Annotated in this window: 43 protein-coding genes and 1 pseudogene (2 of these 44 only partly in view); 16 read left to right on the top strand and 28 right to left on the bottom strand. The window is 57.6% G+C overall.

Going from position 1 to position 57,671, the window contains the following annotated elements; genetic code table 11:
- The 5 genes from GOW09_RS18950 to GOW09_RS18930 form a co-directional block, all read right to left on the bottom strand.
- On the bottom strand, nt 1-8,091 hold the 5' portion of the coding sequence (locus tag GOW09_RS18950) for a hypothetical protein (protein WP_171120060.1). The gene continues 5,418 nt to the left of window position 1, outside the view; 8,091 of the gene's 13,509 nt are visible here — the first part of the coding sequence; the start codon lies at nt 8,089-8,091; its stop codon lies off the left edge, out of view.
- Nucleotides 8,072-8,785, bottom strand: a complete 714-nt coding sequence (locus GOW09_RS18945; RefSeq protein ID WP_171120059.1) for a hypothetical protein — start codon at nt 8,783-8,785, stop codon at nt 8,072-8,074. The genes GOW09_RS18950 and GOW09_RS18945 overlap by 20 nt, the downstream gene beginning before the upstream one ends.
- Nucleotides 8,785-9,396, bottom strand: coding sequence for a hypothetical protein (locus GOW09_RS18940; protein ID WP_171120058.1), 612 nt, complete (start codon nt 9,394-9,396; stop codon nt 8,785-8,787). Before GOW09_RS18940 ends, GOW09_RS18945 begins: the two co-directional genes overlap by 1 nt.
- Complete coding sequence (locus GOW09_RS18935) at nt 9,393-10,850, bottom strand: MotA/TolQ/ExbB proton channel family protein (protein ID WP_171120057.1); 1,458 nt, start codon at nt 10,848-10,850, stop codon at nt 9,393-9,395. The genes GOW09_RS18940 and GOW09_RS18935 overlap by 4 nt, the downstream gene beginning before the upstream one ends.
- Before the next feature lie 127 nt (nt 10,851-10,977).
- Nucleotides 10,978-11,622 carry a M23 family metallopeptidase gene (locus GOW09_RS18930; RefSeq protein ID WP_171120056.1) on the bottom strand — a complete coding sequence of 215 codons (645 nt, stop codon included), beginning with the start codon at nt 11,620-11,622 and terminating at the stop codon, nt 10,978-10,980.
- A 203-nt stretch (nt 11,623-11,825) separates the two neighbouring features.
- On the opposite strand from GOW09_RS18930, the gene GOW09_RS18925 reads away from it, so the two are divergent.
- Nucleotides 11,826-13,178 (top strand): hypothetical protein, encoded by a 1,353-nt coding sequence (locus GOW09_RS18925; protein ID WP_253285097.1) that lies wholly within the window; start codon nt 11,826-11,828, stop codon nt 13,176-13,178.
- Here GOW09_RS18925 and GOW09_RS18920 read toward each other — a convergent pair.
- Nucleotides 13,175-13,774 (bottom strand): SMC-Scp complex subunit ScpB, encoded by a 600-nt coding sequence (locus GOW09_RS18920; RefSeq protein WP_171120054.1) that lies wholly within the window; start codon nt 13,772-13,774, stop codon nt 13,175-13,177. The two genes, GOW09_RS18925 and GOW09_RS18920, sit on opposite strands and share 4 nt — an antisense overlap.
- Nucleotides 13,775-13,776: 2 nt before the next feature.
- Nucleotides 13,777-14,661, bottom strand: coding sequence for a DUF1403 family protein (locus GOW09_RS18915; RefSeq protein ID WP_171120053.1), 885 nt, complete (start codon nt 14,659-14,661; stop codon nt 13,777-13,779).
- A gap of 126 nt (nt 14,662-14,787) precedes the next feature.
- Between GOW09_RS18915 and GOW09_RS18910 the strand changes: the two genes are divergently transcribed.
- Nucleotides 14,788-15,906, top strand: coding sequence for a tyrosine-type recombinase/integrase (locus tag GOW09_RS18910; RefSeq protein WP_171120078.1), 1,119 nt, complete (start codon nt 14,788-14,790; stop codon nt 15,904-15,906).
- Between the two features lie 12 nt (nt 15,907-15,918).
- Here GOW09_RS18910 and repC read toward each other — a convergent pair whose 3' ends face one another.
- The 5 genes from repC to GOW09_RS18885 all read right to left on the bottom strand — a co-directional run bounded on the left by repC (nt 15,919) and on the right by GOW09_RS18885 (nt 21,547).
- Nucleotides 15,919-17,214, bottom strand: a complete 1,296-nt coding sequence (gene repC / locus GOW09_RS18905) for a plasmid replication protein RepC (RefSeq protein ID WP_171120052.1) — start codon at nt 17,212-17,214, stop codon at nt 15,919-15,921.
- 242 nt (nt 17,215-17,456) lie between these two features.
- Complete coding sequence (repB, locus tag GOW09_RS18900; RefSeq protein WP_171120051.1) at nt 17,457-18,425, bottom strand: plasmid partitioning protein RepB; 969 nt, start codon at nt 18,423-18,425, stop codon at nt 17,457-17,459.
- A complete protein-coding gene (repA, locus tag GOW09_RS18895; RefSeq protein WP_171120050.1) occupies nt 18,425-19,609 on the bottom strand; it encodes a plasmid partitioning protein RepA in 1,185 nt (394 codons plus the stop codon). The genes repB and repA overlap by 1 nt, the downstream gene beginning before the upstream one ends.
- A gap of 202 nt (nt 19,610-19,811) precedes the next feature.
- Entirely contained in the window at nt 19,812-20,147 is a 336-nt protein-coding gene (locus GOW09_RS18890; RefSeq protein ID WP_171120049.1) for a DUF736 family protein, read from the bottom strand.
- Nucleotides 20,148-20,428: 281 nt separating this feature from the next.
- Nucleotides 20,429-21,547 (bottom strand): hypothetical protein, encoded by a 1,119-nt coding sequence (locus GOW09_RS18885; protein WP_171120048.1) that lies wholly within the window; start codon nt 21,545-21,547, stop codon nt 20,429-20,431.
- 78 nt (nt 21,548-21,625) lie between these two features.
- On the opposite strand from GOW09_RS18885, the gene GOW09_RS18880 reads away from it, so the two are divergent.
- Entirely contained in the window at nt 21,626-22,564 is a 939-nt protein-coding gene (locus GOW09_RS18880; protein ID WP_171120047.1) for a hypothetical protein, read from the top strand.
- 297 nt (nt 22,565-22,861) lie between these two features.
- Here the strand turns inward: GOW09_RS18880 and GOW09_RS18875 are convergent, their stop codons facing one another.
- Both GOW09_RS18875 and GOW09_RS18870 read right to left on the bottom strand, forming a co-directional pair.
- A complete protein-coding gene (locus tag GOW09_RS18875; RefSeq protein WP_171120046.1) occupies nt 22,862-24,727 on the bottom strand; it encodes a ParB/RepB/Spo0J family partition protein in 1,866 nt (621 codons plus the stop codon).
- A gap of 125 nt (nt 24,728-24,852) precedes the next feature.
- Nucleotides 24,853-25,221, bottom strand: coding sequence for a phosphoglycerate kinase (locus GOW09_RS18870; RefSeq protein WP_171120045.1), 369 nt, complete (start codon nt 25,219-25,221; stop codon nt 24,853-24,855).
- Nucleotides 25,222-25,856: 635 nt separating this feature from the next.
- Between GOW09_RS18870 and GOW09_RS18865 the strand changes: the two genes are divergently transcribed.
- The 3 genes from GOW09_RS18865 (at nt 25,857) to GOW09_RS18855 (ending at nt 28,936) form a co-directional block, all read left to right on the top strand.
- Entirely contained in the window at nt 25,857-27,137 is a 1,281-nt protein-coding gene (locus GOW09_RS18865; protein ID WP_171120044.1) for a hypothetical protein, read from the top strand.
- Between the two features lie 181 nt (nt 27,138-27,318).
- Entirely contained in the window at nt 27,319-27,639 is a 321-nt protein-coding gene (locus GOW09_RS18860; RefSeq protein ID WP_216598320.1) for a helix-turn-helix transcriptional regulator, read from the top strand.
- On the top strand, nt 27,632-28,936 hold the full coding sequence (locus tag GOW09_RS18855) for a type II toxin-antitoxin system HipA family toxin (RefSeq protein WP_171120042.1): 1,305 nt from the start codon (nt 27,632-27,634) through the stop codon (nt 28,934-28,936). The genes GOW09_RS18860 and GOW09_RS18855 overlap by 8 nt, the downstream gene beginning before the upstream one ends.
- Before the next feature lie 34 nt (nt 28,937-28,970).
- On the opposite strand, the gene GOW09_RS18850 is transcribed toward GOW09_RS18855, so the two are convergent.
- Nucleotides 28,971-29,498: a hypothetical protein gene (locus GOW09_RS18850; protein WP_171120041.1), complete on the bottom strand. Its 528-nt coding sequence runs from the start codon at nt 29,496-29,498 to the stop codon at nt 28,971-28,973.
- Nucleotides 29,499-29,763: 265 nt separating this feature from the next.
- On the opposite strand from GOW09_RS18850, the gene GOW09_RS22405 reads away from it, so the two are divergent.
- Nucleotides 29,764-29,922: a hypothetical protein gene (locus GOW09_RS22405; RefSeq protein ID WP_217360292.1), complete on the top strand. Its 159-nt coding sequence runs from the start codon at nt 29,764-29,766 to the stop codon at nt 29,920-29,922.
- 24 nt (nt 29,923-29,946) lie between these two features.
- Here GOW09_RS22405 and GOW09_RS18845 read toward each other — a convergent pair whose 3' ends face one another.
- On the bottom strand, nt 29,947-30,861 hold the full coding sequence (locus GOW09_RS18845; protein WP_171120040.1) for a hypothetical protein: 915 nt from the start codon (nt 30,859-30,861) through the stop codon (nt 29,947-29,949).
- Nucleotides 30,862-30,993: 132 nt separating this feature from the next.
- On the opposite strand from GOW09_RS18845, the gene GOW09_RS18840 reads away from it, so the two are divergent.
- The 6 genes from GOW09_RS18840 to GOW09_RS18815 all read left to right on the top strand — a co-directional run bounded on the left by GOW09_RS18840 (nt 30,994) and on the right by GOW09_RS18815 (nt 44,817).
- On the top strand, nt 30,994-34,035 hold the full coding sequence (locus tag GOW09_RS18840) for a hypothetical protein (RefSeq protein WP_171120039.1): 3,042 nt from the start codon (nt 30,994-30,996) through the stop codon (nt 34,033-34,035).
- Nucleotides 34,028-39,445 carry a DEAD/DEAH box helicase gene (locus GOW09_RS18835; protein WP_171120038.1) on the top strand — a complete coding sequence of 1,806 codons (5,418 nt, stop codon included), beginning with the start codon at nt 34,028-34,030 and terminating at the stop codon, nt 39,443-39,445. Before GOW09_RS18840 ends, GOW09_RS18835 begins: the two co-directional genes overlap by 8 nt.
- A complete protein-coding gene (locus tag GOW09_RS18830; protein ID WP_171120037.1) occupies nt 39,442-41,409 on the top strand; it encodes an AAA family ATPase in 1,968 nt (655 codons plus the stop codon). Before GOW09_RS18835 ends, GOW09_RS18830 begins: the two co-directional genes overlap by 4 nt.
- Nucleotides 41,410-41,538: 129 nt before the next feature.
- Nucleotides 41,539-42,960 carry a DNA cytosine methyltransferase gene (locus GOW09_RS18825; protein WP_171120036.1) on the top strand — a complete coding sequence of 474 codons (1,422 nt, stop codon included), beginning with the start codon at nt 41,539-41,541 and terminating at the stop codon, nt 42,958-42,960.
- Nucleotides 42,960-44,153, top strand: coding sequence for an MvaI/BcnI family restriction endonuclease (locus tag GOW09_RS18820; RefSeq protein WP_217360291.1), 1,194 nt, complete (start codon nt 42,960-42,962; stop codon nt 44,151-44,153). Before GOW09_RS18825 ends, GOW09_RS18820 begins: the two co-directional genes overlap by 1 nt.
- On the top strand, nt 44,146-44,817 hold the full coding sequence (locus GOW09_RS18815) for an endonuclease III domain-containing protein (RefSeq protein WP_253285096.1): 672 nt from the start codon (nt 44,146-44,148) through the stop codon (nt 44,815-44,817). The genes GOW09_RS18820 and GOW09_RS18815 overlap by 8 nt, the downstream gene beginning before the upstream one ends.
- 130 nt (nt 44,818-44,947) lie before the next feature.
- Here GOW09_RS18815 and GOW09_RS18810 read toward each other — a convergent pair whose 3' ends face one another.
- The 8 genes from GOW09_RS18810 to GOW09_RS18775 form a co-directional block, all read right to left on the bottom strand.
- Nucleotides 44,948-45,931, bottom strand: a complete 984-nt coding sequence (locus tag GOW09_RS18810) for an LD-carboxypeptidase (RefSeq protein WP_171120033.1) — start codon at nt 45,929-45,931, stop codon at nt 44,948-44,950.
- Nucleotides 45,906-46,538, bottom strand: coding sequence for a histidine phosphatase family protein (locus GOW09_RS18805; protein ID WP_171120032.1), 633 nt, complete (start codon nt 46,536-46,538; stop codon nt 45,906-45,908). The genes GOW09_RS18810 and GOW09_RS18805 overlap by 26 nt, the downstream gene beginning before the upstream one ends.
- A complete protein-coding gene (locus GOW09_RS18800; RefSeq protein ID WP_171120031.1) occupies nt 46,535-47,074 on the bottom strand; it encodes a hypothetical protein in 540 nt (179 codons plus the stop codon). Before GOW09_RS18800 ends, GOW09_RS18805 begins: the two co-directional genes overlap by 4 nt.
- 25 nt (nt 47,075-47,099) lie before the next feature.
- Entirely contained in the window at nt 47,100-48,053 is a 954-nt protein-coding gene (locus tag GOW09_RS18795) for a hypothetical protein (protein ID WP_217360290.1), read from the bottom strand.
- A gap of 248 nt (nt 48,054-48,301) precedes the next feature.
- Nucleotides 48,302-49,411, bottom strand: a complete 1,110-nt coding sequence (locus GOW09_RS18790) for a hypothetical protein (RefSeq protein ID WP_171637497.1) — start codon at nt 49,409-49,411, stop codon at nt 48,302-48,304.
- A 144-nt stretch (nt 49,412-49,555) separates the two neighbouring features.
- Nucleotides 49,556-50,395 carry a hypothetical protein gene (locus tag GOW09_RS18785; RefSeq protein WP_171120028.1) on the bottom strand — a complete coding sequence of 280 codons (840 nt, stop codon included), beginning with the start codon at nt 50,393-50,395 and terminating at the stop codon, nt 49,556-49,558.
- On the bottom strand, nt 50,385-50,999 hold the full coding sequence (locus tag GOW09_RS18780; protein WP_217360289.1) for an adenylyltransferase/cytidyltransferase family protein: 615 nt from the start codon (nt 50,997-50,999) through the stop codon (nt 50,385-50,387). The genes GOW09_RS18785 and GOW09_RS18780 overlap by 11 nt, the downstream gene beginning before the upstream one ends.
- Before the next feature lie 78 nt (nt 51,000-51,077).
- A complete protein-coding gene (locus GOW09_RS18775) occupies nt 51,078-52,016 on the bottom strand; it encodes a bifunctional heptose 7-phosphate kinase/heptose 1-phosphate adenyltransferase (RefSeq protein ID WP_256368190.1) in 939 nt (312 codons plus the stop codon).
- An 87-nt stretch (nt 52,017-52,103) separates the two neighbouring features.
- Here GOW09_RS18775 and GOW09_RS18770 point away from each other — a divergent pair, with 87 nt between their 5' ends.
- From GOW09_RS18770 to GOW09_RS18760, 3 genes and pseudogenes are all read left to right on the top strand, one after another.
- Nucleotides 52,104-52,616, top strand: a complete 513-nt coding sequence (locus GOW09_RS18770) for an HAD-IIIA family hydrolase (protein ID WP_171120026.1) — start codon at nt 52,104-52,106, stop codon at nt 52,614-52,616.
- Between the two features lie 8 nt (nt 52,617-52,624).
- Complete coding sequence (locus GOW09_RS18765; RefSeq protein WP_171120025.1) at nt 52,625-53,206, top strand: SIS domain-containing protein; 582 nt, start codon at nt 52,625-52,627, stop codon at nt 53,204-53,206.
- A gap of 274 nt (nt 53,207-53,480) precedes the next feature.
- Nucleotides 53,481-53,627: pseudogene (locus GOW09_RS18760) on the top strand (transposase); the annotation flags it as partial.
- Nucleotides 53,628-53,718: 91 nt separating this feature from the next.
- Here the strand turns inward: GOW09_RS18760 and GOW09_RS18755 are convergent.
- The 4 genes from GOW09_RS18755 to dctP form a co-directional block, all read right to left on the bottom strand.
- Nucleotides 53,719-54,513: an IclR family transcriptional regulator gene (locus GOW09_RS18755; RefSeq protein WP_170456264.1), complete on the bottom strand. Its 795-nt coding sequence runs from the start codon at nt 54,511-54,513 to the stop codon at nt 53,719-53,721.
- 527 nt (nt 54,514-55,040) lie between these two features.
- On the bottom strand, nt 55,041-56,345 hold the full coding sequence (locus tag GOW09_RS18750) for a TRAP transporter large permease (RefSeq protein WP_171120024.1): 1,305 nt from the start codon (nt 56,343-56,345) through the stop codon (nt 55,041-55,043).
- Nucleotide 56,346: 1 nt separating this feature from the next.
- Nucleotides 56,347-56,862: a TRAP transporter small permease gene (locus GOW09_RS18745; RefSeq protein ID WP_170456268.1), complete on the bottom strand. Its 516-nt coding sequence runs from the start codon at nt 56,860-56,862 to the stop codon at nt 56,347-56,349.
- A gap of 88 nt (nt 56,863-56,950) precedes the next feature.
- Nucleotides 56,951-57,671 carry the 3' portion of a TRAP transporter substrate-binding protein DctP gene (gene dctP / locus GOW09_RS18740; protein WP_170456270.1) on the bottom strand. It continues 290 nt past the right edge of the window, so only the last 721 of its 1,011 coding nucleotides appear in the window; the start codon falls outside the window, past its right edge — the gene reads right to left on this strand; it ends in the stop codon at nt 56,951-56,953.

Raw genomic sequence — 57,671 nt, 5'->3', positions numbered from 1 at the left:
CGGGTCTGCTAGCGTGTCGGAAACATGCGTAAGGACGTGATCCCTAAACCGCGCTTGCCATCTGTCTTGATCCAGCTTGAATACAAGCTGCCAGTTGTCGCCGATCCATTCGAGCAGTTTATGGGCGCCGGAGGTGACCAGCAACACATCACCGTTCTTGCGGATCTGCGCGCCGGTTGTGTTCGGTGCCAGATGAGGGAGCAAGGCCGCCGCGCGGTCGGGCGCGAGGTCGGAGCCGGAGAAGCCCAGGTTGAACCAGGCGTCACCCTTCAGGATGTGCCAGTAACTGTCGCGCCCATCTGTGCCGGGCAGGACCGCCGCGATGGCGCCCGATGGGTGATAGAGGCTCTGCAATTGCCCCAGCGTTGCCCCGCGCGGGTTTACCAGCCCCGGCAATCCGGAAAGGAAATTGTGCTGTGCGAAAGTGTATTTTTGCAGCACGACGCCGAACCCAAGCGCGCCGGATTTGTCCAGCCGGTTCTGGGCGAACTGGCCCAGCGTTATAGTGGCGGGCGCCGCTTCCGGGTTGGCGGCCAGAACCGCAAAAGGTGTCGGGAACAGATCGAGCCAAGTGAACTCGGGACGCGCCGGTCGACAGTCATTCCCGAAAAGGTCGCCGTCTTTCGCGAATGGGTATGGAGTGGCGCCGATCATCAGGAGGCAGCCGTCTCCGTCCGTCTGGAAGCTGACGGTCACAGGCGTGCACCCCACTTCGCACGCCGGGGCAACCAACTGGCCCTGCGCCGCGGATTGGTCGACGTCTTCGCGGAGTTGCTTGCTCTTCCTGTCCTGTTCTTCCTGCTCCTGTTGCTCTTCCCTGCGTTCTTCGACCTGCGAAACCAACGTGGCGGCCCAGAATGAGGTGGGCTCTTCCGGGGTTTCGACATCCGGAAGCACGGCCACGATGTCGAACCCATTGTCCCCTTCCCGACTGATCGCCGAAGAGGTCGCCAACTCCCTGGTCTTGGGGTCGAACCGCGCCAGGGCCCCCGGCTCGCATCCCCAGACGGAACGCACGGCCCTCAGAACGGTGGCGGGTTCGTCGAGATCGGCGGCGCGGAACCCTTTCAGAAGATAGATCCGATGAGCCAACTCACCAGCCGGGTCCGGCTCGGCTTGCCCACCACATTTGCTCTCCTTGAACTTGCCGCGCATCGCTACCAGAAGCTCGCCGGGGCGCTGAAACGCGGCCGCTCCGCGCAGGCCCGACGGATCGCCCGAAGCGATCAGCCGCGCCTTCAGCAGGAGGCGCCGATGGTCATGTCCATCCAGCTGACTGCGGCTGAGCAATTCAGCAGTAAGCGCATCCTGGAGGGCCGCCACATCGCTCAGTGTTTCGGCGTCGGCCTGTGCAAAGAAACTCTCGGTGACCGGCGTGCCATTGATGTCGCGCAGACGGCAGAGTTCGTACATGCCCTGCCGGGGCGCATCGGTGCCTGCATAGACGACCACGATCCTGTCCGTCTGCGCGGCGATGTCGCATGGCGGCCCCGCATGGGGCGCGCTTTCCAAAATCTGCGTGTATCCTTGGTCGAGCAACACGAGAGTCTTGCCTTGGCGCGTCCCGGACGTGTCGAAGTGTTTCGAGTCATGGACCGCAAGTGCCACGACCTTTTCATCCTCCCCGCCTTGTGTTCCCGTTCCGATGCGCACAAACTCCGTCGTCTCATCGATCTCGAACCAGAGCGGTGCGGGCGCTGTCCCAGCCAGGCCACCGGCAAGCACACCCTCCGGCGGGACAGGTGTCGGCGGTCCCGCGGGGTTTTCCGCCTCGGACGGGTTTTCCTCATTACCCAATCCCTCACCGGGATCTCCTTCCCCGCCGTCCGACGCGCCGTCCCCTCCGGCGCTCTCGCCTGCGTCGCCGTCCGAGGAATCGCCCATCCCGTCGCCCCCGGAGCCAAAATCCGCGAACGGGTTAATCGTGATATTGCCGCTCAACAGCGCCTCGAGCGCCTCATCGAGGTTCTCGAAGTTAGGCGTCAGGAGGTCCTTGAGGAGATCGGCGATCTTGCTGGGATCGAGAAGGTCGAGGCCCGGAAACGCCACTGCGAGTCGGAGGCCGAATATCGAGATACCGACCTTGGCAAACCGTGCCCGCGCCTTGATGTAAGTCCCGAAGACCGGGAACCCGCCAATCCCCATTTTGCCGTCGATTTCGGCTTCGGGTCGCGAAAACCCGGCTTCGGTACGGACAAACCCCTGGCCCTTGGCAATTCCGATGTCGGCCTCAAAGGCCGTGTTCAGAACACCAGATCTCAGGTCGAGGTCGAACACCCCCTCTCCGACACGTGTCTTGAAGACGTCGATGTCACCTTCGGCCTTCACGGTCATCAATTGGCCATTGGCGACGAACATCGTGCGCATCCGAATAATGTCGGACATAACGCCGCCGATCTCGGTTTCATGGCTGATGATACGTTTGCCGAGATCGAACACGCCTTCGCTGTGACCGAGCGGCAAGACCGTGAGCACCACCAGCCGCCCCAGGGTCTCGACCTTCGGCCGATCAAGGAAGACCGTAACGGAACCGGCAAATTTCAGGATGCCGGAGGCGGTGCATTCGCCGATCGTAATATTGGCTTTGAGCGTCAGTTCCTTGTCTTCGATGGCCCCGCCATTGGGGCAGATGGCGATCGGCGGGACGGGGATCGAGAAGCCATCGGGCAATTCGATCGAAAACCGGTTCGGGCCCTCGACCTCCAGCCCGCTTTCCGACAACACCAGCCTTGGTGCGGATAGAGAGATCACTTCGATGATGTTGGCCTGGCTTTCGATACCGATCTTGTCGGGAATCCCAGTTTTGGCATCGGTGCTGTCAATTTCGATCTTGACGATTTCGACGGGCAGGAAATCCCCGATGACTCCGTTCACGGCATCCGCCAGATGCTCACTGGCGCCATTGACCAGCTCAGTCCACTCGATTTCGATGTTCGGCCTCAGATCGCGGTCGATGGTCACGGCGCCCCCAGCTTCATCGAAACCCTGCGGCAGTACATCCAACCCCTTGAAACTGGCCTGCGCCTTCATAATCACCAATCCCCGGTCGGCCTTGTATTCCGGATCAGACACACTGATGGAGGCGAGCCCGAGATCCATCTCAAGGGGGACTAGCGCGCGTAGTCCCTGCGCGACGGCTTCCAGGATGACCGCATCGGGGTCGGCCGCGCAGCTCAGCGAAATGTCGTTCCACCTCGGAGTCTCCAGCCCGCAGTCGACAACCACCGGCAGGTCCAAGCCGAAATCCTCGTATCTTATCCTCAGCGGTATCTTGATCGCGGTGCGCGCAGGGCCAGGTTCGATCTGCAATCCGCCCTCGTAGGAAACGAAACCTTCCGGCAGTTCCTCGGCCAGCTTGTGCCCGATGCCGGACAGGCATTCCGAACTCGTCTGATCTTTGCAGCCGAGATCGAATGTCACCTTGGCGCTGTCGCGCAAACCCTTCCAGACCTCTTCGGGCTGGGTGCGCCCGGACAGGAAATTCTCGGGCGTGAGCGCCGCCAACTCGAAGGCGAACCCGACACGCACCTCGACCTTGGTCTCGAAGATGACAAAATCACTCACGAAGTGGGCACCGCGCAGGGTGCCAGATTGCAGCATTTCTTCTGACAATGCGTCGCACGAAGGCGTGCCACCGTCGCGAAGCGCGAGCTCACACCTGACGGTCTCTCCCGTGACCTCGGTCAATTCGGCCGATGTCGCGGCAAGCAGCTCCCGTCCATGACGAGAGACTTCGTCCCAGAGCTCATCAAGCGTCTCGTCAGCGCGGGTTTCCCGGAACGCCGCTTCCGCGACGGCCAGGGACAGGTCGGCGGCGCATTGGTCAAGCACCGCATCGAAGTCGCCCTCGGCACCGGAAAAGCGGAAGCGGCTGGTGCCGTCCAGACCAAACTCGGCGTGCAGTGTCGCAACCAGATCGTCGCTCAGCTGGCCACAGGTTGTCGCCTCCAGTCCGAGACCAGCCAGACCGAGCTGATCGGTGTCGAGGTCATCGAAAGCGTCGGAGAAATCAGCCGTGATCTCCGTGGTCAGGCGACAGCGCGCCGGGGCGGCCAGGCAATCCGGGCTGAGGCCGGGGCGCCCGACCGCGATCCGCGGCCCCAGCTGTTCGGGAACTATGCTGCCGACGTGATCCTCCAGACATTCGATCAATTCGCCATCCTCGAAGGCACGATTGCGTGCGTTGTCCCAATTGACCTCGATATTCAGCTTGGTTTCGCAGATCGTCAGTTCATCATCGAAAACGATGTCACATGTCCGCAGAAGCTTCGAGTTGCCGCTGATGGGGGCGCAGCTCCACGAGATATCCGCACCGCGCATGGTCATGTCGTGGACCAGCGGATCGTACATGCCTTCGCAACCGGGCACCTCGTCTTGCGCCTCGCCGGTCTCGATCATCCGGGCCAGCCCCACGAAGGGCGCGTAGCCCTCACATGCCGTATTCAGCGTGTCGCGCAGCCCGCTGAGATCGACATCGGACAACGTTCCATCGGCGAGAATGGCGACGATGTCATCCGCATCAGGGGGAGCCAGTCGCAACTTGATGCCATCGCTGGAAAACTCCACACCGTACACCCGCACGCCCTGCGGCAACTGGCGGCTCAACTGCTCTTCGATCATCGCATACGCGACGCGGTTGGCCCGGGCCGCTGCTGGCAGACGCCATGCCCCCGTAGTCAGGTCAAATTCGACAGCAACCGACTTCCCGTCCAATTTCCGGAAATCCGGGTCCGACACCCGTAATTCCAATTCTAGAAGCAGGTGGTTGTTCGAGCCTTCGTCATCCTTCGCGACGAATTCGACCTTGTCACCTGTCTGAAACACCAAGCGCCAGTTTTCATCGGGCGTGCGCAATTCGCCGCTCTGCGGAGCGACGAAGCTGGGCGTCGAGCCGATCTCTGCGCAGACATAGCCGAGAACACCGGACAGAGGCGCTTCTTCGGTCAGGGCCAGACGGTAAATGCGCCGGACGGCCTCCTTCGGGACCCCGATAGCAGGCTGGCCCGCTTGCGGTTCGGTTGCGTTCGCCGGTATTGGATCGCATCGGTCCCTCTGCGATGCGCGCGCCCCATCCGGAAGTCTGGACAGGCGTGAAAGCCGCAGAAAACCCGTCTCCGCGAGGTCGGGTAGCAGCGCAAGGAAAAAGCTGTCGTTCAGCCTCGGCGGATCCACCGTGACGTCATATTGGCCGTCAGGCTGGATCGCGACATTGATGACCAGCGCATCCTGAAAAGGCTCGGTGTCGGCAGCGGCGACGCCCGCAAGCGCATTCAGGTCTTCCGACTTGAGGGCAATCCTTGAAACGACCGTCGGAGCGTACCCACCATCGGTCCGTGCGTAACCGATGCTAATGTCAGGGGTGATGCCCGCCTCTCTGAACGCTCCCTGCACCGAGATGCCGAGGTCGCTCAGGACTTTGTCAAAGACCGGTCTGGCGATCTGTTCGACCAGAATTTTGGTTATTCGGTCCTCGAGGTGCTCGATCGGAATGCAATCGGCGTCTTCGTCGGTGTCATTCACGGCCAAGACGGGAAGCAGCAGGCACAGCTCGACATTCGGCACAGTCATCCCGATGTCATCCGGGCGCGGCGCGGCAATCGTCGTCCGCACGCGCACCCAGCCACCCTCATCCCATTCAATCGTCGCGCTACTGGCTTCGAAACTTCGGATCACGTTGAGGTCGCTGATCCCGGCGACCCGCAGATATTCAGCCAGGGCGTCCAGCAGCACCTCTTCGTCGATTTCAATGTCCGCGGCAGCATCCCGTGCACCGGCCACAATCGCCTCGACGATTTCATCCGCCTTGGCATTCCCATCCAGCGGGATGGGGGCGAGGGCCAGGGGGGCCTTCACCGGGATAATTTCGCCTTTGTCGTCCTTTGGTCCGAGCGAAAGCGTCCGTTGCATCTGCCCCCCGTCGACGGCACCCTCGGTGCCCCCTTGACCGTGCGCGATCGGACCGCAGAGGACCAGGTTCACCGTCGCGGAAACACCGACGCTCCACACCTCGCCCGATGTATCCAGACTGGAGCTGAAATCGGCGATCCTGATCCCCGGGGCGAGCGAGGCGGGCGCATCCTGTGGCGCCTCATCACGTCCGGGTGCGTTGCAGCGGCGATCGCCGTCCGCCGAATCGGTCAAGGAAAGGGTCTGCCTGACCTTGTCCACGCCCTTCGCAACGGCCACCCCTGCCGCCAATCGCGTGGCCAAACGGTCACCGTCTTTGTTCAGCCGTTCCATGACGCCTTGCGCCCAGGCTGCGGCCTCGTCGGCCGAAATAGTGGTATCCTCCACATCCGCCAGAGCGCTTGTCAGGATGACATCCAACGGGGTGCCGTCCCTTTGACGATCCTTCCGTGACAAGACCTCGCAAAGCGTTGTCAACTCCGGAGGCCGCTTGCCCTCTGACGTGAGAATTCCGGCATCCACCAGCGTCGCACGCAACATCTGCGCGGTAAGCGGCTCGGCGCGATCGGGGGCGTCCGAAGGATCAGACGGCAGAATATCCGTGATCTCGGTGCAGAGCAGATCGAGCCGATCGACAATGTCGCTGAACACCTGAACCGGAAGTTCATAGCCGTCCAGAAAGGGGCGAAGCTCTGAAATGCTGGCATTCAGTGTCACGTCCTGTGCCGTGGCGGCAAGTTCTTCGACGGCCTCCACCACCGCCTGTGCCGGGTCGAGTTTGCCTGCGGCGACAGCATTTCGAAACCCGACCGGATCATCGCAAAACTGTGCGAGTGTAGCGGTGTCGGCAGCCTCTACCAGAGCGTCCCAATTGGGGCGCAACCGCTCGGCGATCCGTGGAGGCATGCGACCGAACACTGCCTCTGCCCGAACGGCTTCGCTACCTGCCTGGCAACTTCTGGAGAGTAACGTTGCGCTGGAATTTGCAAGGCAGGCAGCCGATAAGCGGGCAAAACCGCCAGCCGCCTGATCGATCAGGTCTTGGTCGAGACTTTGCCGCCCCAACGGTCTGCGCCCACGGTCGTCCAGCGATGCGTTGAGCGCGCCCATGACGCCGGAGCAAGAGATTTCGCCTTCCAACGCGTTCACGCGGCCAAGCTTCGCCAGCAAGAGCCGCATCGTCAGGATGCGTTCCTCGAAGGCCAGAATCAGAAGCTGTTGAAACGCTTCTGCATCTGCAACACCCGCGCCCTCGTCAACATCCTGAAGCAGGGCGATGGCCGCGCGACAGTGTTTCCCAAGCGGCGGCAATCTGTCGTCCCACGTCATCTTTCTGAGCCGGAGCGCCGCGCAAGTCGCAGCCGCGTCCTGCCCATAGATGTCGCGTATCTGACGGGACATGAGACTGTCGAGCGCCCCCGCAAACCGCGCAGCCGCCTTGAGTTTGGCGGCCTGCCCCCCCGGTCCGGTCGCCTCTTCCACCAAGGGCATGAAGGCCTCACGCAGAGTCTCGTGTACGGGGGTTTGCGTCAGGACCTGGCGCAGCTGCAGCGCGCCGGGTTCCAATGCAATCCGGTCGAGGGCATCCAAAATCTCGGCTTTCGCTCTTTCCCGCTCCTCCTCCACGTCGTTCTCGACGTGCTTGATCCACTCGCGACCGATCCGGGCGTAGGCCTCAAGCGTTGCTGGGCCGGCCTCGCGCCACCAGGCCCTGGCAGTACGGCGAGCGGATTCTTCCAGATCCTCGAGGCCTTCCAGTGGAAGGGACTCGATCAAGGAGTCGCGCGCCAGCAGATGAACCTGCGCCGACAATTCCGCCGCGGTGCGCCACCGGGCACGCTCGGCGCCAAGCAGGACGGTCAGACAATCCTGGCGGCCCAACACGTCAAGCGACAAGCCACCCGATCCATCCGAAATTCCACAGATGGAGAGGTCTTCGCCGACCACATCGACCAGGCCGGAAAGGCGCTCCAACTCTTCGAGGACAAACAGCATGTCCGTCGCGATCACCGATGCCTGAGGAAAATTGCCGGGAAGTCCGAGCCGATGGAAAGATTGGCTGAGCTGGGTGATCCGTTCTGCCGTGCCGGGAAGGATCTCGGCCGTGACCGGCTGCGTACCGCAAGCCAGTATGAGTGTGGCAACACGGCCGAACTTTTTGAAACTACTCGAAAACGAAACCATCGGGCATCACCTTCAGCCTGGCGCAAGCTTCCCTTGCGGCTTGGTTTTGGGCCTTCGAACAATCGAAAGTGCCCTCGGGTACGATCGGCACGTCCTTTCCCAGATGCGGGCTGGCAGATGCCAGCTCGATGAGGTGCTCGATCGTCATTGGCGCGAATGTCGGCTCAAAAAAGGCCCCGCCGAATTTCACGCTGAGCCGGAATTGAATGCTTTGGCCCCTTATCGACTCGTAATTTGCAGGGCCGCCCAAAAACTGGGCAATATCGCGTAGCGCAGGGCGAATGTGTGTCGCGGGTAGAGTGTCCTCGACCGAGCCGATGAACAGACTTGCCGACAATGTCCCCTTCGCACTTGTGGAAAAGCGCACGGGCGCACCGTCGAGCTCGCGCTCGAAATCTTCGCAATCGCCGTAGTCGGCGGCCGCACTAAACAGGCAAACGGGTCCGCTCGCGTCCACCCGGCTCTTGACATCGAAGGCAAGGTGCATGCGTTCGAGCACGGCTTGCACACCCGTGTCCCCTGCGGCCGCCGGAACTACCGAGACGGTAATCAGCGCGTAGGGACGAGATTCAATACCGGCATTCTGGCCCAGCTTGAGCGTGATGATCATCGCCAGGATGATCAGTCCGCCAAAGAGGCCGAACAGCAGGTCCATCATGGAAATCCAGGGCAATTGGACCTTGGCGCGTTGCATCACGGCCTCCCGTCAAATTGGAAGACACCCTGGCCATTGCTCCGCAATCTGATCCTCTGGGGGCACGTGACGTAACCGAGACCGTCGTCGGGCCTTAGCTGATAGTGGTTTCCCGAAACCAATGTGATCCGGCAGCCCCCAGGTGGGGCGTCGAAATCGAGTTCCAGCGCAAGATTGCCGCAATTGATCGTCGAGGCATTTTCGGGCCAGATCGCGAAGGCATGCTGATGGCCAGCAGGCGTCGGGGAATACTGCACCTTCGCACCGGCCATCGAGATGATACTCGGCTCCAACGCCGTGCACCGCGCCGGTTTCAGTTTCAGGACGGTTTTGTTCCCGGTGTCAATGTAGATCATCGCGAGATTGCGAATCTCAACGGCCTCTTCCACTTCGCTCTGTTCAGCCAGGGTCAAGCCGTCCGTACCGGCGCCGGTCTGAAAAAGCCTTCGGATGTCAACCAGAGCAACGGGCGCTTCGGGAATGGTACCGGCCGCCAACATGACAAGCAGCATGATCGAGCCGCCCAACGCACAGGTGACAGTGTCCAGAGTAGATAACCCGAACACCTCTGGCCGGATCTTGGGTTTGCGGGCCCGGCGCGCGTCAATCATTCGCCGGACCGCGGTTCACCACCAGCGGCCTCCCCTGACACGTCGGCGGGTGCGTCCGCCTCTTCCACTTCTTCGACTTCGGCAGCGTTTTCCTCAACGAGGATGTCCTGATTTTCCCCTTCGGTTTCCGTCGGCGCCGTTGCCGCCGTATCCACGACTGCTCCCACCAGCAATTCGGTCAAAGTCTCTTCCGCGCGGTCCACCAACGGCCCGATCTTCGCCTCCGTCCGGCGCAGGAAGAAATAGAGAATGGCAGAACAGATAAGCGCCATCGAGGTGGTGTCGAAGGCGACCCCCAACCCATCGACAACCTGCCGGATGACCTGGGAAAACTCGTTTTCCTCGTCGAACAAGCCCTTGGCCCGCACGAGGCTGACGCTGATCCCGTAAATGGTGCCCAGAAACCCGATCGTCGGCAGGAACCACAGGATATAGTCGACAAACCAGAAACGGTTGCCGATCCTTTCGCGAAAATCGAAAATGGCGGAGGCGATCCTGTCGGTCATCGGCCCGACCCGGCGGTGTTTGACTCCGGAATCAAGCACGTTGAGGATCAGGTCGAAGGGCTGACGAAGCTGGTTTTCACCCATGGCAAGCCGTGTCGAATAGACATTGTTGCGATAGGTGACGACTTCTTCGCGGGCCGCGGATGCCCCGTCCAGCGAAATCGGCTTGGTAGGATACAATGGCAGCATCTCGCTATCCCCGTCCGGCGGGGTCAGAACCGGATGGACGATCATCTCGATGTCCTGAATCTGACTTTCCTTCCAAGCTCTTGCCCTGGATCGACCGGGAAAACACACGGCGTCCATCCGGATTTGCAGCGCGCCCTTGCGCACGAGGACCAGCCCCAGGATCATCAGGAAAAGCGTCAGCTTCTGCACCGCACCGACGGGCGACACGACAGCCAGAATGCTGCTGGGCTCGCCGCGCCATTGACAGCCGCCCAGCATTTCCCGGGTGTCCTCACCCATCCAGAAGCCAAGCAGGCCGGGCGCCAAGGTCGTATCGGGTGGGACCGACCGCGCGACGCCAGTACCCCCATCCGCAGCGTCCGCAACCTCGCCCGACCCAGTCGGCACATAGGGTATCCGGACCGTTCTATCGGACACCGTGCAGGCGGCTGGAACGAGCCCCGCAGTGCGCGCGAGGTATTCGGTAAAATCGTGCGCCGCATACCTGTTTTCCATGACCACGGCTCGGGCCGGCGCCGATCCGACCGTATAGAAGTGTATGCCGCCAGTGTAAGCGAACAACGCGTCGTCCGGAGCGGTGTCCAAGGTTGGACGATAGGCAAGGAGCAGGAACAGAGTGATCAACGTTGCAACCCACAAGGACAGTGACAGCAGCGCCACACCCAAGACATTCAGGTACCGGAACTGCCGCCTGCTTCGCTTGAACCATCTCTCCAGTTTTCCCCGATCGCCCGAACGCCCCAGAATCGCGTGTCTCATCGCCCTGCCCCCCTATTCAGCACGCCAATTGCGACACCCGACATGGGAATTCGGGTAAAAACAAACGGCAGCCCCGTTCTCATGCGTTTTGCCATTTTCCGGCCGCCGGCAGGCGGCTAGACAACCTTTACCAGGAGAAGAGGTCGATCAGGTCGCGCGTCCAATCCTTTCGATTCTGCGCGCCCGAAAGGTAGCTCCTCGTCCAATATTCAATATGCAGGTGCGTGGGAGTCCCCGCGACGTTCCCGGTCCGGCCAACTTTGCCAAGGGTAGTTCCAGCCGTTACCTCTTTGCCGGACAACCCGGCCGTTTCGGATAGGTGGGCATATAAGAAATCGTTCACGCAAGCCTTCAGCGGAGGAACCGCGACGAGCACCCTGAGGATCACGTAGTTGCCGAGTATGTTGCTATTCCCCTCCGCCACGACGAGGCCATCGGCAACAGCGAACACGGGCTCGTTCTCATCCGCGAGTAAATCGGTACCGGCATGAAACCTAGGTTGCCCGTCCGCACCAACGCGTGTTTCGCCGTGGGAGCCTACGTCGTCAAGCTGCAGGGGAATTCTGTTCGACAGGCCCCTAACCTCTAGGTCTACCGGGGCAACAAGGAAACGTTCCTTGAGTGCCCTCATCACGTCGTCGGGTTGGCAAATCTCGCCATCGGGAACATTGATATTGGCCGAAGCGTAATCCGCGTTAGTCCCGGCTTGTACGGTTCCCATCCACGAAAACGCGACAATGGCTGTAAGAAATAACCCTATTCTCTTCTTCATAATGAATTTCCATGAAACGACTAGTTTTTTACCGTTGTTAAAACGAATTTATTAGGGCACTCGTTGCGAAACGAGTCAACCCTGGGTTTTGAAGAGGGTTGCTTTCAATGGTGCCTACACGTTCATGGCCGACGGATTACCGGGGTCTATCGAATGTCTCGATTGGCAAAAGACTAGCAGGGACATGAATCGAGAAAATGATAATGACCCAGTTGGATCGTCGCCGGTTCGAGGCCCTGGCGGGCTACACGCGGCATCCCGCGATCACGTTGCTAACGAAGGAATTGGATTGGTTCAGCGATCCCGGAGAGCGCGTTCTCGGCACGCTCGTTTGGGACCGGGTTGACGATGACTACGGTTGGGCGGTTTTCGGGCGCGATGCCGCCGATCGGTTTCGGGCGGTCCAAGCCAACACTTCTTACGCGACTTCCCGCGAAGCCTACGACGCGCTCATGCAAGCCATGGCACTAAACGCGGCCAAGCCCGACGAGGCCTTTCACCAGGGCGATGAAACCGGCCCCGCCGTTGATTTCTTTGTGCCCGTGATCGACGAGGATCGTTTCCACCCGTCCTTCCGCATGTTGCTCGAAGACAGAAGGTACTCGCCCGCACGGGAAATAATCGCGGCCATGATGCGTTACCACGAAGACGTAGATGGAAACTTCGTGCAAAAGTTCCAAGCGGCTGGCTGGGATTCCCTGCTCTGGGAACTCTACCTATTCGCGACTTTCAACGAGCTTGGTTTCGTTCGCGTGGGCCAAGGTCCGACCCCTGATTTCGTCTTACGGGGAAACCAGGGAAGTCTCGCCATCGAAGCCACGAGCGTGAACCCATCCAGTGCTGGGCCAAACGCGGTGCCCGAAGATCCCGAGGCATTCAAGGCATACCTCGAGAACTACGTTCCGATCCGGCTTTCCACGGCTCTCAGGTCAAAGCTCAATCACAGGCCACCTTACTGGGAACAAGCAGGCACCGGGGACATTCCCTTTTGTATCGCCGTGCAGGATTTTCATCTCCAGGGTTCCATGAGGTACCTGACGCCCGCGGCCACGGAATACGTCTTCGGAGTACGGCACTGGATGGAGGGAGGTGAATGCAAGATTGCCAGGATTGGTACGCACCGCCACGGAAGGAAACGGGCGCAATCTGGGTTCTTTGACCTCGCGGGTTCCGAGAACGTCAGTGCCGTTTTGATCAATCCACAGGGCACCATCACCAAGTTCAACCGACTGGGCATAGCGGCCGGGTTCGGCGATCCGCGGGTCAAGATGGTACGCATGGGAATGAAACGTAACGACAACAATTCGCAGGCCCCCTTTCCAACACCGTTCGAAGAAGAAGTTGGGCCAAGATCGACCGAGACATGGGTGGAGGGAATGGTGGTCCTACACAACCCGAATGCACGTATTCCACTTGATCCAGGTCTCATAGCGGGGGCGGCGCATGAATTCCTCCAAGAAGACGGAAGCATCATGTCACTGTTGCCCGACTTTCACCCTTTCGTTTCGCAAAGCATTGTCACGCTCGAAGACGAGCACGACGCGCGAGATGGCTAGCCAGCACGGCTAGAGAAACCGGCATCGTCGAGTTGCTCACGGTCGGGTAGGTCGCGTAGGGTTTCCAACCCAAAGGTGACCAGGAACTGCTCGGTGGTCACGAACGTGTACGGAGCCCCGCGCCGGGGCGCACGGGGTCCTGTTCCAACCAGGCCCCGGTCATGTAATCGACCTACCAGGTCACGACTGATCTCCTTGCCGAATATGTCCTTCAGCCCATCGCGGGTGATCGGCTGGTGGTAGGCAATGGCGGCCAACACCGCGACGTCGAATTCGGATAAGTCCAGCAATTGATCTCCAACGTCGGCCGCCGACCGGATCGCGGGAGCATAGGCGGCGCGTGTACGGAACATCCAACCACCTGCGACCTCGGCGAGTTCGAAGGCTCTTCCTTCAAGGTCGGCCACGAGATCCTCGACGAGGAGGTCTACTGAAACCTCCTGTCCCACCACGCGGGCGAGGTCTTCGCGCGATACTGGTGACGCAGAGGCGAACAGAACCGCCTCGATCCGGCGCATCCATTCGCGCCAGCGCAATTCCGTGGGCAATTCCTCGAGCTCTCTATCAAGGTCGGGTTCGGCATGGTCTTTGGCCATCTCTACACCCCGTAGAGCCGGAAGGTATCGCGACCCGTAAGTTCATAGATCGCGCCGAGGTCAACCAGCCGGTCGCAAAGCCGCCGCGCGGCGCGATCCGGCAAGGGCAAGGCCGAAGGGGCCACGGCATCGCGAGCCAGGAACATATCAACGGCGTCCCCGGCGCCCTTGGCCCGGAGCTTTGGCGCGACCTCTTTCAAATGCGCTGTCCGGCGCTCCAGTTCCGAGGCAAGCCGTACGACCTCGATTGCCGACTTGGTCACGGCACGATGACAGGCCATTCCCAGCTCTGTGCCGCCCTTTCTCAAGTCGGTCCGCTTGAGACCGGGCGCCAGGAACGGCAGGACATAGTTCCAACCGAGCGCCTGTGCCAGCGCGGCATCCGCCAGAACCAATGCCGCCACATCCTGACGCGGTACGTCGGCCAACACGGTTTCCAACACCATCGCGGCGCGGGTCACCGGAGCGCCCTGCCCGACATCCAGCCATTCGGCAATCTGCCCAGCCTCGATAGTAGGCAAGGCGCGACGCAGCGCCCTAACCGAGGTCGGCCGCTCCACGGCCCGCCGCCAGGACAGGTAGGTTTCCCCTGCGGGTCCCGGCAAATCGCCGGGGCGCAGCAGTTGAACTGCATCCCGCAGCTCCCCTACCCTTTCTGGCCGCCCTGAATGGGCAACGCAGGCCTCCGCCGCACGTAGCGCCAACCTCTCACGCAACAAGCTCTGGGGGACCTCTTCCAGGTTCAACACAAGATGCAGGTGGCTGAGCGCCGCACCTGACAAAAAGGCCACATCTTCAAGGGTTTCCGCGCGTGTCGAGGTGACCCAAGAGGGCATCCGAGGTAGGGTGTCAGGGTCGTCTATGTGATCATGCCGGGCGTATGTCATGCCACAAGACTATCCCATGGCGGCGCTTTCCACCACAATATAGTGTAGAAACCGCCCCACCTTGTCGCTCTTATCTATGTCCAATAATGTTGAATTATCGGACATATTTAAAGTATGCTTCGAAGCATGGAAGAAACACCAAAAAACCAGCCCCCAGAGCCCAAGATTTCGAGTTCAGCGTCCTCTGGTGCGTCAAACGAAGACGAGCGTGACGAGAGAGAGTCTTATGGGGGCGATCAAATCACCCTACCTGCGCATGTCGCCGGCTCCGGCACCCTCGACCGGCTGGTCGACACGGCGCGCGACTACGCCAGGGCCTCGACGGCCGAGAATACCAACAAGGCCTACGCCGCCGATTGGAAACACTTCACGCGCTGGTGCAGGCTCAAGGGAACAGACCCCCTCCCCCCGTCGCCGGAAATGATCGGCTTGTATCTGACCGATCTCGCCGCGCCGACAGGCCCCTCCCCTGCTCTTTCCGTCAGTACGATAGACCGCCGCCTGTCCGGACTTGCCTGGAACTACGCGCAGCGTGGATTCACCCTCAACCGAAAGGACCGCCATATCGCGACCGTGCTGGCCGGGATCAAGCGCAGACATGCCCGCCCGCCAGTGCAGAAAGAGGCCATCCTGCCCGAGGATATCCTCGCCATGGTCGCCACCTTGGGTTTCGACCTGCGAGGGCTCAGGGACAGGGCGATCCTCCTCCTGGGATATGCCGGTGGACTCAGACGCTCAGAAATTGTCAGCCTCGATGTCGGCAAGGATGACACCCTGGATTCGGGTGGCTGGATCGAAACCCTCGATAACGGCGCAGTGCTGAATCTGAATGCCAAGACCGGCTGGCGTGAAGTAGAGATCGGCTGCGGATCTTCGGACCAAACCTGTCCGGTGCATGCGCTGAATGAGTGGCTGCATTTCGCCAAGATCGATTTCGGGCCTGTCTTCGTACGGACCACTCGCGATGGAAAAAAGGCCTTGGAAGCGCGCCTGTCAGACAAACATGTCGCACGACTTATCAAGGCGACCGTGCTGAAATCCGGCATCCGCGCAGAACTCCCCGAGAAAGACCGCCTCGCCCTGTTCTCGGGCCACAGCTTGCGCGCCGGGCTAGCCAGTTCCGCCGAGGTCGATGAACGCTATGTCCAGAAGCAGCTCGGGCACGCTTCGGCCGAGATGACCCGCCGCTACCAGCGCCGCCGGGATCGGTTCCGGGTGAACCTGACCAAGGCTGCTGGACTCTAATCCTCTGATCCATCACGCCGCCTGTCCGCTGAGCCTACCGTAGAAACTGCGCTCGAGATGCAACTCCCCTGCCCCGGCCTTTTGCACAATGCCACGCAAGTAGCCGCCCGGAGACGCCACTTCGCCTGCACAGTGCTTGTCGAAGGTCAGAACCAGGGCTGCTGTCGCGATTTGAGGTCCAAGCCGGTCCTGCGCGAGATTCCAAGCGTGTTCTGAAACGCCAATCATCGGCCTCAACTGCCCGGCAACCCGGTGCAGATCGCCCCAATCCTGCAGGTAACCGCCCATGTTGCGCGCCCAGGATGCGAATTCAGGGCAAGCCTGCATCACCGTCGGCAAATCAAGCGCTGCACCGCGTTTTTTCCGCGTCTCGGCAACCCAATCTTCCAACTCCCTATCAACCCGCTCTTCCGGTGGCGCATTGGGCACCACGCCCGCCGCTTGCTCAGTTTCTGAGCGATTACAGGTTACAGGATTAAGTTGGGTTGTAATTAGTATATGAGGTTCAGAATTGACCTCCCTGGGGTTCAATTCTTGAGTCTTTTCACTGACTTGTTCGGTGGTTTCAGCCGTGTTTTCCACAACCTCATCCGCCCGAATTGCATTGAGATAGGTCGCCTCGACGCGCTCCTGCAGCTCCCTGAACCATGCCAGGAGCCGCTCAAGCGTCCCAGAGGCGGTGTTCCGGCGCGGAAGACGGCCCAGGAGATCCTCGAACAGCCCTGCAAGATGCTCCCAGGGCCCTCTCAGCGCCGCGTGAGACGCCGCTTCGATCCGGGCACGGATCATTCGGCGCGCAACCGTGATCTGGCGCTTCAGGCGCTGGCAGAGCTCGCGCTCGGCTTGCAGTTCGGTATGGAGCTGCTCGAATTCTTCGACACGGGCGGAGAGCGGCGACAGATCAAAGCCGTAGGCCTCGATGATGCGCCCGTCTGCGTCCCTGTGGCCCCACCGCTTGCCATTGGGGCTATCCTTGAAGGAAATCACCCCGATCTCGGCCAAGCGCCGGGCATGGCGCTTGAGCGCAGAGAGCGAGAAGCCCGTCTGCTCCACCAGGTAAGCGTTGGACGCCCAAACGATCGGACGCTGCCCCTCTTCCCAATCCTGTCCTTGGGTGAACGCCCCAAGCGTATCGAGAAGCAGCATGTCACCGGCCTTGAGGCCAATATGGGCGCCCACGCGCTTAACGGCAACGAAGGCTTGAGTTTTGGGTACGGCAACCCGTTCGCCGGCTTTCGCATGCCGCTCCGCGACGGCGAGACCAGCGGTTGCCTTTCTCCATCCCGATGGTTGATTGCCTCCGGGCATATCTCCACCGCTCCGAGACATGGGAGTCCCGGTTGCCCCGCTTGGGACATCGCTAAATCCTGTCATTTTTTATCTGGCAGGCATAGAAAACCCGTTCGCCCAGGAGCGTTTTCTCTTGTGTGGTGATTCGGTGACTGCTAGATTCTAGGTGTCTAATCTAAGAATTGCGCTTTGCGCAGCAGCCCTCGAAGCTCCGGTTTCGGGGGTTTTTACTTGCTCGCCTTCCTCCTTTCTGCTCGTCCTCAGTTTTCATCCCGCTGGTTTACAGCTGTAAACTCAGCGTAGTATTTCTTGATGATGTCGGCCAGGTTCTCGTCCAACCACTCGGCGAATCCCGCGCTTGCGCCGGATTTCTTCACCGACATGGACAGCGACCCGCGACCCGTCTTGATCGTCACGCCGTCCACCGGGTTGACCTCGGTCGTACCGCTCCCCTGCCGGGCGCCGCGACGAGTTGCTTCCTTGAGCAACGCCTCCAGCCTGTCGTCGGACCCCAAGGCGGGTCCGCTATTTTCCAAGAACTTGAGTGCGGCCTGTTCGGTCAGTTTCCCGGCAATGAAAAGCTCCGCCAGGGCTGTCCATTTCGGCCGACCAGACTTGGGCGCCGACCCAACGAGATCGCCAACTTTCGCCGGAACGTTTTGGGTTACCTTTGCGAGATGTGACAGGCCCGACTTTGACAAGTTCAGGACCTGCTTGACCGTCGCACTATCATGCCCGGCCTCGAGAATGGCCTCCGCGAACCGCGCTTTCTCGTAAAACGAAAGGTTTCGGCGAGCGGCATTCTCCAGCCCTTTTGCCAAGAGAGCGGTCGCGTCATCGAGATCCTGAACATTCGCGCGAACCTTGATGCCGAGATCGCGGCAGGCCTTTAGGCGCCGGCGGCCATAAATCGCCTCGAAACGGCCCTCCGTATTCGAACGCCGCACCAGGATCGGAACTTGTTGGCCACCCTCCCGAATGCTATTTTTCAGTGCTTCGAAGCTTTCACCGTCATCTTCCGGGTTTACAGCTGTAAACTCGTCCAACCGGTCCGCCGGCCCCCAGTCATCCACGAGGGCGGGATCGATTTCGCGTATCGCGGCGAGCGACCCCTGCAGCGCTCCTAGCGCGGGTGCGCTCGTTTTCGCGACCTTGTCTGTTGGCTTCGCACCCGACCGAGCGATCGTGCTCGCGATACCAGACATTTCCTGCAGTGATTTCCTGGCCATTACGAACGTCCCCATGCTTGGTGGATCATGCGCTCGACCTCGTTGCCAACGGCATCCATCGATCCCTTGGCGCGATCGTATGTCGCCCGTGTCATCTCGGAGCGCACGACCTCGTAAATCGATTGCTTCAGCATCGTGGCATCACTGATCGCCGTGCTCTTCAACGCGGTCGCCGACATGACCCTTTCCTGGAACAGTGCGCGCATGAACGAAGTGAGTTGTTGCGAGGGCACATCGGTGGGCTCGTCTCGCGTGACGAGGAACTTGAAGTGATCGTATTGCAGCGTTGCACCTGCGTCCTCGATAACGCCCATGTACGCGCCGGCGAGTTCCAAGAACTGCGCGGTGGACGATACGTCCAACATGGACGGCGTGAGCGGCACGACCAACGAGCTCGCGGCAGCCATACCCGCGATGGTAAGGAAACCGAGCTGGGGAGGACTATCCACCAGGACCAGGTCGAAATCTCCTTCAACCTGGGCAAGCGCATTGCGAATACGCGTGAAAAACGGCTGGTCTGGGTTCGAGTGAACGGCGGATTCCGTTTCGAACTCGGAGAGGATCAACCGCGAGGGCGCGATGGACAGGCCCGGGAAATAGGTTTCCTGAACGACTTGCGCCATGTCCACGGGATCATCGTAGCGGATCGCGTCGTAGATCGTGAGCCCATCGAACTCGATTTCCGGGCTGATCCCACACATCGAGGTCAAGGAACCTTGCGGGTCGAGGTCCACGGCTAGCACCCGGTAGCCTCGAAGTGCAAAGTAATGGGCGAGGTGTATGGTCGTTGTACTCTTGCTCGATCCGCCCTTGAAGTTCATGAGCTGCCAGACTTGCAGCTTTTCTCCCGGGGATCGCCGGGGCACGTAGCGGCCCTTCGTACGAGAGGATCGCTCGAGGATGTCACGCGCATTCCAGATTTCCTGCGCGGAGTAGTAGCGGCGGCCAGCCCGGATATCACTTGGCTCGGGAACCGTGCCCTCGGCGTGCACCTTGCGCATGAATTGGCCGGAAACACCAAGCAACTCGGCTACCTCGGGGGCCGCGAAGCTGCGTAGGGACTTGGTATTGTCGGGAGCGAAGGCCGCGAGCAAATGCTCCCTAATCGCGGCGTTCAACCGTTCCGAAATCTCGGTTGCGAGGGCTGATGGCCTTTCGGTATCAAGTGGTGTCACGGGAATCATGTGGTTGCCCCAAATTCAAAAATGTGGCCTTTTTCGCGCCACTTGGGGATAAAAGGTGTGATTCACCCGCTTAAGTCAAGATTTTTCGCCTATATAGTGTCTAGTTAGGCAGGAATAGACTACATGCACTGCCAAGATAACCACGAGGGTTTACAGCTGTAAACCCTCCGGCAGGGCAAATAGGCCCCGCCGGAGGCATTGTTCAGCCGTCTTTTGGACCCCATGGAATCACGGCTTGAAGTGTTTCGTCGTGCTGGTGAGCGGCCTTACCGAGGTTTGCGTTGAAACCGAAATCGCGGATCGTCAGAGTAAAGTAGTCCGCACCCGTCTCGCGGTTCTGTTTCTTCCAGATCCCGCCACACTCCACGAGGCGGCCGCGCGGCGACCGGCCCAGGACGCGGTGGGTTGGCGACATCAATTTGTCGCTCGTCACGGGCTCAACCGTGATATCGATGTCGAACGTTAGCGTGGAGATCGAACCCGCACCCTTGGCCTTCGCGATGTCGGCGGTTTCAAACTTGATCGAGTTGGTGGTCATTGCTTGCTCCCTTGGCTGTTGTTGCAATGATGGTCATCCGGCAGGTGTCTAAGCATCGAGGGCACCAGCGGCGCAGCGCAGCGGAGAAGGGTAGGGGGCCTGGATCTTGTTCCGCGGGGAATGTCCGGCACCAGCGGTGACGTGACAGGGGAAGATCCTTGCCACGCTCCCTTTGCCCTCGATGAGACACATGCGACCAGCAGTTCATGCAACACCGATGCCAAGGGCGGGCAGGGCCAGTTTCGACCAGGTGTCTTGGAACTGTTTGCGCAGGGCCAAGATCAGCCTTTCGAGCTTAACTTGAGTGGGTCCATGCCATCGATCCGATTGCGCGCCCAGGCAAGCCATTCAGCTCGGGTCATTCCATCGATTTCTGCAGCCACGTGGTCGCCTTTTTGCTCGAGTGCGGCCATGAAGGATCGCAAGCGCTGAACTTCGTGCCAGTCGGATGCGAGCGACCTGAACCGCTCCCATCGTTCTTCCTCCAGGCGCGCTAGGCGTTGACGTTCCGCGCGTTCTCGCTGTTCTTCCTCGTAGCGCCGCTGCCAATCCTCGCGGTCACGCCGCCGTTCCACCAGGGCTGGCCCCACCGCGAGCAATCCTGCGACCACCGAGGGAAGGATCTTCGGGGCCAGCGACTTTTGGGTTTCCAGCCACTCCTTTCTCATGCCCTCGCCGATATAGGTAGTTATCGTGAAGCGAAGGTAACCCGTCGGCGCAAGGTTGCCGCCGTGAAAATGGGGAAAGGCGGTCCAGTCCCCGGGCTCTTCCGAGGGCTTTCCCCTGAACTGCCGCATTTTCTCGACCACGGACATTTCAAACCGCTCTCCCGATGCGTCGGGCGTGAGTTTGCCCCGAACATTTCCCTCGAGGGCGCGCCCACCCGCGGCCTCGAAGGACTTCAAAAGCGCGCTCGTGACCCGGAAGCGGTAACGATCCCGTTCCGTGAGGTCGATGGGAACCCGTGTGACCCACCAGGTATCGTGTCTATTCGCACGATGCTCTGCGCGCCGTTTCGCTTGCTCTTCCCGGTGATCCGATACCCAGGCAGATACAACGGGGTGAAGAGCCCGCAGCGTGCCCGGGATGGTGACCTCGCCAACGACTTTCGCCGCTTTCCTTACGTTCGAAGCGTTTTCCATCGCCTTCGCCTTGAACTGGCTCGGTCCGGCTATCCGGATCACCCGGGAAACTCCATCCGGTTGTGGGGGCAAGGCTGTCTTTTCCACGGGCTTGCCCGCTTCGAGCTTGGCCCAGTACCCCCGTGGAGGACGAGGTATCGCATGCTTGGCACAAATCTTGGCCAAGCCTTGGTCAGATAGACCAAACTCTTGGGCCAACCGGGCCATTGGTTTCTGCCAAGCGAGCTCGTAGAGTTCTTCGCGCGTGAATTCCTGCATTCCATGCCTCCCGATTAGCGCTCCCGGTGACGGTTGGCACGAATAGTGGTTGTTTTTCAAGTTGTTAGGGTGGCTTTCATGACGGAAGCGAAATCCGACTTACTCCATCGCGACGAGAATGCCCCCAAGATTAGTTCCGCCGCCCCTGTGGGGCTGTTGCCAGTCCTGCTCCTGCCTCGCCGCTGGAAAATTCTAGGGCTTCAGTCAAGCAGGAATCCACCATTCTCAATCGGCGAAAGACCTGTGACCACTTGCAAACTCTCCTATCGCAAGGCCAATTTCAGATGCATACCGTCACGTGGTGTTGTGCCATTCCGCCATAAAAGACACAAATGTCTAACGAGACCTTGGCCCCAACGGGTTTGGCTCGTCGCCATGAAAACGAGGCAAACATTGAAAGAGCTCTTTGAATCTATTTTGCAAAACCCATCAACATTTACTTCGCTGCTGTCTGCGATAATTGCAGCAACGGTCGCCATGCTGGTATTGTTGTCGAACCAGATTTTTTCGAGGCGACAACAAAGGGTACAATTTCTCCAGCCCAAACTTGAAGATCTCTACATGATGCTGAATGAGATCGGAGAGCGAAACACTCGCTTGTTTAAGATCCTTGCATCAATTGCAGGAGGGTGTCTGGTATCTAAAAAGGAACTTGAGGAGGCCGATGATCTAAACGTTTATGGCCTCATCCACGGAAAAAATATGGTTATGCTTGTTCGGCTGTATTTTCCAAAGCTGAGCAGAATTCACCAGCACCTTTTTGCCGCCGAGCGCGAGTTGAATCAGCTGATTTGGGCCGTTTCAATGAATGAAGAAGTTTCGATTGAGGACATTCTGAGCGCATCTGGACGCGTGGCTCACCTACTGCGCTTGATGGAACAGGAAATGGTGACAAATCAAGAAACGCTTCTGAAAGCGACAGTTCTACCACGGCGCTTCCGCTCAGTTTCTCAAACCGAAATTTTGAATGTGCCGCCACCGCCCGAAGGACCGCCATTGTCACCCGTCAAGAAATAGACAGGGTACAAACAACCCAAGAATGGCATGGTTTCGATCGAGAAACATGCACAAGCACTCGGTTTATTTCTGGGCGCGCTTGGCGACATCAAGAACTAAAGACCTGATAAGGAGCATTTCCTTGCTCTATCTAAGCGATTTCTTGGCGCGGATAGCGCCGGTCCGGCTGCGGGGCGGGGGGGCTTGTCCTTCTGTCCCGCCGCCGGACAATTTTCTAGGCCTTACCCCTGAAAAAGCGCTGAACAAAAAAGACCCCGCGTGATGCGGGGCCAGTTGGGTCTCCCCACGAAGGAGCCGTCAGGTGCAGTCGGGCACCCATTTGTCGAGTTTGGATTTCTGTTCTGAGGTCAGCCCCATGAGCTTCTGGGTGGTGGGATCGCCTAGGAGCTTTTCCATCTTCTCGGCCTTTTCTACCTTCTTGAGCTTGGCGAAACCGGCAACACGTTCGTCGCGGGCATCGCAGCCGAGGAATTCGCAGAGCAGGTCGACCAGGTGACCCGCTGACACCCGCGAGAAGAAATTCTCTGCTGTCGGCGTCCAGTGCTTGCGGATATCGGCCCCGGCCTCGTCCGCGATCAAGCCAAAGAACTCTGCGCCGCCAGCCCGATAGGGCAGGGTGCGTGCCATCGCCTCGGTGACCTGGGCATTGCGGGCTTTCTTGCCGGTCTCGCGGAAGGCGGCGAAGGCTTCCGGCAGGTCTTCGACACGAGTGCTTTTCTGCCAGTATTCGCTGGAATCGATCCCGTGCTCGAGGCGCGGCTCACGGGCGAAGCCATCCACAACGCTTGGCACGTTGGTCGGGCGGTCCAGCCGAATACCGAAGACACTCTCAAAGCTGCCCGACGCCTCGGACAGACCGAAACCAAGCAAGTCCAAAACCAGTTCCGGCTTGGCCAGAAGGGCTGCCTGAACCGAGGTCAGCCGGATGGCCTGCATGTCCGCTACGAGTTTTTGTGAGTAGGGGGATTTCGGGGCGTCTGATTTGGTGGTTTGCGGCGCTTGCAGGAAACCGGCCTCGATGGCGGCTTTCTTGTCCTCGGGGCGGACCAGACCGGCTGTGATCTCGGGGTTGCCCGACCCATTCACGAGGATGATGCAGCCCGCATGGGCTTTCTGATCCTCGGAATAGTCACCGTCGAGAATGACCTGCAATTCCGAGAGCCGCGCTTCACCGTTCTCGTCAAGAACCCCGCCATTGGAGAGGTTTGCCAGTTCGTCGTATTCCTCGGCTTCTTCCTCGCTCAGATCGCCCTCGATTGGGTAGAGGCGGGCCAGCTTCATCTGGTCCAATTCGTAGTAGTTGAGCCAGGCCTCGTGTCGTGCTTCGACCCACCCCCAGCCTTGGGTGTCGACCAGATCGGCCCGGGCCGCGTCCAGCTTCTCGGTAAAAAGCCGATCCAGAAGGGCAGGGGAGGCGAGGAAGACCTCGTCTGAGAAGAGGTCGCGTGTGACCGTGCCGCCCTCGGCCTCGTAGGTCTCAAGACCGACGAACTTGGCGCGGCGGTCCGTGGCCTTGATGGCGTCGGGGTGCAGCGCGTTCTTGATCGCGCTCTCGGAAACGGCTTGACCCTTGACCTGATCCAGAAGGCTCAGGGTGAGAGCTTCATCATCGGAAAGGGTGAAGGCCTTGGCGGTGCCAAGGCTGATCTCACCCGCCGCCAGCGCGTCCAGCACCGGCTCAGGCAAGCCTGCCAGTGCCAAACGCTGGTAGACGCGGGCTTCGGTCACGGCAAAGGCAAGCGCGATCTCCGGCACACTGGCCCCGCGTGATTTCATGCGACCGAAGGCGCGGATTTCATCGGCTGGAGTCATATCCTCGCGGGCCGCGTTCTCGGCGCTGGCCCAATCTTCGGCCTCGGCGGCATCGGTGGCCAGCTTAACCGGCACCGTGGCGAAGGGATGGGTCTTAGAGCGCTCCGCGATCATCTGGATGGCCCGGAGACGGCACCCACCCGCGACCATGCCTACCTTGCCATCCTCGTCCATGAGGCCTGCGAGATTGTGGATGAGGCCGAAGCGCTCAATGCTATCTGCGAGGCTTTCGATATGTGCCTCGGAAACCGTTTTGCGCGGGTTCAGATCAGAGATGTAGAGCATCTCCAAGGGGATTTGCAGGATCACGGCGGATGCGGTGTCGGCTTGGATGGTCTGTTGCTTGGTCATTAGATTTGTTCCTTTCGGATAGATGTCAGGCCCGCTCGGAGCGCGGCATAGGCGCTCGGCGGCTGGTTTTGTTGATGGGGTAAGGGAGGGGGGCCGGAACGCGTGAGGTTCCGGCCTCGATAGCGTCACCACCAGCAAGAATAGATCACGGTTGACCCTCGTGCGATTTCAGCCCGCGCCCAAGCGCAGAACTCGAGATCGTAGTCACGGTATTCGGTGGCCTGCTCATCTTGGAACTGATGCCCATAGAAGAACCCGCCCTCGCAATGGGGCAGGGCGCTTCCCTTCACGGCCTGTTCCAGCGTGTCGATGTCGGCGGTTTCCAGTTTCAACTCACCGCAGTTGAGATCGGACGCCGAAAGCCCCGTGCGTTCGGTGTAGAGCGCTTCCATGAAGGTTTGCAGCTTGGAATGCTTGCGCCAGACGAATTTCGGGCTTTCGCCCTCGTCTCCGCTATCGGGGGTTTTGACATATGCATATTGATCAAGGCCCATGGCCAGTCTCCTTCTCAAAGTGGGAGCGGCGCGGAATCTTGTTCTTGTGACCTCTTGGTCCTGTCCGCTTCCGCCAGTGGCGGAGGCCTCGACTGATCTCACAGTCCGAAAAGCCCCCGTGCTTTTCGGCTGGGCAGAGCAGGAGAGGGCGATAGCCCGTCCTGCGGCCGGACGGCGACCCGACACAGGGGGCCGAAGCGTTGAAATCGGGAGGGACCCGCGCATCCGCGTGGGAGGAACCGGATTTCTCCGTGGAGGCTGGCGCGGAACGCGACACCAGGGCCCCTGTTCGGGGCGCCGGCCAGATGGCAGGCGGAACTCAAAAATGGAAACCTGCCAGCCGGGTTAGAGCGGAGCGGAGACCCGGCTGACCGCTGGCTCAAGCGATCGCGGTCTCGCCCGCGATCTCACCTGAAATGTGCACGAGGGATCGTCTCCAGAATTGGCGGAGACACCAGCAGGTGGCTCCGGGCGTAGCCAAGAGCCTGGTCAGCGCCAGGGCGTTGACGTGCCCCGGATCGAAGGATTTCATCCTAACCGATTACCCGATTACTCTTCCTTGTCACCATGCTAGAACACCTTGAACTTAAGCGAGTTTGTCGATTTCAAAAGGTGTATTCCCAGTGATAGCTAACATGAGACTCCAGCTGCCGGTGGGACAAGGCTTTTTCCACGCTGGTTGGGTGCAACCTTCGGACGCCGCAGAGAGTTTTTTCTACGTCTACGACTGCGGCGCGATGAACAAGTATGCAAAGGCTCGCGACCGGGAAATCGAAAAGCTCGTTGCGCATGTCGGAAGGCGTACGAGACTTGACCTCCTCGCCATCTCGCACATGCACGCCGACCATGTGAACGGGGTTGAGAAACTCATCACCGATGGGGCGTTCCAAGTCGACACGATCATGATGCCCCTGGTTGGCATGAAGGAGCGGTTGCTCGCATTCGCTTCCGTGGCGCACCATGATCCCCTGTCGGCCCGCTCACCTTTCTACAGGGAGTTCATCGCTGACCCCGTTTCCGCGGTTTCGAGGTTCGACCCAAGAAACATCGTACTTGTTCGACGGGGAGACGGTGGTTCCCCGGGAAGCGGCACGCGTGACGATGGCCCACTGGACGGGGACCCAGGCCTACTCGGTGAGGGTCGCGGGTACACCTGGAAACTCGTCGGGCAGGGAACCGCGGTCGAGAGGCCGAGGGAGGCAGAGGACCACCGGGTCTTGGAAATCCCCGATAGTTCCGCGGCGAAGGTTTTTGCACCGGGTGCATGGGAAGAGGCATGGCTCCTGGCGCCTTACGTGGACCAGGAGATCGTCAAGCAGACTGACCTGTTCTTGGCCACCCTCGCGAACGAACGATCGATGACGGTCAAGGACCTCGAAACCAGCCTTTCGGACGCGAGTTTCGTCCTGGAACTCCTGGCCGATCATCCCAGGGATCTGAAGACAGCCTACACGGCTTGCCATGGCAACCTTAACCTGACCTCGCTCTGCCTCTATTCCGGGCCGGCTGGTGAGGTTGGAGAACAACACGGCTGCCAATCAACCCACGGCCCCTGGACCTCCACTTTGCAAAATGGTCGCGTTGCTTGGTTGGCAACGGGAGATGCCAAGCTTTCAAAGGTCGCGAAATGCAATGCCTTCCTGAAGCATTTCAAGGGTCACTTGGACAAGGTATCGACCTTCACCTTGCCTCACCATGGCTCCGCCCATGACTTCAACGAGAAGCTCCTGGCCCGCGTGAAACCTAGCTTCTACCCGGTCGCGGCGGACGCGGTGAAGAACTGGCAACACCCGGCCGCCAGGGTAACGCGCGCGGTCGCCTCAGCCGGGGCAGTGCTTCTCGTGACCAATGCCAACGAGACAACGGGTGTCCGGGAAATAGCCCTGAACCATGCGCCCAAGGGTCCTGGATCATGATGGGAATTTTCCATAAAGGGCTAGATACGGCCTCTTGATGCCGGAAACACCCCCAAAGAGGCCATTTATGGCCTATTGACAAATCTTGTATTAAAAGGTCATATACGGCCTATAGTGAGTCTAAAATGGCCACAACCGGCAACTTGTGGCCGATAGGAACAACATGGTGACCTCAAGGCAAGTGGAACTGGAAATCGGGCAACGCCTCGCGCGCCTACGGCTCGCTCGAAACGTGACGCAGGCCACGCTTGCCGAGAAGGCGGGCATAGGCGTGCGTACCCTGCGTCGCCTCGAGGCCGGGGAACCCTCGACACTGGACACGTTCCTCCGCGTTGCCACGGCCCTTGACCTCGAGGAGGCCATTCTCTCGGCATTGCCGGAGGGAGACATCCGTCCAATTGAACGCGTTTCACAGAAGGGGAGTGAGCGCAGGAGGGCCAGCCCGGCATCGGAACGCCCGACGAAATCAACATGGACATGGGGTGACGAGGTAGATGACTGACGCGAGCGTCATGTTGTGGGGGCGACGTATCGGCGCCGTGAGCTGGGACGAGGCCCGCGCACTCGGCGTCTTTCAATACGAGCCGGGTTTCGTGGGTGCAGGTATCGAGGTCGCGCCATTGAAAATGCCGACCCGTGAAGCACCCTACGAGTTTCCCGCCCTCCGAAAGGAAACCTTCAAGGGGCTGCCGGGCATGCTGGCCGACGCGCTCCCGGACAAGTTCGGCAACCGGTTGATCGATGCTTGGCTTGCCGAAACGGGCCGCAGCGCGGACCGGTTCAGCCCAGTCGACCGGCTGTGTTACATCGGCAATCGTGGGATCGGCGCACTGGAGTTCGAGCCGACGGTTCGCAAGGCAACACGCTCGAAGAAGCTAGAAGTGGCCCAGTTGGTGGACCTCGCCAACCGGGTTTTGGACGAGCGTGAGAACCTTGTCGGCAGGCTCGGTGGTGAAGACGATGCCGGGGCCATGGAAGATATCCTGAGCGTTGGAACCTCGGCGGGGGGCGCACGCGCCAAGGCCGTGCTCGCCTGGAACAGGGAAACCGGCGAGTTCAGATCTGGGCAAGTCAAGGTTGACGAGGGATACGAGCACTGGCTCTTGAAGTTCGATGGTGTGTCCAACAACCGCGACAAGGAACTTGCCGATCCGCAAGGGTTCGGAAAGATCGAGTTCGCGTATCACCTGATGGCGAAGGAAGCCGGCATAGACATGTCGGAATGCAGGCTTCACCACGAGGGTGGGCGCAGCCATTTCATGACCCGCCGGTTCGACCGGGATGGGCGCGGCCGCAAGGTTCACATGCAATCTCTGGGCGCGATGCAGCACTTCGATTTCAACGACCCGGCCTCGTATTCCTACGAGCAGGCGATCTTAACGATCCGGGACCTGGGGCTGGGGATGGACGTGGTTGAGCAGCAATACAAGCGCGCCGTTTTCAATGTCTTCGCCCGCAACCAGGATGATCACGTCAAGAATATCTCGTTCCTCATGGACCGGTCCGGATCATGGCGACTATCACCCGCCTACGACGTGGCTTATTCCTACAATCCTTCCGGTGCCTGGACGCGTGATCACCAGATGAGCTTGGCGGGGAAACGAAACGACTTCGACCACGATGACCTCATGGAATTCGCGTCGAACGCGGGCCTGAAGCCTGCCAGGGCGAGACAGGTCATCGAGGATGTCGCGGGTTCCGTGGCGAGGTGGTCCCGGCACGCGGGGGAAGCCGATGTCGAGCCGTCGGACATTTCCCGGATCGAGAATACATTTCGCTTGGAACTGCGCGGCAAGTAATGCGTCTTGCCCGCTTAACGGGCTAAATTCGGCTTCAGAAACTTGACCAGAGTTTCTTGCGCGCGGGATCCGTCGCCGTCTTCGCGCAAACGGCTGCCACCGCCTTTATCTGCCGCATGCTCTCGGAGGTCCAGATGGTGGAGAGGTCCACGGTCATCCCGATCTCGATGATATCATCGACCGGCAGGTCACATATGGACGCCCCGGGCTGGGTGTAGCATTGCACGTGGCTATCGAAGGCGAACTTGCGCATGGAGCTGCAGTTGCAGCTTGGGTTGGTAGAGATGTCCAGCTTCGGAACGATCGTTTCCTGGAGACAGTTCAGGGTTTTGTCGCGCCAGGTTTTCCCGGCATCGGAGAGACTTGTCTTTGAAAGGAACCTTTCGCAGTACTTCTTGCCGTATGTGATGAAATACTCGTCCGCGTCGTTCTTGCAGGGGCAGTACTTTGCGAAACACGCCTCGTAGACGCCGCAGCTTGGCGTTGCCGTGTTTACACATTGGGCCTGCGCCGGTCGGGGACCCATGAATGAAACCAGGAAAATGAAGGCCGCGAGGACCACGAACGAAATCCTTGTCATCTAAGTACTCCTTTTCAATGGTGGGCGGCAATTTTGGGCCAACCCATTCGGCAATCCATGTTCAAAATTACTAAGTGTCGAGAACATGGTTGCACGAAACGGCGGCCTCGCTCAACCAAGACGGGAGAACGGGACTTCAACCCGGGGCCCGGAAAATTCCTGTTAGCGGGTTAATCAAACCTTAAGCTCCCGCCGCGAAGCTATCGTCATGTTGGCAAAACCCATCGAACTATCCCGCGCGCCTAGCGTGGCAAGGCGAAACGGCGAGACGCTCTACAAGTGGGGCAACCTTCTTGCAGTCATCGTGCGAGATTCCGGGGAAGTCGGTCAGTTTTCAACGTCTCTTGCGATTTCGAGGGGTGAGGTCGAGGGACTTGTCGAGGAATTCGTGCCGTCCAAATCTTAGAAACGTCAACAAGGGTCCACTGGATCACTCGTCCCCGGGTCCAATTCGTTTCGCGATTGCCCGGATGAATACCTCTCTCGGATTTGCGTGTTCGTTTCCCTTGCCTTCCAACATCTCCGCGATGTCATCAACAAGATCCCACTCATCGGAAGGCGGCAAGACCAAGGGTTGGTCCCCCCGCAAGAATTGCCCTGATGCGAGACGCTTTAGATCATCGATTTCCAAGGGCTCGAATTCCTTGGCCAAGTAAGCCAATTTTTCGGCCATCGGAATTTCGGCTGCAACATCCAAGTAGCCGCTTGGCAAACCTAGGCAACGGGCAATGTCATCCAAGTCATAACCCAAGACCTGCATTCCCTCGGTGCTAAGGGCCGTCGCCGGGCAACAATCGTATGGGAACCGCGCATGGCAATCCAGGAGCAACTTTCCGAGCTTGGCGAGATGTTCTGCGCAAGCAGACACCACGTCCTTTCCGACGAGTTCGCGGGGTACTGGTACCGAGTTCCCGGCGAAACGGTGTGTCCACCCGTGTAAGGCAGAACCACCAACTACCGAAACAGGACCCTCCTTTTGCGAGATGTTCCTGAGTTCGAGAAAAAATCCCATCGCCGCATCCGATCTCATCGTCGACTGTTGCCCCTCGTACCATTCGGGGAAACCTCGAACGCGCTTCATGCTCTTTTGCAGCACGAAGGTCACGCTACGACCCGCGCTCAAGAATGCGTTGAGATGGAATTGAAACTCCGAACCGTCCTTGGTGGAAAGCTGTGCGAGGAAATACTCGGCCTCCTGGAGCCTCAAGAGCGGGTACCTGAGGGAAGTGAATTCGTGGGGCATACCTGGTGCACCTTTCCCAAAAACTAAACGACCATCGTGTTTTGAAAGGACTACCTGCAACCAGTGGAAATTGATCGATATCATGTCGATGGCCGCGACCACCAATTACGCTCCGAGACAATCCATGTAAGTGGTTTACAATTCGAACCTCTAAACCCTAGGGTTGCAAGAAAGAATTTTTAGCTCTCGCGACCCCGAACAAGAAACGAGGCGCGCTTTTCGCAAAGATCACGAATGGAAGACCAAGAATACAATTCCGTAAATAGTGCTTTGAATGACTTTTTCTTCCGGGGGCGTTTTGAAATGCTCCCGGTTTACCTTGATCTCGAGGGTGATGCCGAGGAGCAGGTCGCCGAGGCCCTGGGGGTTGATGCGGACGAGCTTTGCGATTTCATTGGCCTGACCGCCGCACGATCCCTGAGGTTTGACAAGAGGGACCCTTACATCGACCAGGCGAGGTGGTTGTTGGAATGGAGCCTTGAAGGCCGTCGAGACCCACCGCCGTTCACGGCGCTACTCTGCGCGCTTTCGATCGCGGCGGAGAGAATGGGAACCGACGAGAATTTTTCTCCGAACAACTACTCGGAACGATTGTTCGAACTTCTCGGGGTCAAGGACGCGACATCGCAGCAAAAGCTTCGCCAATATGCCAAGTCCACGCGCCAGTTTTGGCGTGCCTTGAACATGTGGCTTGCGGAAAACGACTTCCAGCTCGGCAGACCGACCGCGCGCGCGGTCATCGGCCATTGGAAATACGCGAGTTTCGGCCTGTCGCAAGCGCTCGTTCGGGACGCGGACAGGAAACGCCTCTCGGGGCTGTTCGAGAAATACGACCTCGTGCCGGGTGAACCGGTGCCGGATGCAGAGATGGCGCTACTCGTGCACGATTGGATGTCTTCGCACGGGGCCACCGGCCCAACTCCTTGGCTTCGCAAGCTTTGGCAATCCAGCGACCTGAGGCCACGGGTTGTTTCCGCCGCACTAGATGCCTTCGAGACCTGGGAAAGGACGGCGGGCGTAACTGGAGACGGTCCCCGCAATGCGCGCCTGCAGTGGCAAGTCGGTTTCACCGGGTTCCCCAGGAAACGGGCAAGACTGTCCCTGGCCGTGTCCAGGGGTGGTGAGGCCGAGGCCCTGGAGGAAACCGGCGCTGGCACGGAGACAGGGGATCAACTTTTCCTCGAGGATGGATTGGAGCAGGGAACACGGTTCCTAGGGCCGGTTGGGTCTATCAACCTCGACATGCTCTTGTTGAAGTCCCGGTCTTTCACGGGCGCTTCTAGCGGCGTCAACTACGCCTACATCGCCAAGCCCATCGTGGCCCTTGCGCGGGCCCCGGACGGTCCCGTGTACCGGGAGGTATCCCGGGTCAGCCTTTTCGAGGAGCACGCGATCCTGTGCCACGAGGCCTGGCTGGACAAGGTTGAAGGACACCTATCCAAGTGCGCGAGACCAGGGCATTCGGTCCTTCGAGCCAATGACATGGCCGGCATTCCGGAGGGTTGGTGCATCTTGCGTGGTGTGGAGATCGTCCGGGCGGTCGACAATGCCCATGACAATTTCCACGCGTTGAGTCCCATTGCCAGCGCCGCGGCAATTGCCTGCGTGGATGGCTTGAAGCTTGGACATGGGACCTGGCACGTTGCCGCCCCGCCCCACGTGGAGGCAACATCGGAAAAACCTGGATCGACGATCGAGGTCATTCGTGAACAGTTCGGTAGGAAAGACGAGGTGATTGCGAAGGAAGGCGCCGTTGGGGACTTCATGGAAGCAAGCCTTGACGCTTCTTGCGTTGAAGCTGGAACAAACCTTCGGGCGGTCGTCAAGCACAAGTCGACGGAGCTTGCGGAGACGTCCTTTTCCCTTCGGTCCGCCGATATTCCACGACCAATTGGGAGCAAGCGGCTTTACCACGTGCATCTTGGCAACGGGTTTGCATTTGATCCCGCGATCGAACTCGAAAGGGCGCCGGTAAACCTCGAGGGCTGTGTTCTAATCGGCGCGCTGGATGATGTTCCCGTTGGGGCCATCCATCGCGGGGTAGGGACCGCTGGCGTCGTTCCCGAGGGAACATTGGAAGAGGCAAGCGACCTGGAATGGTGCCACTCGAGCGACGCGGCCGTGGTGGCCAGCGAAAGCTGCGTCATCCGGGGATACCACTACTGGGTCTACGAGGCTTTCGAGAAAGGGGACGACCGCTACGACGCCAAGATGGCAGAGTGCAAGGATTGCCAGGTTAAGGCGCTTTCGCGTACCCGGGAAGTTGCGAAGGGCAATGCCAAGAAAATGGCGCAACACCAGGTTTTCGCCCCGGCGCGCCGCTTGGCGAAGCGCGGGGAAGACACCGCGCAAGTCTCCGAAACGGGTCACGAGGGAGTTTCGGCGGACACGGTACTCGATGGACTTTGCTACCTGGGTCACGGCTCTTGGCCTGCGTTCCAACGCCTCGCAACGGCCGTATCGCCGGAACCGTGGTTTGCCCATTCCCTCGCAAGCGATCTTTATTCCCTTGGGCATGTCGAGATGCGAGGACGCCTAACCGCAACAGGTGGCGATTGGTCAGTGGCGCCACCCGCCCTGGTCATCGGCATGGATGGCAATGGCTACCTTGCCGGGTTCCAGTCGGGCAGTCTCGTTGAAGCGGTGAGTTCTGCCTTGTCATCCGAGGGGGCGGTTTATGCACCTTGCAAGGCGTCGAACCAGGTGACGGTGCACCGTTGGACGGGTCTTGGAGGGATGGACCTTGATGCCTTGCTGGAGACCGTGGAAGACGCCCATGGGCGCAAGGTCGCGGTCGCACGCAACCTTGCCGTGTCGATCACCCGGGGACTACCGTCGTTCACGGACGTGTTCGAACAAGCAACCCCGGTTCACGTTGAGCAAGCCGATGGGCTTGCCAAGTACGACACGATGAAGGCTCGCTGGCGCAGGGTCGAACGATTGGACGGACCGGGGGCTTACAGGATCGGGCTGCACGGAACGCGTTACGTTTTCCGGGACCGGGATGGAACGACAAGGCAAGTTGGCCACCAGGTCGCCAAGACATTGTCGGCGCGAGAAGAAGGGCGCTGGTTGCACGGGTACGACATGTCTACCGGTAGGTTCACGGCTGCCCTCGGGGTTGAACCCCCGTGGCTATTCGCGCGGGCGCTCGTCGTATCGGGCGGGTCCCTGCCGAGAAGGGACGGTGGGCGGGTTGTCTACGAGCGCATCGACCCGCGGGTTGGTGCCGCCATCTTGGACAAGATGTATGGAAAGGACGATAGCATTGGGTAAAGCAACGCCGGGAGAGGTTCTCGACTACATCCAGGAAGCCTACCACAAGTATTACGACAGCGCGTTCTGGCTGCGTGACGAGTACCTCATGCGTGAACGGCGCAACTTGCTCGACGAACCCGGTTTGACCGCGCAGGAGATCCTGCTGGAAGCGGTGTTGGCCTACCCATCCGAGGTGCCGGTTGCCGATGCCTGCGCTGTAGCGGGCCTTTCGCCGGCGGTCGCGGAGCACCTAGGCAAGATCGTCTTCGGCGCCAACTACGATTTGCGGAAGCACCAGGCGCAGTCACTCGAAACATCGCTGGCCTCGAACTCGGCAACCAAGCGGAACGTTGTCGTGACCTCGGGCACGGGTTCGGGCAAGACCGAGAGCTTCCTGGTTCCCGTGATCGCGCGGCTTCTCAGGGAACGGTTAAGTGGCGTTGGCCAGGGCGGGTTGCACGAATGGTGGAACGAGAACTGGGGGAGCGCGAGCACGTGGCGGGGAAGTCGATCGAGGATCGAGAACGGTCCCCAACCGGCACTTCGCGCGCTGTTACTTTACCCGACGAATGCCCTCGTGGAAGACCAGGTCTCCCGCTTGCGCCGCGCTGCGACCCGTGCGCGGGACATTCACGGGGCGCCCATGTTCTACTTTGGGCGCTACACGGGCGCAACGCCGGGCGGTACGTTTGACCCGGGTGGACACCTGGACGCCAAGAGTCGCCGCATCGTCAAGGAAGTTGCCCGCGACATCAAGCAAATCGAGGCCGAGGCAGCACGGCTTGCAGATCGAGACGAGGAGATTCGAGGCCAGTTCCAAGATCCTTCCTGCGGGGAGATGCTGACCCGGTGGGATATGATCGATGCGCCACCTGACATCATGATCACCAACGTCTCGATGTTGAACGTGATGTTGATGCGCGAACACGAGGCACGCTTGTTCCAACAGACCCGTAACTGGTTGGCGGCATCGGCGGACAACCATTTCTCCCTGGTTGTCGACGAGTTGCACGGTTACCGGGGCACGGCGGGAACGGAAGTTGCACTCGTCATCCGCAACTTGTTGATGCGACTGGGGCTGGAACCGGGGTCGCCGCAGCTACGCTGCCTTGGCACGAGCGCGTCGCTTGATGGTGAAGAGGGCAAGGAATACCTAGAGCAATTCTTCGGCGTGGACCGAAACACGTTCGAGGTCTATCCCGGCGAGCCGCGTATTCCGGAAGCGACATTGCCAATCGACGCGGGCAAAATTGCTCCCCTGGCCGATGAGGCGATCGCGGGAAACGAGGACGCGCTCGACGAGATCATCGACATTGCCTCGCCCCGGCAGGCGCTCGGGGCTGCATGTCGCGAAGCGGGCAGACGGGAAGAAGACGACGCGGTCGTGCCCGCGAGGCTTGGCGCGATCAAGCAAGGCCTGCTCGGTGAACATGGAAGCGACACCGTCTTCCAGGCCATCCTTCACGCGGCCGCGCGAGAAGACTCCCCGTCATTCAAGGAGCCGCATCCCTCGTTTCGTTCCCACATGTTCTTGCGTCAAATCCAGGGAATGTGGGCTTGTTCGAACCCCGACTGCGACCAGGTCGAAGACGCATACCGTGACCCGGAGCGCAAGATTGGCAAACTGTTCAAGCACCCGGCCATCAAGTGCAGTTGCGGCGGGCAAGTCCTTGAACTGCTATATTGCTACGACTGCGGTGAAGCATATCTCGGTGGCTACGTGACGCCTAGGGCAGAGGGAGTCGAGGACGGCCAAGTCTTCTTGGAATCCGGTCCGACGGATCTTTCGAGCACCGTACCCGGGTTGGTCAACGAGCGGCCGCATTCCAAGTTCCGATGGTACTGGCCGGGCAAACAGGTGGGTGCCGGGGTCACCCCAACCTGGCAGCACTCGGAGCCTAGCACGAAGAAACAAAAAACTTTTGGATACGCCGCCGCCAATTACGATCCGCTCTACGGGCTCCTGGAGAAAGCCCAGCACGGAGACACGCCGACAGGTACCTTGTTTACCTGCCCGGGGGACGTGAACGCGCCCGCCCTTCCGGAGAAGTGCCCGGCCTGCGAGTCCAAGAAAAGCCAGCAAAGGATCCTCAAGGCCTTTTTCTCAGGGAGCCGGGTGAACAGCCCTATAAGAGGCCTTCGAACGGGTTTGAACGTCACGACCCAGGTAATTGCCGACCGTGCGTCCACCAAGCTTGGCACGCCCGAACGTACCGCGCAGATGATCGCGTTCACGGACAGCCGAGACGATGCCGCGGATGTTGCGGCGGGGCTGGAACTCAACCACTTCCGATCACTTTTGAGGCAACTAGTCTTCCGGGCCCTGAAACCGGGTGCCAGCTTCACCGTCGACGACGCGAGATCAACCGCCGCGAAGATCCAAAAGGGTGAAGACCTCGACAAGCGGGAAGTGGAAATAGCAACGGCGATCAAGGCGCAGGGGTCTGAGCTTCAAACCGCGTTGCTCATGCAATCGATGTCCATGTCGAACGCGGACCAAGACGCACTTGTCAAAACCTTCGAGGAAGACGTCGTCAATGCCCGGGGTATTTCTTGGAGCGCCCTTGTTTCCGGGGTCATGAACGATCTCCTGGCACTTGGCGAGAACCCCGCGGGCACCGACGCCTCCAAGCAAGAGATCGGTAACGAGCCATGGTGGCGTTACTTTGATCAAACCCGACCGGCTCCCGTGACCCGGCTTGACCCTTCCGTGGAAAACGAGGGCAGGCGGCAAATCAGGGAGACCTTGTCCTCGCTCATTGCCGCGGCCCTTTTCGATGCCGGTGGACGCGACCTGGAATCCCTTGGACTCGCCTTCGCCTGCCCGGTGGGCGACCACTCGACGAGGCTGGGAATGGCGGCCAACGATGCCAGGGACTTGCTTGCAAACGTGATCCGCTTGCTAGGCCAAGCGCGGCTTTACCAGGGCGGTGGCAGCAGCCAATCTTCAACCAACATCCCAACCGGGGTTCGGCGCTACGTCGAAAAGGTTGCACCCTCCCTTAACCGTGACGCGTCCGATCTTGGCGAGATCATCGGGGCGTTGTTGCGCGACGAGGGTATCGTGAACGACAACTGGGTCATCCAGGTCGGTCGCTACTCGAGCCTGAAACTGGAGCTTGTACCCATTCTCGACGGCTTGCACCGGTGCAACAGGTGCTCACGGGTTTCGGCCAACGTCGCGCTCAAGGCGTGTACCTCGGTGAACTGCACGACCACGGGGTTCGAGCCAATCTCGGGGCCCGAAGACGACTACTACCGCTGGCTGTCGGAAGAACCAGCGCACCGGCTCAACGTCGAGGAGTTGACGGGCCAGACGAAACCGCTTTCCGAGCAGCGGCGACGCCAACGCCTTTTCAAGAAGGCCTTCCTTGAAGACGAGATTGAACCCGTGCACGGGATCGACACCTTGAGCGTCACGACGACGATGGAGGTCGGCGTCGACATCGGTTCCTTGGAGCTGGTGATGATGGCCAACATGCCGCCGCAGAGGTTCAACTACCAGCAAAGGGTTGGCCGGGCCGGGCGCATGGGACAGAGCTTTTCCTACGCGCTCACCATTTGTCGCGGTGGCTCGCACGACGATTTCTACTACGGCAACCCGGAACGGATCACGGGCGATACCCCACCGCAGCCATACCTGGACCTTTCGAGGCCGGAGATCGTGAAACGGGTCGCGGCAGCGGAATGCCTTCGACGCGCATTTTCGGCACTGGACGAACCACCGGTTGGCGCAGCCAGCACGCATGGCGCCTTTGGCAAGGCCGCCGAATGGGAAACGGTCTACAAGGCGGATATCTCTACATGGCTCGCGGTCGACCCCGGTGTCGACGAGGTCGTGGAGGCGCTTTGTTACCTTGCACCACTCGCGGAAGATCAACCCGCCAAGATCGCGAACTATTGCCGGGCGGAGCTGGCGGATCACGTCTCCAGCGTTGTTTCCGATGGCCGTTACATCCAGGTTGAACTTAGCGAGCGCCTTGCGACGGCTGGGGTGCTTCCAATGTTTGGTTTCCCGACGCAAAGCCGGAACCTCTTCAAGTACAAGCGCGACGCACGCCTGGACGACATGGTGTTGAGTGACCGGGCACTGGACCATGCGGTTTGGGCCTTCTCACCCGGTTCCGAGATACCCAAGGACAAGCAAATCCACACGGCCTGTGGGTTCGAGTTGCTTCGGGAAATCCGTGGCCGGGTCGAAAGCGACCCCGATCCGCTTGGTCCGAGCCTCGAGTTTTCGAAGTGCAGCGATCCCGATTGCGGCCACATCATGCAAGGCGTAGAGGAGACCTGCGAGGTTTGCGGTCAGTTCGCGATGAAATTCGACCTCTACCAGCCGAAAGGTTTCATAACGACCCCGGGCCAGCCGCGCGACTACGATGGCCAGCGCCAACGTGGTCCCTCGCTTTCACCCCCGGTACTTGCCTTCAAGCCCAAGTACGCCGACGGGTTCTCCCTTGGCCCTGCCCGCGTGGCGCTTGCATCGGACGAACCGATCGCGCTGGTCAATGACAACGGTGGAGAATTCTTCAAGTTCCGCCGGAAGTACAACGCGATGATCGTGAACGACGAGCACCTCTACCGCGATCGCCAACCCTATCCCGAGCTCGACGGTGATCCGGAAGCGGAAGGTGCCATTGGAGCCGTGTTCAAGACGGACGTCATGACGATGCTTCTCGAGAACTTGCCCGGCGTGGGTTACAACGGCGTCTTGGACGTCGAGGGCCAAAAGGCCGCCGGCTCGGCCCTTACGTCTTTCGGTGAATTCCTGAAGGTCGCCGCGGCCCGGGAACTCGACGTGGACCCGGCAGAGCTTAGGGTTGGTACGCAGAAATGGCGCATGGATAGCTGCGTGACACGGCAGCTCTACGTTGCAGATGCGCTGGAAAACGGTGCCGGGTACAGCCGGCACATTTGTGATCCAGGCCGGCTTCGCGGGTTAATCGCGACCCATTACGAGGATGTTAAGAAAAACTGGCACGACCCGTCACACGCCGATTGTGATCGCTCGTGCCCGGATTGTCTTCGTAACTACAATAACCGCTTTTTGCATGCTTCGCTGGATTGGCGGTTGGCGCTGGACGTGGCCGAGCTGGTCCTGGGTGAGCCCCTGGACACGACGCGATGGCTCGGGGACGCCCGGGGCATCGGTCAAAGGTTTGCCGACTTGTGTAACCACCACGAGGGCAGCGTGCAGGTTGAGCAAGCCGATGGTCTCGTCGCGGTTACGGGCGGCAACAAGCTATCCCTCGTGCTATCGCACCCGCTGTGGCACATGCGGGAGGGGCTGGCGCAAGATATCCAGAAGAACGCGAAACTCTTGCTGGAGGCCAACCATGGCATGGGCCTAAAGGTCGAGTTCGTGGATATCCGTGACTTTGCGCACCACCCGCAGACTTACATCGTCAAGATGCTGGAGGCCCAATGATCACGATCACGGGCGCCGAGGGGTCAAGCGAGTACCAGGCCGCGATCCTGGTGAAGAATGCACTAGAGGCGTCTTGGCCGGGCGTGGCAACGACACCCAGGGAGGTTGACGACATCCGGATCGCGGTCAGCACGAAGCTCTCGGGTTACCAGGTGCAAGACATCGATGTTGTCTTGGCTGGCCGTTTATCGAAGCCGCGCATGTTTAAGCCCATGCGCGTTATCCGTGGATCCTCGGGGAACAAGTTAAACGCGCGCCCGATCATGGTCGAAAGCTTCGTGGTCGCGATCGAGGTCAAGGATCATGATGATCGTGGTGTTCGCATCATGGATGACCAGGTCGAGGTCAGGTACTCGCGTGGCGGCCCACTGCAATGGAAGAGCGCGACAGACCAAAACGTCAAGCAAATGCACGCCCTTAAGACATACCTTTCGGACATGCATGTCGATGTCTTCGCGCGCCGTTGCATGGTTTTCCCCAGTCTCGGCTCGATTTCCGCGCCAAGCGCTGTCGCGGGTGCTTTCAATGGTCACCAACTGATGAGCGCGATCGCGGCGTCCTCGCCACTCCTGGAACGCCGGGGGCAGGGGCTTCTTGCGGCAGGTGACAGGGAAACGATCGAGAAGGCCCTAGCTGCGCCGATATTCAAGAAAGCGATCCCAACGCGGCTTGACCGCGAACGCATGGATCGCTTGGCGGCGAAGAACCCCGCGATCGACGGCATCATCGATTCCCTGGGAGACGGTACGGTGTTCCTGCGTGGCTTCGCGGGAACCGGGAAGACGGTTCTGCTTCTCCAGGCGGCGTGGAAACTCTTTCGCGCGGAAGGCAAGCGGACGTTGGTCTTGACCTACAACCACGCCCTGGCCGCGGACATGCGTCGCCTGATGTCCCTAGCAAGCATCCCGTCATCGGTGGAAGCGGGTGGTATCCGCGTCGGCACCGTGATGTCATTCCTCTACACTTGGTTTTCGAAGCTTGGATTGCTCGGCGATGGTCCCTTGGATTTCTCGCGGTACCCCGAGCTTTGCACAGAGGCGCTCGATCTCGTCAAGGCGGAAGCCGTTACGCGGGAGGACATCGAGGCAATCATTTACGACGATCCCGATTTTTTCGATTTCGACCAGGTGTTCGTTGACGAGGGGCAAGATTGGCCAAGCGGGGAGACCGCCTTGTTGAAAGCCCTTTACGACCCGACCCGGCTATGTGTTGCCGATGGCGTGGACCAGCTTGTCAGGGGTGCACGTGCCAATTGGCGTGCCGGTCTGCCCCGCGACAAGCGAAGCACCTTGCCATTGGGAAAATGCCTGCGCCTCAAGCGCAACTTGTCGCTCTTCGTATCCGAGGTTGCACGGGAAACGGGAAGTGCGTGGGAGGCGGAGCCTAACCCGGCCGCCGGCGGTGGCCGGATAATCATCCTGAACGCGCCATACGCGCAGGCTGCCGGGTTACACGAGAGACTCGTTGACGACTTAAGGTCTGACGGCAATGACTGTGTCGACATGCTGGTCTGCGTTCCGCCGGACGGCGTTGTTGATGATGGCTCCCGGCGGTCGAGCCTGGTGGGCCGGGGAATGGCATCTAGGGGCCAGGAGTTCTGGGATGGCGTTGATCCGACGGCAAGGTCGGATTTTCCTCGCGCGCCAGGCCAGGTGAGGATCGTTCAATACGCTTCTTGCCGGGGCTTGGAAGGGTGGACCGTAGTTCTCGACGGGTTTGATCGATTCCTTGAAGAGATGTTTGAAGCCAAGATTTCATCTGGTCTCGATGCATCCGAGGAAGAGGGATTCGTTGACCTGAAAAAGGCAGCGCAGGGCGAAGCGTGGCGTTGGGGACTGATCGCCCTAACACGTCCAATCGATACGTTGGTGATCCAGCTCGACGACCCCGGCGGACGGTTCGGAACCCAAGTCCTTGAAGCGGCGAGAAAGTTCCCAGATTTCGTTGAAATCTTGGACGACTAGGCGAACTTGCGCGCGGCAAAGCGGGTGACGAAACGCCCGAATTGCCCCCAACATGTAGTAACTGCCTGGACAGCCCACTCCAGATATGCTAGCTATTTTCAAAAACCATGAAACTTGGCCGGACGATAGATGCTTCAGGAAACCCTTGCGAGAGACGTAAACGAAAACCCTACCCAGGCGGGAGTTCCCCGGCACGAGGCGACGCATCGCCAGTACAACATGATCGATCTCTTCGCCGGGTGTGGCGGCCTGTCTCTTGGATTCGAGAACGCGGGTTTTACGCCGGTATTCGTCAACGAGTTGAACGAGGATGCCCAGGCCACTTACCTCATGAACCGCCATCATTCGCTTGGCGGGATGAAATTCTCGGAAAACGACGCGTTGCACTGCAACGACGCGCACGAGTTGAAGGGAAAGCGGCTCGAACAGTTGGTCAGCGACCTATCCCAGGTTCCCGGTGTTGAATTGGCTTTCGATACCGCGTCAAAGAAGAGCGGGGGCGGCAGCAACCTCGATGTCTTGACCGGCGGCCCGCCTTGCCAGGGCTATTCCGGCATTGGCATCCGCCGTTCGTATTCCGTTGACAAGAAAGACCTGCCGTCGAACCAGCTTTACCAGCGGATGGCCAGCGTAATTCGCCGGATGCGGCCCCGTGTTTTTCTTTTCGAGAACGTGCGCGGCCTACTGACCTCCAAGTGGACCCGGGACGGCGGCGAGCGCATTTTCCCGGATGTCCGGGACGAGTTTCGGGCCATTCCTGGCTACGAGGTACGCTGGTCCTTGGTCTATGCCAAGGACTACGGCGTTCCCCAGAACCGGCCGCGGGTCTTGCTTGTTGGCGTGCGTCGCGACGTGTTGGAAGCCTGCGACTTTCTCGATCCCAAGGCCGACCCGGAAGACGCGGTCGCCTGCGGGTTCCTTCCGGCGGGAAGCCCGGGCGAGTTTCCCGACCTGAAAGACCTTCTCGGCGATCTCGTCGATGACACGGTGGCCGAGGTTCTGCGCAGTCGAAACTTCGAGCGCGGCACCTTTGAAACAACGGCTTACCCGCGACCCGCGCGCACCGCGATCCAGAAGTCCCTTCGCACCGCGCCTTCTTGGTACGAGGGCCGGGGCATTCGCTTGACCGAGCAGGAGTATTCAAAGCACAAGCCGGCCGTGGTCGAGAAGTTCGACCACATGATCAGGAACGCGGGCGAAATTCCCGAAGAGTGGCGCACCAAGAAGTTTTCCCAACGCCTATTGAAACCGAGCTGGGGCAACCAGGAGCCAAATATCACGGCCACGTCGCTACCAGATGATTACGTTCATTACTCGCAGCCGCGTATCTTGACCGTGAGGGAGTGGGCGCGCCTACAACTCTTCCCGGATTGGTACCGTTTCGCGGGTAAGCGAACCACGGGTGGAATTCGACGTGCGGGCAATCCGCGCGAGGGTATTTTTGACCGCGAGGTCCCCAAGTACACCCAGATCGGCAATGCCGTGCCGGTTGGCCTTGCGGAACGCGTGGGGTCTCATTTCAAAAGAATCTTGGACGAAGCTATAGGGTAATGCTCGAAAAATCGGACACGAGCGTTGGAGAGGTATTGACCCTCTTCAACGAAACCGGCTTGGACGTGGGCCTGCTTGTCCCGACGCCGACCGGCTTGAAGAAATCGATCATGGATGCCACGGCAACGTTTCGGGATTTCCTGCTCGATGCAAAGGTCCATGACTTTTCGACCCAAGCCCAGGGCCAAGAACACAAGGTCGTTGTCCCGGCGAGGATGGTTTTCGCGAAGGGGTCGAAGCCGACGAAAGTGTCCCTTTACCGGCCCACCACGAAGAAGGGCGACCCTCGTATCTGCGTTTACGGCCTCAAGGCGCACGCGGTTCCTTACAACTTGCTGGCCCTGTTTGTTTGGGATGGCTTGTTGCACGTCGTTAATTGCAGCGACCCTGAAATCCTACGATCAATAAAGGACCCGGGTTCGCCGCTTGGGGCAATCGCGCAAGCCGCACGACCGGGACTATCACCCGAGGCAGAAGAATTGCTCGACCTGCTACGTGACATCGGTGCACGCGGGTGGATTCCAACCATGCGCCCGGGCGATACGGGTATCGGGATGACGTTAGAGACCTTGTTGGGGATCGAGGCCAATTCGAGCAAGCTTCCCGATTTCAAGGGGATCGAGATCAAGGCAAAGAGGGCAGGGCGCAAGCGCAAGAACCGCGTGAACCTGTTTAGCCAGGTCCCCAACTGGAAGCTATCGCCGCTCGGGTCGAACAAGGCCTTGCTTGATGCCCATGGCTATGAGGTTGACGGCCGCAGGCAGCTCTACTGCACGATCTCTGGGAAGATGGCCAATCCAAACGGTTTCGTGTTGTCGATCGACGGCGAGAAGGACTGGCTGCGGCAAAACCACGTGGAGGCCGAGAGGGTCACGCGCATGGCGGTGTGGGAGCTTTCCAAGCTAAGAGATCGATTGACATCCAAGCATCGCCAAACGTTCTGGATTTCCGCCGAGACGAGGGGCAGGGGGGAAAGCGAGGAATTCCACTACGTGCAAGTCGAACACACGCGCGCGCCCCGGGTGCGAAATTTCGAAGCCCTTGTGGAGGCGGGCGTGATAACCTTGGACTACACGTTATACGAAAGGGGAAAGGGTGGTTCGGTTGGCGACCATGGTTACCTGTTCAAGGTGAACCCGAAGGACTTCAACGCGTTGTTCCCACCCTCTGAATACCATGGGCTCGTTGCCTGACCTTCCAACCCGGGGTGAAAAGCGGAAGATTACGAACCTTGGCCGCTTCCTGCGGGCGTGGTTCCAGGACAACAGCCGGGAGTTTCCGTGGCGCGAGCCGGGCACCGGGGACTACGAAAGGATTTGCGTCGAGGTATTGCTCCAGCGCACCAGGGCGCAAACGGTGGCCAAGATTTACGAGGATTTTTTCGCGCGTTTTCCCGATTGGGAAGAAATCGCCCAAACGGAAGAGCAGGACCTAGGCGAGTTCTTAAAGCCGCTTGGATTGTGGCGCCGCCGCGCAACAAGTCTTAAGAAACTGGCCACGTACGCGGCGGATCGAGACGGCCTCTTCCCCGGAAACGAGGCCGAACTCGAGAACGTTCCCGCGGTTGGCCAATACGTGGCCAATGCCGTTCTTCTCTTCCAGCACGGGCAACGTAAACCGCTTCTCGACGTGAACATGGCGCGTCTCATCGAAAGGTACGTTCGCCCGCGCAGGCTTGCGGACATCCGTCATGACCCATGGCTACAATCTGCTGCCCATTGGTTGGTTAGGGAAGGCAATCCAATTGAAACGAACTGGGCGGTTTTGGATTTTGCTTCATCGGTCTGTCGCCGCCCAGTACCAAGCTGCCATCAATGTAATATCCAAACTAAGTGCTCTAAACGGATCACATTATGAACCAAACTTTAGCCATTGATTACGCAAAACTCTGCTCCAAAACGGATGGTAAACCACTCTAGATCAGCTCTCAATTTAGGCGAACGTGTCGTTTTTCCCAACTTCATCGCTGCGCAAAAGGTATTTCTGTTCAGGACCTATGGGAAACGTCGCTGTTGACTGAAAACAATTTCTGGTCCGTAGAAATCACAACGTCCGCCCCAATAGGGATTGCAGGATTTTTCCTAGTACCGTGCCCCACGACATCAGTAGTTACGATAGGAATACCTAAATCAGATCCTATTCTGGCCAAGATGTCGTTTACAGTCATTGATTTCTGCACCTCTTCGGGACGCTCGGAATTGGAGGAAGGAGAGAAAACAATCCCCTTCAAACCAGAGAGGAAACCAGAATGGCGCAAACTCACAAGAATCTGCTCAATTTCGGATGGGCTTGTGTTTGTGTCTTCTACAAAGAAGATGCCCCTACGTAGTGTATCCATACGTACGTTTGCGAGTAGTAGGCCGAGGCAAAAGCACTTCAAGTTTCCCCCAAACAACTTGCCTGTCGCGCTCCCATCACAAACGGCATGGAACTCTGCTGCGGGAATTGGCGAAAAGCCAACCCAATCGAAATCTGATCTAAACTGCCGCAGGTCGCCAAAGCTCGTTTCATGTAGCTTTCCCGCCACGTTTGGCCCTAGAAACGTAACCAAGTTGGTTCGGTCCGTTAGATCGTTCAATAGTACTGTCGTGTCGCTAAACCCTAGGATTGGTTTAGCAGCTGATCGCGCTAGATCATACGGAACACGCCCAATAAGATGATTGGCTCCTTTTCCTCCCCATGCGGCCAAAAGCAACCGGATCTCCGACCTCGAAAGGAAGTTCGAGATGTCGTCAGCTCTGCAACTAATTGATTCTTCATCAAATTTAATATCTTTCAAATAGACGCTTTGACCAAGGTCAACCCGCCATCCTATTTTTCGTAAATGATCAATGTTCTTCTCAAGCGACGCAAAGCGGCGCTCATTTAGCGCGTCCGAGGGGTTGAATACGCCTATACTACCATTGTGACCCGGCAGGTTGAGGCGAACCTGAGTTGCGAAACGTTTATGCGGAATTTCTCTTTCTGGCATGCGGGTTTTCCCAAAGCTGATGCAATTCAAATCTGCTTCCTTGTCGAGAAAGCACTATAGCGCTGCCCAAACCAAACTTGATTGCGTAAGGACGTTCTGAAGGAATATCCAGAAAATGATATACTACCGACTTAAGCATACCAGCGTGGGTCACTACGAAAACTTCTCGACCACTTGTTTCATCCAACTGACCAAGTGCTTGCGAGAACCTTTCGACCATCGCTTCATCGCTTTCAACCTCACCAACTCCGTCCCAAACCAATGAAGGGTCTTCAAGCGGCAGACCACGGCTTTTTTTCCAGTCAATCAGCTGCTCTGAGGTTAGACCTTCTAGGTCTCCAAGATCCCTTTCCCGCAACAATTCGGAAGCATGCACACGGTTAGACAAGAGATCCGCCGTCTCGCGACAGCGACGCAAGTCTGAGCTTAACGCCAGCGCCGCATCAGACCCACGGGAACTCACCCAAACCCTCAACTCTTCCAGCTGCATTAGCCCCAGCTTGGAAAGGCAAGGATCGCTTGAACCGATTACTTTTGCCTGTTCATTTAGTTCAGTTGAACAATGCCTAATCAAGATCAAACGATCCAAGAATGGAGGTGTGTTCATCCGTGTAATATCCGCGGTACAGAATAATGTGGTCCAGTATCTGCAAGAGCTACACGCGCTGTAAATTTCCGGCGCAACAAGGAGCCTGGCAAATCAAGCCCTGAAACGCGAAGAACAGCCTCTTCTGAGGTATACCCCAGGGTCACATGTGGTCGAAATGAATCACCACATCCATTCAAAATCTCGCGTCCCGCCAAGGAGTCCAAACCTAGAAGCGAATCTTGAAGCTGGGACAGTGCTTCACTCTTCAAGAAGGGTACTTCGATCCACACCTCGCTGTTATCCGGTGCAGGCAAAAAGCACATTCCCGCAGCAACAACCTCAATTGTACCATTGAGCCCCTTAGAGGTCGCCTCCTTCCAGATCATATTTGCATCCCCAACGGAACCACGAAACTGAACTATGGTGGCGTGGGGCAAATAATCCTCGCCAAGTGCAAACTCTGAGGTGTACGAATTCTTACTTAACTCGCTGTAACTTATCCATTCTTTGTTCTCAGTGTCGCCAAAAGCCAAAACGAATGCCAGAGCTGACATGTATCTTCTCTCCTTCTATTTTTTGTCATCTAATTCCAGACCTTCCACGAATGAAATCCGGCTTCAACTTCTGGCCCGGCTCGATCGGTGAACTGTCGCGATTGTACCAGCCATCGACGGGAAACTCCAATTTTGAAGTTCCAATCCAGTCGCGAATAACAGCGCGAGTACGGTGCCGAAGTTCGGCCGATCCGTCGCTCAAGCTCCTAACCTTCGTGATCAACGGCACCAAGATGTACTCGTCGAACATACCATCCAAGCTGCAACTCAGCTCAACCACTTCGTTTTCTGGATCGTCGACAGTTCGCCCCCACGAGCTATTGATGCCGGCTATCCTTTCATGTCTTGATAAAATCTTAAACGAAAGAGCATCTCTCCACGCAATTTTGAGCTCTCCAGAAACTCTGTCCTTGTACAGCACGACATTCTGCGCATGAGGCTCGGGTATTAATCCAAACTCAGAAATGAACAAAAATACGGAATCTATCAGAGGCAGTAGGACACTCTCCCAAATATGGTCCACTAGCGACTTTCCTGCTGGTGGCTCGATGAAATCGGCTACAATGGGAGAATAATCTCTGGCCATCAGTGAGAACAATGGAACGATTGCATCCGGCATCTCAACTGTACCATTTTTGGTATCGGGAAGTAGGTTGCGAAAAATACAAACAGATTGTCCAATTGGTCCTATTCCCTCAAACAAATCCGCGCTAACAAAGCCTGTTTCTTGGAACCAGGAAATCTCTGCATCGCAATCAATAAGCGTTTGCTTGATATATTCGCTTAGGCCTAGTGAATCCTTTGCCTTTCTCAACGTCAGCGGGGAACTAAACCTTCCCAAGACCATTGGGTAACTTAATTTGACAAAATAGGGTTCTGGAGAGTTAAGCGAAACGAACATCGTTCGGGGTGCCGCAGACGCAACACATCTCAAATCCCCGTCGCTTTGCCGATACTGGTCGAGATAGTCTGGCTTCAAGAACCTAGAACAATCCGGGTGAATTGGTATTCCAAACGTATCCAAAGAGGCTCCATCCGGATGCGTGCCGGAGAAATTGAACCCACTGTCTTCGCCTGGAGAAATGCAAACCACTCCAAACGATCTCTTGCTGTACCTCGGGTGCGTTGGTGGTGAGACACTTCTTACATGGCTTACCTTGTTTGGAGAACCATCATTGATCAATCTCTCAAGATTCGACCAATTTCCGATAGTCATACAAACCACGTCTAGCTCCTCAACCTTGCGCTGGAGTGAGTTACGAAACCAATCGCAGACGCATCCGCCGACTTTGAATAAGCGTACATTGAGGTGTCCCCAAAGTAGTCCCCTTGAGTGGAGAGGCAGTTACGCACCGTTTGTCGCAAAAAATCGACAATCTCATTGAACCTTGCGTCAGGACACCTCGAGTGACGTGCTATTTCTCTCGCCATCGGCACCAGAAAGTACTCACAGAGTTTAAAATCAAACGAAAAGCTTCGTCGTTTTTCTAGATCGGCATCGTCAGCACTCAAATATTTGTATGTGAGAAAATTATCGCTTTTGGCAAAGGATTGATCGACATAAACATCTTGCATATCACGAATACATGGAACAACGCGCCGCCCATCATTAGAGAAAGCGAAAACAACGTTTTGCGCGTTTAGTTCAGGCATCAATCCATATCGTAGTGCCAGATTGAAGTACAACTCGATTAAAGAGATCAGAATTTTCTTAACCGCAATCTCCTCAGTCCATGCGAAGTGAGTTTGCAGGGCTGAAAACACCGAGTGTTTTCCGTAAACTGGTTTTGCAAATAGCGAGAATCCGGGAACAAATTTGAACTCTGCTACCGAGAGACCGCGTGGGAACAGCGGACGAATGATGTTGCCAAATCCCTTGTGAAGCCCGGAATCAAGAAAATGGCCCGTGGCTTCTTCATAGTAGCTCCAGTCTTCGTTTCTTTCGTCGTAAGCTTCACTAAAGAGCCTCGACCTTTCTAATGAAGCCATCCACTTGTACAAATACAAATCTCGTTCGAAGCGCCCTATTTTGTTGGGGTAGTGCAGTTTCAACTGAAGTACTGGGACGCTATCACGGTAGATTACAACTGTGCGCCCTGACCCCGTTGGCGAAAACCTTAGATCCGTCTCATGAACGTCCGCATGCGCTAATTTTGACAAATCGGCCGCTACGTCGGGGTGACATGGAAGTAGTGTAGTCCCAGTTTCTATTTCTCCAGATTGAAGATCGAGTAGATCACTTCCCTTCAAAGTAACATCTCGAGAAGCAACGCCCAAAGCGGGCAGACGAAAGAGCTGCTCCTTACGAAATGGCCCGTGCGCCCATTCTCCGGACACTTTGTGTCCACTAGGCGAGCCATCATTCCAATACCTCTCAAAAACTAGCCATGAACTAATGGCATCAGAGTGAGATATGAGCTTATGTGCATCACTGAGGAGCAATTCGCTCCAAGAGGGTTTCCTATCCATGTGCACATTTCTCTAATTCTTTTTGTAATAGCTTACACATCTACGAACAAAGCTAGCCAGTTTGCCTTCTGAACCTGACTTGTAAACCAGTTCGTACCAAGGGCTTTCAGAACCGCGAACATCCGGGCTTCCGTAAGGAAAAAGGAAAACTACATCATCGACGACTATCGCACCAAACATGAAGCAGCTATCAACTGTTTCGACTTTGACACGGCTTCGGCTATTTTCGTTCACCCAGTTGGCGAGCGACGTGCTGATTTCGGCTGGGAAATTGTCTGCCCAGTTTACATTGTAGTTAATATTCTTGCTCTCATGCCATGATTTTTCTTCTTCAATGCGATTGGCAACGCCTGGGTTTGTCCCTGACCCGGTAAGTATGGTGGCTGACATCGCAGCGTTTTGATTGATCTGTTCAGAAAGCCGTTGAAGGATGCTTCTATTATTGAACAAAATTCCTAGACCGAGACCAAACGCGTAAAATTCTCTGTGGGCACCCGAAATAGCCTCGATGAGTCTTGCGATTAATTTTGGGTCATTGGCATCTTGGTAAACGCCCAAGAGACCCTCCTGTTCAATTACCGTTTTCAACTCGTCACTTTCCGCTCCGAGTCGCTGCTGATGATGGTCGATGATCAAGGCGACAAGCGCCGCGCCTGCTATTGTCGCTCCGATAAACACAGCTGTTTCGAAGATTATTCCATCCCAAACCTCCGTCACCAAAGCTTGCTGAGGATCAGCAAAGAGTGCTTTCAATAAGAACCCGGTGAACAGAATAACTGACGATATCGCTAGAACTGCTACGTAGAAGTAGAGGAATCGCCTGCGCTTGACTGAGAGAGTTTCAGGAGTCACTGGTCTTTCTCCTCCTTACGATTGAAGTGATATGTTCGATGGTTTTCGATGTTGACCAACTGTCATGAAAGTTGAGCGCCTTCACAACTCCACCATAGCTCCTAACAAACTCTGAACCTACGATTTCGTCTAAACTATAGTCACCGCCCTTCGCCAATACGTCGGGACGAACCTTTTCGACGACCGACTTTGGCGTGTCATCGCTTTCAGAGCCGAAGGTCAACACCCAATCAACCGGTCTCAGTGCTTGCAAGGTTTCCACCCGATCCGCCAGAGAAACAATCGGGCGGTCTTCACCTTTAAGCCGGCGCACCGACTCATCGTTGTTGACGGCCACCACCAGATGTGTCCCAAGACTGCGAGCTTCTTGCAGTGATCGCACATGCCCCACATGCAAAAGATCAAAACATCCGTTCGTCATCACAATAATTCCGCCAGCCGCCCGAGCCATCTCTATAGATTTCAAAATACTATCCTGCTTCACATCGATCCCATGGACTTTCAAAATACGATGCACCTCGCGCAATGATTGCGAAGCTAAACTATTGTAAGTTGGGCGGCGGAAAACGCTCAGCCAAACAAAGCCAGAGTATCGCCAAGTCAAGCCATTGCAAAGCAACTTCTACGGGAAAACTCGCCGGTTCGGTGGGCAACGTTTCTTCGTGAAGCATCATCAACAATCTCAAGGCGCGTGATTCATAGCCGGCTGTGTTTCCAGCATTTCCCTGGTTACAACGCCTGTGCCACTTTGCATCACTGAAATGGTACCCGCCTTTATTGCTCTTCGCGCTGCGTCTTCCATACTTAGGTTTCTAGCAAGGCCGTCTGCCAACGAAGCAATCACGACATCGCCAGCACCCGTTACATCCCGAGCCGATACCCTATTCGCCGAAATGTGAAGCATGTCTCTACCCGCCTCCAACAAGTATCCGCCGCTGACCCCAGCTGTAACCAGGAGTGCATCGAGCGAAAGCGATCGGCGGAGGGTTTCGGCTTCGTGGGGGAACTCTGCGCTTGAAACAGGCGTGCCTGTTGCCTGCTCAAACTCAACCGCGTTGGGTGTTGCAACAGAAGCTCCTCGGTAGCATTCAAACTCTTGTCGTTTAGGATCGACACAAATTCTAAGGCCCGCTTTCCTTGCAGCTTGAATGTAGACTTGTGGATCTACGAGTGTACCCTTGTCGTAGTCTGACAGCACAACAATCTTCGCACTGTGAATTTGTGACGTGAAATCGCAAGCTAGTTTTGAAGCGTCCACAGCAGAAAACTGTCTCTCAAAATCGACGCGAAATAGGTGGCGCCCATTTTGAATCAACCGTGTCTTCACAATGGTCGGAGCAGAGGTCGATTCAAGACAAGATACTATCCCCAAAGCGCTCATCATGGATCGAAGTTGCGCAGCTTCTGGGTCTTGCCCAACCAACCCAAATGCTTTGACATCCGCACCCAAGCCCTTCAAGTTGGCCGCAACATTTGCACCGCCGCCTAAAGCAACCTGTGTTTTATCAACGGAGAGGATAGGAACAGGTGCCTCAGGAGAGAGTCGCGTTACCTGGCCGTGAACATATCGATCGAGCATAACGTCACCGACAACAAAGACGGGTTTTGTACAATCAGACATCACGTTCAAATCTTTCTAGCGGCGTCACTTTAGAGTACGCCTCACAATCTATTGGGTACATGGTCTGTATTAGCCCAGGAGGGGCACTTGTCACCAGTCGCCTTTTTTGATCGAGATGGCACGCTTATCGAAGATCAAAGCTACCAATTTGATGAGAACAAATTTGTTTGGCACCCTGGTGCCCTTGACGCAATATGCCACCTTAAATCAAACGGTTGGAAGATAGTTGTGGTCACTAACCAATCAGCGGTAGCACGTGGTTTTTGCACTGAGTCCGAGGTGATGAATTTTCACGCGGCGATGGTTCGCAGTGCAAATGAAGTCGGAGCCACTATTGACGCTTTCGAATTCTGCCCCTTTCTACCAGGTGCACCGCTAGCAAGTTTTCGAAGCTCTAACCATCCGGATCGCAAACCCAATCCAGGTATGATTCACAGGCACCTGCCCAAGATGAAGCAACACCGTCAAAAATCATTTCTGGTTGGGGACAGAGATACTGACATTGAAGCCGCACACAACGCTGGTATTGCCGGGTATCTTTATCGACCGGGGCAAAATATGATGCAGTTAATTAAAAAGATAGTCGCAGTTTATCAATAGGTTAAGTTATGAAGATAAAGAATGAGCCTTGCGTTATCGAGAAGTATCTAGAGCAAAGTATTGATACCGTAAAGCATGTGCGAAACTCATCAAGTGTGCTGTTGAGAATGACCTCGTGTATCGCAGAAGCAGTGAGCGAGCAACGTACGGTTTTTTTGTGTGGAAATGGCGGCTCGTTTTCAATGGCGCAACACTTCGCTGCAGAAATGTCTGGTAAATTCGAAGCCGACCGCTCAGGATTTCGAGCTCATACATTGGGTTCGAATGGGGCCACATTGACAGCACTTTCAAATGATTTCGGCTACAACCACGTATTTGCACGTGAACTTACGGCACAATCAAAAACGGGTGACGTATTGATTGCGATGTCGACATCCGGAACTTCTTCAAACATTGTCATGGCACTTGAAACTGCCAAGGACTTGGATATCAAATGTCTAGGATTCACAGGCGTCGGAGAGGCTAAATTCAAGCGTCTATGTGATGTAGTATTCGAAGCCAGTTCTGAACGAACTGCTTTCGTTCAAGAGGCACACCTTGTCGCGTTGCATGCTATTTGCGCGAAACTGGATTCAGTGTTTTCTTCCTGAAACCCCATCGCACACTTGTACTACGATTCTAGGTCGTTTTCGCTGAAGGTCCTCAATGAAACCAGGCAATTAAAATGAACATAATAAACCGTATTGGACTCCAAGGAAATCCCAATAACATATTGTTTTTACTAGAAGGTTAGACGCAAAATTCAAACACATAATCTGTCTTATGTTGATAATACCACAAAGCCGAACTTCCCCCCAAACCAACTCAGCACGTCTGCCCTAGTTACCGTCCTCGGCGGGCGCACCGAACTGCCACTTGCCAGCAATGTGCCGCGGGCACGGGCTCAGCCCAGCAACATTCTACAAGCTGAAGTCCAAGTACGGCGGCATGGAGGTGTCGGAGGCCGCGCAGCTAAAGGCGCTGGAGGACGAGAACGCCAAGCTGAAGCGGTTGCTGGCCGATACAATCCTGCCCCCTGCCGGAATCTACCCCACTCTCGTTATGAACGAGGGACGACCGGGCGGCAGGTCAGAGGTAGTAGAAGCTGGAGTTCAACTATCGCTCACATCTGTTCGGAGTCTTGCAGCAATTTTGAGGCAGCTGTAGCCGACTCTCTAACCTGCTCAGCTAGAGCACTTTCCTCCCGTATCGTTCCGGGAAGAAGCCTAGCCAAAGTAGAAATCCCAAGTGATGCAACCGCAAATCCGTCTTTATCGAGAATGGGAGCACCAATACACGCTATCTCTGAGTTGTTTTCACGATCATCATAGGAAATGCCCCCATCAACAACCGCATCCAATTCGCGTTTTAGGGCAGCCATGCTGGTGATCGTATTTTTTGTCAGTTGTTCAAAGTGGATCGAACGCAGGAGCGCGTTCCTCTCGAAATTTGGTAAGAAGGCTAACAAAGACTTTCCAACAGCACTGCAATACAGCTCATCCACGTCGCCGGGAGCCTGGCGGATCGATACTTTTGCATCTTTTGACAGCGCTACCTCTGCCAGCACCGCGTGCTTCTCTCTCAAAATGGCAATATGTGCGATCTGACCGGTGACTTCTGCCAGTTCCACGACAATAGGATGCAGGCTCTCGATCATCCGATCGACGGCCGAGAAGCTCTGCGAAATGTCACGCAGCTTGTTCCCTGGGCCGTATGTCTTGCCAATCGGCAGGCGAGCGACATAGTCAAGTGTTTCGAGAGTTCTCAGTACTCGGTGCGTGCTTGCCATATCCATATCAAAGGCCTCCGCAATGTCTTTGAGACGGACGGACCGACGGCTAAACGCTATAAACTCCAGAACTTCCAATCCACGTGCAAGAGATTGTGCGGGAAGTGATTTTGAAGACTTGCCAACCATAAAGAACCTTCGAAGAGACCTCAGATTTCTGCACTTAGGCCAGACCTAAGCCCGGCCACAACTTTCTTCAATAGAAATTTATTTCTCAAAGCCTTTCTCGGCTTCTGCCACGAGTTCCCTTCTGCACTCAAGACGAGTGCGCATCAGTAGCTCGAGAGCTATTGCTTATACCAACTGATTCAACGAATTTTGAACTGTAATTTGGATTGAAGCAACCTGCTTTGCCACACTTTCCAGAATGTCGAATCCGAAATTCTAAAAAATTGTCTTATTTACAATTCTTCCAGCCTACGTCTCTCCGAAAAAACTACACCTGCAAGTTGCTCAACGTGTGCGTGACGGCGTTTCAGAAACCACTCTCGTATAAACAACACCGAAAAGTTCGAGCAAGGTGCTTCCGGACCGCCCCCCTGCGCAGGATGCGCGCTGTTTTTTGCCACTTGCTCAATCCAAATCAGCTTGGAAGCACGTAGCACACACGCATTGCGCAGAGGGGGGGACCTTGCGGTACCTCTGCACGTAGTGCGTCATCCACCATACATCAGATTTGGCAGAAAAAGGGACAGGACTGGAAAGGCGAAGATGATCGCTAGAACGATGAACTCGACCTGCAAAAACCACCAGATCCCTCTGTAGATTTCGCCAAAACTGAAATTCGGCGCCACGCTTTTTAGAACAAAAGCATTCAATCCCACCGGTGGTGTGATCAGCCCGATTTCCAGGGCCTTTGTGACAAGCACACCAATCCAAATCGCATCAAACCCGAGTTTCGTCAGCGCGGGCAGGAATATTGGAACCGTCAGGAACATCACCGAAATCGGATCGATGAAGAGCCCAAGGATTAGCATGAGGATCAAATAGAGGATCATAAGCACATGCGGGTGCACCTCCATTCCGACAATGGCCTCGGTGATGGCATGGGATGTACCGCTGACCGCAAGGAACGAGGTAAAGATCAGAGCGCCGACCATGATGATGAATATCACCGACGTGGTCTTAGCGGTTTCAAGAAACACGTTACCAAGGATTTTCCAGCTCAAGTTTCCGCGGCACAGGGCAATCAGAAATGCTCCCGCCGCCCCCATTGCACCGGCTTCCGTTGGGGTGAAGATCCCGGCATAGATCCCGCCGATCACAATGACCGCCAGAAGGACAGCGGCCCAGATATTCTTGATCGCTGCGATTTTCTCGGGCTTCGTCGCGGGCGGCAGTGGCGGGGCAAGCTCCGGCTGCCGCAAAACGCGCACATAGATCATGAGACCAAAGGCCAATGCAGTCAGTAGTCCCGGAATGATCCCAGCAATGAAAAGGCGCGGAATGGATTCCTGAGCAATGATGCCGAACACAATCAAAACAACGCTGGGCGGAATCATCCCTGCGAGCGTCCCCACCGTGGCAATGCACCCAGCAGCCAGCCGGCGGTCGATATTTGCCTTCATCATCTCGGGCAGAGCGACCTTGCCAAAAATCGCGGTGGTCGAGGTGGTGGACCCGGAGCATGCCGCAAAACCGACCGCAGCCATGGTGGTTGCCAAAACAAGACTTCCCCGGATGTGCCCAACCAGAGACCGAGCGGCGCGGAACATGTCATCCGTGACGCCCGAAGCAATTGCCATATGCCCCATCAACAGAAAAAGCGGTACGGCGCTCAGAGAGTAGCCGGAGCCAATGTCGAACAGGCGCGCGCCAAGGGTCTTCAGTGCCGATTCAACACCTCGTGTTGCCGCGAACCCGACCGCTCCGGCCAGCAACAAAGAAAATCCGACTGGCACGCGCAAAGCCAAAAGCAAACCTGCGCCAGCAACGACCAGAACTGGGATCGTGGGGTCCATCTTACACCTCCTCGTGCTGGGGTTCGTGACGCTCTTCAATCAGAGAATCCTGAAACACCAACTGGTAAAATTGTTTGAGGAAGCGCGCTGCCAGAAAGAACAACCCGATCGGGATCATGATCCTCGCAGGCCAGGTCACAACGGCAATCGCGCCAAGGATGGTGTCGCCCATGGAATAGTTCTTCCAAGCCGACACGCCCGTGTACCAAGTCAGCGCGGCGATAAAGCCAAACAACACAGCAAGTTGTAGGCCTTGCACCACCTTGCGCGCCGAGCGAGGCATCTTGCCATAGAGCGCCTCGATAGCGATATGCGCGTTTTCCCGTTGCGCCAATGCCAGTCCGAGGTAGATCACAAACACAAAGGCGAGGCTGACAAAAGAGTAGGAACCCGGCACGTTCCATGGGGTCAGATATCGCACCAGCACATCTGCCACGGTAATGATCATCATGAAGGCCACGGCGGCGGCGGAGATATAGCTGAGTGTGTTTTCCAACTGTCTTTGAAGTCTGAACAACGCGGTGTCCTCCCTTGTTGAAACGCCTAATTGGCGTTTGCGAAACAGCCCGCCTCAAGGGGCGGGCTGTCCCTGGTTTCAGAAAGCATCAGCCCTGGTCATCGGCCATGGACTTGTAAAGATCGAGCAGCGCCCGACCGTCGATCCCGGCATCCTTCATGCTGTCGACCCAGGTCGCCCAGGATGCTTCGCCCGCCGCAACCAGCTTGGCGGTGTCGCTGAAGGTCACGCTTTTCACACCCAATTCACCGGTCAGTGTTTCAGCCGCGGCCTCTTGTTGCGCCAGCATGAGTTCCATTGACCGGTCGACCATTTCAGCGTTCAGCTCTTCAATGATCTGCTGGATGTCTTCGGGAAGATCCGCCCATGCATCCTTGTTGATGACCACCGACATCGGCATGTAGTACCAGTCGAGCCCCTCGTACCAGTAAGGGAAGATGTCGCCGAAACCGAAATCAACCATGTCCGAGGGCCCGCCCATGGTGACCGCTTCGACCACTCTCTTTTCAGCGGCCGCAGGCAGTTCGCCAAACGGAATGGCGTAGGACGTGATGCCCGCCGCAGTCAGCGCATCTGCCGAGCCGCCATGGGCGCGTATCTTGATTTTGCTGAGGTCCTCCATGGTCTTGACTTCGTCAAAGGCCATCATCTGCATCCAGATCCACGTACCGTTGAACATGAACTTCTGATCCAGCGCATCGAACTCTTGTTGGAAATCCGCCGAGGTGTAGAGCCCGTGCATGATCTTGTTGTGTTCAAGCACGTCATCGGAGAGGAACGGCAGGATGCCCAGAGTCGCACGGGGGTAA

The sequence above is a fragment of the Ruegeria sp. HKCCA5463 genome (assembly GCF_013034175.1).
Lineage (GTDB): Bacteria > Pseudomonadota > Alphaproteobacteria > Rhodobacterales > Rhodobacteraceae > Ruegeria.
Note: the sequence above shows the minus strand (reverse complement) of the source record. Positions and strands in the feature narration are given on the sequence as shown.

Bases quoted from the DNA above. Each gene is read 5' to 3' on its own strand.
- GOW09_RS18820 (WP_217360291.1), top strand. From the start codon at position 42,960: ATGCTCGAAAAATCGGACACGAGCGTTGGAGAGGTATTGACCCTCTTC.
- GOW09_RS18870 (WP_171120045.1), bottom strand. From the start codon at position 25,221: ATGGGCCTTGATCAATATGCATATGTCAAAACCCCCGATAGCGGAGAC.
- GOW09_RS18875 (WP_171120046.1), bottom strand. From the start codon at position 24,727: ATGACCAAGCAACAGACCATCCAAGCCGACACCGCATCCGCCGTGATC.
- repA (WP_171120050.1), bottom strand. From the start codon at position 19,609: ATGATTCCCGTGACACCACTTGATACCGAAAGGCCATCAGCCCTCGCA.
- GOW09_RS18920 (WP_171120054.1), bottom strand. From the start codon at position 13,774: ATGGCCAAAGACCATGCCGAACCCGACCTTGATAGAGAGCTCGAGGAA.
- GOW09_RS18890 (WP_171120049.1), bottom strand. From the start codon at position 20,147: ATGACCACCAACTCGATCAAGTTTGAAACCGCCGACATCGCGAAGGCC.
- GOW09_RS18840 (WP_171120039.1), top strand. From the start codon at position 30,994: ATGGAAGACCAAGAATACAATTCCGTAAATAGTGCTTTGAATGACTTT.
- GOW09_RS18830 (WP_171120037.1), top strand. From the start codon at position 39,442: ATGATCACGATCACGGGCGCCGAGGGGTCAAGCGAGTACCAGGCCGCG.
- GOW09_RS18945 (WP_171120059.1), bottom strand. From the start codon at position 8,785: ATGCAACGCGCCAAGGTCCAATTGCCCTGGATTTCCATGATGGACCTG.
- GOW09_RS18825 (WP_171120036.1), top strand. From the start codon at position 41,539: ATGCTTCAGGAAACCCTTGCGAGAGACGTAAACGAAAACCCTACCCAG.
- repB (WP_171120051.1), bottom strand. From the start codon at position 18,425: ATGGCCAGGAAATCACTGCAGGAAATGTCTGGTATCGCGAGCACGATC.
- GOW09_RS18930 (WP_171120056.1), bottom strand. From the start codon at position 11,622: ATGAAGAAGAGAATAGGGTTATTTCTTACAGCCATTGTCGCGTTTTCG.
- GOW09_RS18940 (WP_171120058.1), bottom strand. From the start codon at position 9,396: ATGATTGACGCGCGCCGGGCCCGCAAACCCAAGATCCGGCCAGAGGTG.
- GOW09_RS18865 (WP_171120044.1), top strand. From the start codon at position 25,857: ATGAGACTCCAGCTGCCGGTGGGACAAGGCTTTTTCCACGCTGGTTGG.
- GOW09_RS18805 (WP_171120032.1), bottom strand. From the start codon at position 46,538: ATGAACACACCTCCATTCTTGGATCGTTTGATCTTGATTAGGCATTGT.
- repC (WP_171120052.1), bottom strand. From the start codon at position 17,214: ATGCCCGGAGGCAATCAACCATCGGGATGGAGAAAGGCAACCGCTGGT.
- GOW09_RS18915 (WP_171120053.1), bottom strand. From the start codon at position 14,661: ATGACATACGCCCGGCATGATCACATAGACGACCCTGACACCCTACCT.
- GOW09_RS18885 (WP_171120048.1), bottom strand. From the start codon at position 21,547: ATGCAGGAATTCACGCGCGAAGAACTCTACGAGCTCGCTTGGCAGAAA.
- GOW09_RS18935 (WP_171120057.1), bottom strand. From the start codon at position 10,850: ATGAGACACGCGATTCTGGGGCGTTCGGGCGATCGGGGAAAACTGGAG.
- GOW09_RS18855 (WP_171120042.1), top strand. From the start codon at position 27,632: ATGACTGACGCGAGCGTCATGTTGTGGGGGCGACGTATCGGCGCCGTG.
- GOW09_RS18755 (WP_170456264.1), bottom strand. From the start codon at position 54,513: ATGGTTGGCAAGTCTTCAAAATCACTTCCCGCACAATCTCTTGCACGT.
- GOW09_RS18765 (WP_171120025.1), top strand. From the start codon at position 52,625: ATGAAGATAAAGAATGAGCCTTGCGTTATCGAGAAGTATCTAGAGCAA.
- GOW09_RS18925 (WP_253285097.1), top strand. From the start codon at position 11,826: ATGACCCAGTTGGATCGTCGCCGGTTCGAGGCCCTGGCGGGCTACACG.
- GOW09_RS18880 (WP_171120047.1), top strand. From the start codon at position 21,626: ATGACGGAAGCGAAATCCGACTTACTCCATCGCGACGAGAATGCCCCC.
- GOW09_RS18800 (WP_171120031.1), bottom strand. From the start codon at position 47,074: ATGTCAGCTCTGGCATTCGTTTTGGCTTTTGGCGACACTGAGAACAAA.
- GOW09_RS18750 (WP_171120024.1), bottom strand. From the start codon at position 56,345: ATGGACCCCACGATCCCAGTTCTGGTCGTTGCTGGCGCAGGTTTGCTT.
- GOW09_RS18775 (WP_256368190.1), bottom strand. From the start codon at position 52,016: ATGTCTGATTGTACAAAACCCGTCTTTGTTGTCGGTGACGTTATGCTC.
- GOW09_RS18910 (WP_171120078.1), top strand. From the start codon at position 14,788: ATGGAAGAAACACCAAAAAACCAGCCCCCAGAGCCCAAGATTTCGAGT.
- GOW09_RS18810 (WP_171120033.1), bottom strand. From the start codon at position 45,931: ATGCCAGAAAGAGAAATTCCGCATAAACGTTTCGCAACTCAGGTTCGC.